This is a genomic window from Pseudomonas sp. Hz4 (assembly GCF_054898165.1).
In genome coordinates, this window is the sequence record NZ_CM142719.1 from 399,009 (window position 1) to 454,101 (window position 55,093).

The window sequence follows — 55,093 nt, forward strand, 5'->3', positions numbered from 1 at the left end:
AGGCTGAAATGGCCTTCGCCGAGCATGAATTGAATCGCTACAACCATCTCGCCGGGGTGGGCGCCGGCACGGTGCAGAACGCTCAACAAGCGCGCACTCGCATCGATCAGGCCACCGCGCGGCTGGCTAACGTGACGGCGGTGCTGGCGGCGGAGCGCAAGCAGGTGGACATCCTCATGGCCCAGCGTGACGGGGCGGAAGGAGGAATGAAACGGGCGCAAGCGGCGCTGGAAATGGCCAGCTACGAGCTGTCCTACACGCGCATCGTTGCGCCTCAGGACGGTATTGTCGGCGAGCGCGCCGTTCGGGTCGGCGCCTATGTCACGCCGGGGAGCAAGATCCTGGCGGTGGTGCCGCTTGCGCAGGCCTATATCGTCGCTAATTTCCAGGAGACCCAACTGACCGACGTGCAACCGGGGCAGGGCGTGCAAGTGCGTGTCGACAGCCTTGGCGGCGACGCCTTGAGCGGTCGCGTCGAGAGCATCGCACCGGCCACGGGCGTGACGTTCGCCTCGATCAAGCCGGACAACGCCACTGGTAACTTCACCAAGGTGGTGCAGCGCATTGCGGTGAAAATCGTCCTCGATCCGGGTCAGGCATTGGCCGAGCGGTTGCGGGTCGGGATGTCGGTTGAGGCGAGTATTGAGACGGCCGGTGCGGCGACGGCGTCTGTGGTGGTTCAGCGATGAAGAGCTTTGTTGACCGGGTTGACGCCTTCGCGAGCAGGCTCGCTCCCACATTTGATCTGCGGGGTGCCCAAGCGTTCTGCGCAAAAGGAGATCCCCTGTGGGAGCGAGCCTGCTCGCGAAGAGGCCGGTGGCCTCAACTCACCTTTTGCGCCTTGTTCGTCATGAGCCTTTCCGCCTGCACCGTCGGCCCGGACTTCCACAAACCCGAGCCACAGCAAATTACCGAATGGTCAAAACCGCCAAAAGCTGCCGAAAGCCAGGCCGTTACCCACACCATGGACGAACGCTGGTGGGACGTCTTCCACGACCCGAAACTCTCGGCCCTGACCCAACGTGCCCTCACCGATAACCTCGACCTGAAACTCGCCAGCAGCCGCTTGCAGCAAAGCCGCGCCGCGCGCCAGGTGATCACCGCCGACCGTTACCCGAATACCGCCGCCACTGGCAGTTACGAGCGAAAACGCAACCGCGGCGAAGGCTTGAGCGATCCGTCGGGGCACAACGGCGACTCGGCGTTCAACCTGTGGGACGCAGGCTTTTCGGCATCCTGGGAACTGGATTTTTGGGGCCGTGTGCGCCGCGAAACCGAAGCGGCCGATGCCACCCTTGAAGTTGCGGAAAACGACCGACGCGGGGTGCTGCTGTCTGTACTCGCCGAAGTCGCTCAGGACTACATTCAGCTGCGTGGCGTACAAAGTACGCGAGCGGTCACCGAGCAGAACCTCGACGTCGCCCGCCATAGCCTGAAACTCTCGCAGCTACGCCTGGCCAACGGTGTCGCCACCGACCTGGACGTCGCCGAAGCCGCCGCTCAAGTTGCGACCATCGAATCGCGCCTGCCAGCGCTGGAGCAGCGCCAGTCGCAACTGATCAACGCCTTGAGCCTTTTGATGGGCGAGCCGCCCCAAGCGCTATCTGCCGAGTTATCCACTGATGCCCCGCTGCCGCAAACTCCGCGTCAAGTCGCCATCGGCTTGCCGTCGCAACTGGCCGAACGCCGCCCGGATATCCGTCAGGCTGAAGCCCACCTGCATGCCGCGACCGCGAGCATCGGCGTGGCCAAGGGCGATTTCTATCCGCGGATCACCCTGTCGGGCAACATCGGTTCGCAAGCCATGCAACTCAGCGATTTCGGCTCCTGGGGTTCGCGCTCCTTCGGTATCGGCCCGCAATTCAGCCTGCCGCTGTTCGACGGCGGTCGTCTGCGCGGTGTGCTGAACTTGCGAGAAGCGCAACAACAGGAAGCCGCCATCGCCTACCAGCAATCCGTGCTGCGCGCCTGGCACGAAATCGACGATCAACTGACCGCCTACAACGCCAGCCAATTGCGCCGCGACAGCCTCGCCGAAGCTGTACGCCAGAACCAGATCGCCCTGCGCACCGCGCAACAGCAATATGTGGAAGGGGTGGTGGATTTCGTCAACGTGCTGACTGTGCAAGGCGCGTTGTTGGCGACTCAGGAGCAGTTTGTGGAGAGTTCGGCCGGCGTGTCGCTGGCGATGGTTGGTTTGTACAAAGCGTTGGGTGGGGGGTGGGAGTCGGTGTACCCGTTGGCGGAGTCGGCGCAGCGGAATTCGCTTCTGTAAATCGAAAAAACCGGCCGAGGCCGGTTTTTTCACCCTATTCACCACAAATCTACCCGGCTAAACCTTGACCCGGGCCTGCATGATCTCCGACTCCTCCCAATGATCCAGCGCTCGCTCTACGAGTAACTGCACGCCATCGGCCATGCGGCTGAGCGCCAGGGCTACCGAGCGCCGCGTCCCGTCCACATCGTCCGCCAGATTGGCAGCGATGGCGCTGATGGACAGCAGGTCTTCGGAGGCGTTGGCCAGAAGGGTTTCGGTGTTGACATCGGGGGCGACGGTGAAGAGGTTGCCTTTGCGGTGCTTGGGCGGTTTTTCGGTGGTCGGGGGGAAGTAGTGGGCGAAGGCGCGGTCGGCGGCTTCTTTGAGTTTTTCGGTTTCGAGGGATTCTTCGGACGGGGTGCCAGAGTTTTCTGGCGGATTTGGAGATACCTTGAACATTTAAAATTCCTAAACAGTAAGTTGGAACCGTCACCCTTCGTTTGCACGCGAATTGGGTGGCGGCCGTGCGCAGGTGTGCAAGACCGGGACTGTTTAGGACACCCAGCAGATCCGAGGATCTCCTGCGCGCAGCCGCCATAAAGCAATGAGCCATGGCAATTGCGCCCTAAACAGTTTCGTCGGACTTGCACGTCCGTGTCACCGTTTATTCAGTGACAAGGCCAGACTAGACCTGGGTTTGGGCCGGAACAAGTTCACCAACACCGCTACAACTTGAAGGAAATCTCCGACGGGATTACCGGACGTTGGTGTCTGTGGTGAAGATCACTCTTTGGACGACAAATCCGCCATCCCCTTGAGCAACTCGATCGGCAGCGGAAAGACGATCGTCGACGTCTTGTCCCCAGCAATCGAACTCAGCGTCTGCATGTAACGCAACTGCATGGCCCCAGGCTGGCGCCCAAGCATTTCAGCGGCTTGCATGAGTTTTTCCGAAGCCTGCAATTCACCTTCGGCGTGGATCACCTTGGCCCGCCGCTCTCGTTCGGCTTCAGCCTGTTTGGCGATGGCGCGGACCATCGATTCGTTGAGGTCTACATGCTTGATCTCAACGTTGGCGACCTTGATGCCCCAAGCGTCGGTCTGAGCGTCGAGCACTTGCTGAATGTCGGTGTTCAACCGCTCACGCTCGGCGAGCAGTTCATCGAGCTCATGTTTACCGAGCACCGCCCGCAAGGTGGTCTGGGCCAATTGGCTGGTGGCCATGAGAAAGTCTTCGACCTGGATGATCGCCTTCTGCGGATCGAGGACGCGGAAATACAGCACCGCGTTGACCTTGACCGAGACGTTGTCGCGGGTGATCACGTCTTGTGGCGGCACGTCGAGGACCACGGTACGCAAGTCGACGCGAACCATTTGCTGGACCACCGGAATCAGCAGGATCAGGCCAGGGCCTTTGACCTGCCAGAAGCGCCCTAGCTGGAACACCACCCCGCGCTCGTATTCGCGCAGGATGCGAAAGGTCGACCCCGCCAGTGCAATCACCAGTAACAGCAGCGCGGCAAAACCCAGTTGCAGGCCCATGGTTATTCTCCACCCGGCGCCGCATCAGCCGCGGCCACTTCCAGCAATAATCCCTTGCGTGCCACCACCCGGACCCTTTGCCCGGGTTGCAGCGGCGTGGCGCTGAGCACTTGCCACTTTTCTCCTTGCAGGTGCACCCAACCGTTGTAGGCATTGCCGGTCAGCGACATCACCGGGGCCACGCTACCCACCAGTCCTGCATCGCCACTGACGTTTTCGCGCGGTCGGGTTTTCAGGGCGTGGATCAGCAGGAAGATCAGCAGCAGGGCACTCACCAGTCCCAGGCCGATCATCAACGGAACAGGCACTTCGGTGTTGGTCATAATCACCGCGCCGATCACGAACATCACAATACCGCCCAGACCGATCACGCCGTAATTGGGCAAGGCCGCCTCGGCGATCAGAAACGCGATACCGAACGTGATCAGCCAGATCCCGACGGGGTTGGGAGCCAGCAGGACGACGGTGTCCGCTGCGAATACCGATCCGCTCAAGGCCAACAGCAGCGCAACTGCACAACAACGAGTGTTCACGTGACCCTCCGGGAGAGTCATTGATGGTTCTTTATACAGTCTAGCTGAGCTCTTGATTGTACGAATTTTGATCAGTTGTCGACCTTGTTCCGGCGGGCAGATTTCCCGCGCGATTGCGCCAGCGGGCCTAGACTTTTAGTGGAGAGAAAAGGTTTAACCATCGTCCGCGAACAGTGGTTGCGGACACCGAGGTGCATCATGCGTATGGCAAAAACCCTGCAGAGCAGCCTGGAAAAGGCGCACTGCGAATATGACATCGTTTCCCACCCGCACTCGGCCAGCAGCCTTGAAACCGCGCGGCTTGCGGGCATTCCTGCCGAACGGGTGGCCAAGTCGGTAATCCTCGACGACCAACACGGGCATTTCTTGATGGCTGTGCTGCCCGCCAGCCGCCATCTGGACCTGAGCAAAGTTCGTAGTAGTGGCGAATGGCAGGTCTCCCGGGAAAGCAACCTGCCGCACCTGTTCGATGATTGTGAACGCGGCGCCGTGCCAGCCCTGGGCGAGTCCTATGGGCTCGACGTGGTCATCGACCCGTTGTTGACCCGCCAGAAAGACATTTATCTGGAAGCCGGCAACCACACCAATCTGCTTCACATGAATATGCCGGAGTTTCTGAAAATGGTGCCGCATGCCGAGGTGCGAGAGTTGAGCCAGTGAGTTTTGTAACGTCAGTTACACCGTCTTCGCGAGCAGGCTCGCTCCCACAGTTGACCGCGTGTCCATGTGGGAGCGAGCCTGCTCGCGAATGACTGCGAAGCGGTCACCTATTCAGCCCATTACGAAGGAGCCCGACATGGAATCCCCAACCCACAGCCTCCCCTCACTGTTCAAACAACTTGGCCTGCCTGATGACGCCCAAAGCATCGACCAATTCATCGCCACCCATTCACCGCTCAAGCCCGAATTGCATTTGGCCGATGCCTTTTTCTGGAGCAAGAGCCAAGCGCAGTTTTTGCGTGACGATATTCTGGATGACGCGGATTGGGCGGAGGTGGTGGATCAGTTGGATGTGCTGTTGAGGAAGGGGCGGGGGGTGTAAAACCTGACCATGCGCATCAGATTTGCTTCAAAACTTGACCCACTTTCCCCGCCAATACCCTGTTGATAGCTAGCAAGCTAACAGTGTGTGTTTCCCCTCGTGCCAAATAACCTCGACACTCTCCAGATGAACATCAGCAGCTCCAGGGTGGTGGCCGCCAGGCATTGGCGGGAAAGCGGACGAACGCAAGGCACGAACTCCGGCAAACCCTGAGGCCGTTGCTATGCTTTGACTTGATGAGGTCGCGCGTCGAGCTCATCAATCAAGGCTCGCGTTGGTCATGGGGATTCCAATAATGAAAAACCCTTATGCTCCCGGCTTCTGGTGCGCTATAGCGGCATTGGTGTTGCTGTCGGCCACCTATTTCTACGGCATCATGCTGGCCCACCAGATCGACAAGGCGCTGCTATTCCTCGACAGTGCTACAGCGCTGATTGCCGTGATGGCAATCGTGGTGGTGGCCTGGGCTTCGGTCCAGAGTCAGCGCATCAAAAAAAGACAGCTCGAACAAGGCAAGACCCTGGTGCTGATCTGGGACACCAAGGTCGCGTTGCGCCGTGTCGAAACGGTGTTCGATCGGTATTTCTGGGGCAGTTACTGGCAACCGGGGCGTACGTTCCAGGAAGTCATGGGCGAACTCACCGGCACACCGCTGGAAAAAAGTCTCGAAACCCTGAAAAAACAATGCCAGGCGCTGGACAAGCAAATGTCCGAGGACGGCTGGCACTGGCTCAACAACGCCCGTGAACTCTCCGATGTCGCCAACGCCATGGCCCGCGAACGTTATCAACTGGACTTCTGCGACCCGCGCTCGGAATCCCCAAGCGGCACGGCGGTGATCAATCGCGACTTCGAGGTGCTGGTTTATACATGGACTGCACGGCTCAAGACCTTTGATCATCAATTGGATGAGATTGAGGTTCAGTATTCCTGAATGATGTTGGCTGTACTGACGCTATCGCGAGCAATCTCGCTCCCACAGGTTTAGCGCAATCCCTTTGGGAGCGAGCTTGCTCGCGATGGCGTTTCAATGCCCGCCGAAACTCTCAACCTCTTCGCGCGGTCCATAGACACTCTTTAACCTTTAATCATTGGGTCGCCCCGTGCGCCTGATGCTAATCTGCATCGCACTTTTAGCGCAGTCGTGACCGCAACCTGTCATGGGTTCAGGGAAGACGACCACACCTTCAACAACGGACATTGATCGGGTAATTCATGAATAAATCAGCAGGCGTGCTTCTAGGAATTGTGGTCGCCATCGGTGCAATCAGCGCTGGCGGTGCCTGGTACACCGGGACCAAGCTCGAAGGTGTGCTGAACACCTCGATTGCCGACGCCAATAAAGAGCTGCAAGCCGCGCTGGTCGGTTCCAACGGCAAGGCGTCGCTGGAGCTGGTGTCGCTGGAGCGCAATGTATTCAGCAGCGCCGCGCACTACCGCCTCAAGGGCGAAGGCGAAATGTTCGGTGAAGCACCGGTCGAGCTGCTGTTCGTCGATCGCATTGAACACGGTCCGCTGCCGTTCTCGCGCCTGGTATCGCTGAAGTGGCTGCCGGTCCTGGCCACCAGTCACTACGAACTGGAGAGAACCCCGACCACCGAGAAGTGGTTCGCCGCTGCCAAGGACAAATCCCCTCTTACGGGCGTGGTCAACATCGGCTACGACAACTCCACCAACGGCACCCTCCAATTGCTGCCGCTGGACGTGGCGCTTGACGACAAATCCAACCTGAAATTTTCCGGGCTGAACCTCGAAGTCGCCGCCAGCGCTCAAGCGCAGAAGGTCAAGGCCAACGGCTACATGGACAGCCTGACGCTAAGCACGGTCGCCGAAGATCAGACGCCGGTGAAGGTCGAACTGAACGGCCTGACCCTGGCCAGCAACCTGACAAAAAGTACTTACGGTTACTACACCGGCGAGAACACCGTCGAGCTGACCGACAGCAAGACCACCTTCGGCGCCAAGCAGTCAGTACTGGGTTTCAAGAAATTTGAAATGAAGAACCAGACCGAGGAATCGGGCACCAGCGCTTCGGGGCGCGCCGATTACAAGGTGGGTGAGGTGACCTTGAACGGCAAGGCTGTCGGGTCTGCGCAAATGGCCATGAGCCTGAAGAACCTCGACATCCCGGCAACAATGTCGCTGATGCAGATTTACAAGACCAAACTGCAACCCTACGAAAGAGCCGCCGCGGAGGCCGCTGCTGCGGGTGAACCGGCTCCAGAGTTGGTCCTGACCCCGGCCGAAGAGGCGCAAGTCAAAACCGGCCTGGAGAAACTGCTGGCCGCCGGCCCGCAAGTCGCTTTGGAGAATCTGTCGTTCAACACCCCCAATGGCGAAAGCCGCGCCAACCTGGTACTCGACCTGACCAAACCACAATCCATGGACCTGCCGCCAGATCAGCTGACTCAACAACTGATCGCGCTGCTGGACGTTAACGTGCGTGTGTCCAAGCCAATGCTCGTTGACCTGCTGAGCGTGCAATCGCAAATCGACGGTCAGACCGACGCCAAGCTCGTCGCCGATCAGGCTACCGCCACCGCCGACATGTTCAGCAGCATGGCGGTCGGCACGCAGTTGGCAAAACTGGAAGGCAATAACATCGTCACCAAACTGCACTACGCCAATAATCAGGTGGAATTCAACGGGCAGAAAATGACCGTCGGAGAGTTTGTCGGGTTCGTCATGGGCAAATTCGGCGGAAATGTCACCGTCCAGTAAAGCCAGGATTTACCCACCGACGCCCGGCCACTGCGCAACGCAGACGCCGGGCGTTTTGCTTATCCCGACTGTGCGCTGGAGCGGCTGAACACGTTTAGCCAACCTCCCGAATCATCCTCCATGCCTCATCCACCGGCAGCGGCTGCTTCATCCGTTCAGCGAGCAGCGCTATCGCACGTTCTTCATCGCAAGCCACCGCGGCGACCACCACTCCGTTCTTGCCGAACAGCCCGATAAAGGGTGGATGGTCGGGATCGCCTTTGAACTCGACCTCGTCCCAGGTTTCGGCGTGTCCAAGGTAGTCGTAGTTTTTACCGAAGTGCCAGGTCCAGAAATAGGGCACGCCGAGGTAATGCTCGTCGCCGCCAAGCATGTTCATCGCCGCGATCCGCGCCTGTTGCTGTGCCAGGCGCCAGTGTTCGATCCGTTGAGGCTGGCCGTTGAGCGGGAAGGTCGCGATATCGCCGGCAGCCCAAAGCCCATCGGTCACGCGCATCCCGCCGTCGACTTTCAGCGACTGGTCCTTTTCCATGGGCAGGCCGGTGAGTGCGCCGGTTGCCGGGCTGACGCCAATGCCGACCAGCACCATATCCGCCGGTAAACGTTGGCCGTTGTCCAGGCGCACCGCTTCGACCCTGGCGGTTCCTTCGATGTGCGTTGCTTCGCCATCCGTATGAAACACCACGCCGTTGGCCTCGTGCAGGGCACGAATCGCCTTGCCGACCGCGTCGCCAAACTGTTTGGCGAAAGGCACTGCGTGACGCGCCAGAATGGTGACTTCCAGGCCGTATTGACGCAGGGAGGATGCGGATTCCATGGCGATAAAACTGTCGCCGATGATCACCGCTCGTTGGCCTGGTTTTGCCGACTCCAGAATTCGCTGCGCCTGGTCCTTCGAACGCAGCACGAACACCTGCGGCAAGTCGGCGCCAGGCAGCGTAAGAGGATTGGGTGTGCCTCCGGTGGCGAGCAGCGCGGCGTCGTAGCTCAGCGATTGACCGTCGAGCAACTGCAACGTTTTGTTCGCGGCGTCCAGGCTCGCCACTTCACCGTTTATTCGCTCAATGCGCTGTTCGCGGTAAAAGTGTTCATCACGCAGCGGCGGGATTTCTTCCGGCGGCATCTCCCCGGCAATCACGAATTTGCTCAATACCGTGCGGTCGTAACCGGCGTCGGTTTCACGGTCGATCAACAGCACCCGGCCACCGAAGCCTCTCTCCCGCAACGCCGCCGCACCCGCCGTGCCTGCGGCGCCGGCGCCTATGATCACAAACGTTCGCTCATCGTCGGCGGGCGGGGTGTGAGCGTCGGACATCGGCTGATCGTCGACCCAGACCTCGTCATCGCGCACCTCTAGGGGATAACGCTTGAGGCTGTCCAGGGCCGGCGGTTCGCACAGCGCGCCGTCCTCGATCCGAAACGTCCCCTTGTGCCACGGGCAGATCAGGCGCCCATGACACAGCGCACCTTCGGCCAGCGGCGCACCGGCATGAGGGCATTCACCCTGATAGGCGCGCAATTGATCGCCGGCCCGCAGCAGGAGGATTTTGGTGTCCGCGATCCGCACTTCCAGGCCACGGTCTTCGGGAACGTCGGCGAAACAGGCAACGCGGTGCAGTGCCATCATCACTCTCCAGGCAAGCGTTTCATTTAAGAGTTTGGCGCTTATCCAGAGGTTCAGCCAATTCCCACTGCCACCGAACGAACGGTCCGGCTATAGTTTGCACGCCGACGACGGCCCCACCCGCACAAGGTGCTCCGGTATGACCCGATTGACCTCTCTGACCCCTTGGCTGGCGGCCGTTGCCGTCGTCCTTTGCGTGCAATTTCCGGCGCAGGCCCAGGAGCGTTTCACCCTGAACATCCCAGGTGTCACCGACGATCGACTGTTCACCTCGGCTGCCGCCAGCGATGCGCCCAATTGCGGTGGGCACAATCAGTCACCGGCCTTGAACTGGAATGCCGGGCCGGCGGGTACGTTGAGCTATGCCATCGTCATGCACGATCCTGACGGCCAAAAAGGCCAAGGCGTCGATCACTGGGTGCATTACGGCATCAAAGCCACGACTCATCAGATCGCCGCCGGCGTCGGCGCAAAATCCGCCCTTGAAGGTGTCGGTGGCACCAACAGCAAAGGCACCACAGGTTATGTCGGTCCTTGTCCGCCGGTCGGCGACAGTGCGCACCACTACATCATCCAGCTTTACGCCCTGGACCTGGCCCCGGAAGCTTTAGCTGCCGGCCTGACGCGCGCGCAACTGCTGGAAAAAATCAAAGGCCATGTGTTGAAAAACAGCAGTGTGGTGCGGCGTTATCACCGCTGACGTTTTTTTCAGCAGGCTTAACCCGAATTTACCGGGCTGTCCGTCTCAGAGGATGAATGGATCAATTTCCTCCTGAGGTCAGCCCCCATGTCCCTCCCTCTGCATTTTCTCCGCCCGGCCGCCCAGGGTTTCGCTGCCGGGTTGCTGCTGGCCATTGCCGGTTGCGGCGTTTCATCCAAGCCTGATTCCGCGTCGGTTTCGCCACCGGCTCAAGGTGCACTGCCGGCTGAAATCTTGGTGCGCAGCGAGGCCGTCATGGCGGACACCTCGATGGCCAAGCGCAGCGTGCGTCCGGCGCCGACGGCGAGTTATGCGCCGATGCCCGCGGGCGAGGCATCGGCGCAGGGCTATCGGGATGAGCAGCGGGAGCAGTATCAGGCGCTGGCGGATAATCCGATCCACAGCGTGGCCCAAGCACCGGTCTCGACCTTCAGCGCCGACGTCGATACCGGCGCCTACGCCAACGTCCGCCGCTTGCTCAATCAGGGGCGCCTGCCACCGGAAGGTGCGGTCCGACTGGAGGAGATGGTCAATTACTTCCCCTACGATTACGCATTGCCCACCGATGGCTCGCCGTTCGGCGTGACCACAGAGCTGGCGCCGTCACCGTGGAACCCGCATACCCGATTGCTGCGCATCGGCATCAAGGCCTCGGACCGTGCGGTAGCGGAGTTGGCCCCGGCGAACCTGGTGTTTCTGGTGGACGTGTCTGGCTCGATGGACCGACGCGAGGGTTTGCCGCTGGTCAAAAGCACCCTCAAATTGCTGGTTGATCAATTGCGCGAGCAGGACAGGGTTTCGTTGGTCGTTTACGCCGGCGATTCGCGTGTGGTGCTGGAGCCGACGTCCGGACGCGACAAAGCGAAAATTCGCACAGCTATCGAACAATTGACCGCCGGCGGCTCCACCGCTGGGGCGTCAGGCATTGACCTGGCCTATCAAATGGCGCAGCAGGCGTTTATCCCCAAAGGCATCAACCGCATCCTCCTGGCCACCGACGGTGACTTCAACGTCGGCATCAGCGACTTCGACAGCCTCAAGCAAATGGCTGTGGATAAGCGCAAGACCGGCGTTTCCCTGACCACGTTGGGGTTTGGTGTGGATAACTACAATGAACACCTGATGGAACAGTTGGCCGATGCTGGCGACGGCAACTATGCCTACATCGACAACCTGCGCGAGGCGCGCAAGGTGCTGGTGGATCAACTCGGCTCGACCCTCGCCGTCGTGGCGAAGAACGTGAAGCTGCAAGTGGAGTTCAACCCGGCACAGGTCAGTGAATATCGGCTGTTGGGGTATGAGAACCGTGCGTTGAAGCGTGAGGATTTCAGCAACGACAAGGTCGATGCCGGTGAAATCGGCGCAGGGCATACGGTGACGGCGTTGTACGAAATTGTGCCCAAGGGTGAAAAGGGCTGGCTGGAGCCGCTGCGGTATGGCAATGCTGGGGCCGCTGTTTCCGATAAGTCTGGGGAATTGGCGATGTTGCGAGTGCGATATCAGTTGCCTGAGGGTGGGAACAGTCGCTTGATCGAGCGGCCGATCGTCAATGGTCGGGACGGTAAAACCAGTGATGACCTGCGATTTGCGGCGGCCGTGGCGGCGTTTTCCCAGCAGCTCAAGGATGGGCGTTATACCGGTGATTTCAGCCTGAAAGATACGGAAGCCTTGGCTCGTGGCGCGCGGGGTGATGATCGATTCGGTCTGCGTGCCGAGTTCGTGCAATTGGTGGAGTTGGCGCAGAGTCTTCGAACCACGACCGCGTCGAATAATGAGCCGCCTAAAGGAGGCTACAACTGACATGTCTGCTCCTGAACTGAGCGACGAATCGCTGCTGGCCCGTTATCGCGCAGGCGACAGGCCGGCGTTCGAGATTTTGTACGCTCGTCACCGCCAAGGGCTCTACCGATTCCTGCTCGGCCTGAGCGGCAAGTCCGAACTCGCCGAAGAGGTTTACCAGGAAACCTGGTTGAGCCTGATCCGCAGCACCAGTCAGCCACAAGGCCGGGCGAACTTTCGTACCTGGCTATTCCAGATTGCCCGCAATCGACTGATCGATCACTGGCGCAAGCACGGCATCCACAACCCGTTGCACGACAGCTACGACGAACAGGTCCACGCGTTGAGCGATGACACTGCCGACCCCGAACAACGGCTGAGCCTGAGCCGCGACAGCCAGCGCCTCGAAGCGGCCCTGCAAAACCTGCCCGCTGACCAGCGCGAAGTGTTCCTGCTGCGCGCCCACGGCGATCTCGATTTGCCGCAGATCGCCACCCTCACCGACACACCGCTGGAAACCGTCAAAAGCCGCTTGCGCTACGCCCAGCAAAAACTGCGTCGGCTGCTGGCCGAGGAGGTACTGACATGACTGACGCCCGACCTATACCAGAAGACCAAGCGCTGCAGCATTTTCGCGAGCATGCGGCCGGCGAACCACCGTCCCATCTCGACGCTTTCATCCTGGCTACAGCGCAACGCGAAGTCCCCGTGCAGAAGCCAGGTTTGTGGAAACGCTGGGTTCAGGCCTGCCAGAAACCTCGTTGGCAGGTCGCATTTGCCAGCCTCGTCGGGGTGGCCCTGATGCTGGCGCTGGTGCAGCGTGCGCCGGAGAAATTGCCGAGCTACGACTTCGCACCCGCGCCAAAAGCATCGGCCCCGGTGGCCAAGAAAGAAGCACCGTCATCGGTTGCGCGTTCTCTGGCTGCCCCGGCCGGCGCCATGTCCGCGCCAGAGCTTGCGGCCCCAATGGCCGATCTTGCTGGCCCAGCGCAGAGCGAATCGATCAGCGCTGAAATGGCTGACGAAGCGAAGGTCAGCAAACGCCAGGCGATAGCTCCGGCAAAGTTTATCGACGATCAATTAAGGGAAGTGATCCGCCTGCAAAAGGCTGGTCAGGCTCAAGAGGCCGCTGGCCTGATGGCGACATTGCACAAACGCTTTCCCAAGGAAAATCTCACGGCCAGACTCAAGGAATTGCAGAAAAACTGAGAGGCAGAGCGGTCAGTCATTTGGCATCGACACCGGAAAGCGCGCACTATCGGCCCATAGCCGATGCGTTGGAGGAAGCCATGGCGAAAAAAATCGACCGCATCGCCCAAATGCTCAACTGCCCGGTGAAGGGCGAGGAATTACGGCGAGCGGTGACTGAGAGTCGTAAGGAGTTTCTGCTGGCGAAGCAGGCAGAAGAAACACTTGAGGAAGACGCCCTTGATGATGAATTGGTCGAGGACGAAGAGGATGATGAATACGACGAGTTCGATTGGACGACTGAATGAAAAAACCGCTTCGGCGGTTTTTTTGTGCATCTCGATGGCCTCGGTCAGATGCTCGTTGACCGTAGCTCTGACAATCGAGCAGTATAAGGTACTTTTTTTCGTACCTTTGGAGCCGCCATGGAACAGTTACTCGCTAGCCGGTCGGTCAGCATCACCGAACTCAAACGCAGTCCAAGTACTGTGATTGAACAGGCAGGCTCAGAGCCCATTGCTGTTCTAAACCACAATCGTCCCGCCGCCTATCTCCTGCCGCAAGCTGCTTATCAGGAATTGCTTGATCGATTGCAGGCAGCAGAAATCCGTGAAGCCATTGCTGCCAGCCGCCATGATCCACGTCCAGCCATCGCCGCCGATACGGTATTTGCTGAGCTCGACGCGCTCATTGATGAGGTCGCAGATGAGCAGGGGCGTTCATGAGGCAACTGCTTTTCTCCGCACATGCACGAGATGATTTGCAACAAATCGCAAGATACATCGCCCGTGACAATCCTGGCCGGGCCAAGACGTTTGTAGGTGTGTTGCGAGTGCAATGTTCACGGCTGGTTGCGCAGCCGCTTCTTGGCATTGCTCGGGATGACTGCGCCAAGGGCGTGCGAATGATTTCTCATGGTCGATATTTGATCTTTTACAGCGCGATCGACAACGATGTTCTGATCGAGCGGGTATTGCATAGCGCGAGGGACATTGGCCGGCTGTTTGAATCAAGCAGCGTTGATCATTAGGCAACCATCCGGTGTACACCTTTCGACCGACATAAACCGATCCAGCAATTGAACCGTCAAGTTTTCCTTGACGGTTGCCTCTGCCAAACTCGTTCTCTTAGCCGTAACGATGGTTGATGCGCTAAGGCGCTGAAACTGCTCAGGGGTTTTTTATTGACTGGTTTTTTGCGTTGCCAGTCGCGTGTTGTCGATTGCGAGGCCCTTCCTGGTTAGCAGCACCCCTAAAGACATCACCCACAAAAAAGCCCCAGACCCTAGGATCTGAGGCTTTCTCGTTTCTACGTATGGTGCCCAGGCGTCGTTTGAACTGGAGGCTGTGATGCCCGGTTTATAAGGGTTCGGCTGGTGGTGTTTCGGTTAGGCATACACGTGGGCATACAGGGTGCAACGCGCTGCTTCCTTTGACGCTCTTTAAAAGGCTCGATCGTTAGTCACCGTGACGAACGATTGTGGGCACGTCCTGGTGATTCTCTAGCACGGCATATCCACCTCTCTTCGTAACAAGAGAAATGGGCTGTGAGGAATCGCCCCCGTCAATGGAAATGCGAACCTCCAGACTCTGATCCTCGAAAGAACGAAGCTCTTGTATCAACTGTGCGACGGTTTTGCCGCGACCGATCCATTCTGGGGTCATACATATTCCAAGTAAGGGTATGCGCTGGTGGGGATGTCAGCGGTTTGTTGAGAAGGCGTTACCGGGGCTCGCAGGATTAAGTGGGAAAAATCCCGTGATCCTCGGCCCACTTTCCGTACGCACTCGCACCCATATTCACAATGTCTGGAAAAACGCCAATCTCGACAGATTGAAAAAAGCCAAGGCAATGACTCCAATCAGAGTCGCTTGGCTCCTCCACGACCCAACACTCGTAACCCAACGACTTCCAGTCAAGGTCAGGGTCTGAGTTAGATGCCCGCAGGAGTTCCTCGGCAATACGCTCTGTCCATGCAATTGCTTCACCTGCAGTGGAGGCCGCGACGTAAATACCTGTGGATGACTCGCAGTCTTCAATGATGCCTTTTTGAAACAACATCCAGCGCTCGGGCTCGTGGTAGGTGAACCCTATGAGGAATTTATTCATGTTGAATCCTTGTCGTTCTATCGCTGCCAGCACCGTTACCGTGCTTTCGCGGACCTCAGTAATCGGGTAAAGCTGGAAATCGCGTGATGTATGTCATCTTGGGTATCCCCGTCCCACTCCTCAACTGTTTCCAGCTCTGTCCGTAACCTGGCAACACGCTGCTCGATCTCTTCGATTTCAGGGGCACCACATTGCATAGCGATTGCCTGCCAACCGTCATCAGAGATTTTTTCCTGAACAGATAAGCCGGACCGGGCATTTGCGATTAGCTTCTGTAGGTTACTCATCTGAGATCTCGGGCGGGTTGCAGAAAAAGGTGCTGGGGACCCTGACGATATCCTGAGGACACGGGGTCGGAAACCCGCGGGATCTTGTTAGCGACAGGCATCCCACCTTACTGAAATTTCAACGTTGAAATTGAAAGGATCCTGACGAAAAAGGGGCATCGTTACCGTGTTGGTAAAGATGCCCCTTTGTGTTGCTGATAACGCATACATGGGGTTCGTCAACCTGTCAACCAACCTCAAAAATCCAGCCACTAACACGAACGCGCGGGTTCTTTGCCCCGTGTCTATCCGAAATGCCCAGGGTCCCCTGCGATATTCCAAGCCATAGTGCAAATGCACTGGTGAACAGCAGTTCACCCGGTTCACCTGTTCACTAAGCTGGGCGTTTTTCCGCTAACACGATCACGCGGGTTTCCGACCCCGTGCGTGTCTCATCGCCTCAGGGGCCCCAGCTCCCGCTTGAATCTCCTCGCTGGTGGAAGTCAATTCTTATGGGGAGTGGGGCAGGCACCTGTCAAATGTCGTGTAACTCGTGTTACAGGTGTAACGAATCTAGTTAACTAATTGAATTTAAAGGATAAATATAGCGTTACACGCCCTGATAGCGTTCCGTGTTCATGGTGTAACGAAGACGAATTGTGTAACGCTTTCAGTCAGCGAAACCAAGGAAAATCCGCGCTACTTAATCGCCAGCACTACGGCGCGGGAATAATGAGGTCGGACCGGTGGTGGGCATGTTGCAACTGGCCTTGAAGCTGGCACCGGTTACAGCTCCACACTGAATCCGCCAATGCCCCCGATCCTGTCCGCTGATCGTCCCACCGCCGTCAGGCTGGCCAAGGTGCGCGGCCCCCCTGGGGGTTATGGTCGCCCAGTCTAGGGGGCTTCCTTGGGCCAAAGAAAAGGCCCCCGCACCGCGTCAAGGTGGGGGGCTTTTGAACATAAATGGCGTTCTGTCTACCGGTCGTCAAAGGCCGCAATCAACCCATGGTTGCTATCAGGGGCAATTCACTAGGACTGCCGTAACCGCATAATCGCGTCTGTAATCGCTTCTGCATTTTTATCCAGCGTTTCCATGGCCACGACTGCGTTATCGGCAACATTTTCTACGCCATTCTCTGATAGCCACTTGGTGATCTCTTCTATTGCCGCCCCTAGGGCATGCTGGTTGTGCAGAAGCAATGTCAGAGCATCTGCCGTGGGGATGTTGCAGTCTGAGTTGTCTGGCATGGCGGTCGTCCTTGGGGGGTGATTCAAAAAGCCTAGTTCATCTCGCCGCTGGCTAAAAATGGATAGGTCGTGAAAAAATGCCTTGAGTGCCTGCAGACCGTGTTACTGAAGGTGTGTTGAATACTTTTAACTAATCTGCCCTTGGTTTAGATCTATGAAAATCCACGCTGTCACAATATCATTGTTTCGACACATTAAATGCGAATAGGAGCACTGCCTGCATGGATATCGAACCGACATTGCACGCGGAATGGATCAAACTTCTACCAATTATAGTTGGCGGGACATTAACGCTACTTGGAGGGATTTCTGGGCAGATTCTTACTCAATTTCTATCGGCACGACGGGAGCGAAAGAAATTTTTAGCCGCAAAATTAGAAGACCTTGCTAGAGCCGTTTCCGCATATTCCACATGGATATCAGAAAAAAGAAATACAGTTCTATTCAAAGACGAAACGCACGATACCCCTTCACCACTTGATGAAGCTGTTCTACTCCAGAGATTATATTTCCCAGAACTCCACGGGGAGATATTGGCTCTAATGTCAGCTTCGCACCCACTGTTAATAAACATAGGAGAACAAGCAGTGGCACGAAAAGAGAATCTCCAATTATGGCTAACAACACTTGACAATACAGCTTACGATGATGGCTATAAAGCCCACCTCAAAGCCTTGAGTGACACTGTAAAAAAATGCAGAGTTATCGCTGAAGACGGACTTAACTGATTGCATCTAGTGTGCCGTTCGCGAAATAACTTATTGAGCTTTCCGTCTAACTTCAAACGTCATTGCTGCCTTGGAGAGCTTACAGTGAGCGCTCTGGACATCACACATTAGTACATCTATGGCTCGGCCGTCTGATTGATAGCATAATGCCTCCTGTTTTATTTCAACGGATGCATGGAAGCCATGTTCAAAACTCTGTCTCTCCTGTTGCTTTTGGCCGCGATCACGGGCTGTCAGAACCTGACCCGACCGACCGATTTCGACTCCTCACTCGTTGGCTTGCGATGCATGATGATCGCCGGTGAGAAGCCCTTCGAGCGGGACAATCTGCGTTACATCGAACGCTATGCCAATTATGGGAATGCCACGTGCAAGGCGATGCTGGGTAAGATGTATCAAGAGGGGGGATACGGCGTCGATCAAGATTTCAGTAAGGCCCGGGCGCTGTTCGTCGAGTCTGCCATGCTGGACCCGTCCACCAATATTCTGTTGGGGCAGATGGCCGAGCGCGGTGAAGGTGAGCCGGTGGACTATGCCAAGGCGCGCGAATTCTATCGCCTCTCGGGCAAGAATGCCGTGCTGGCGCTGGGGCGATTGATGGAGGAGGGTAAAGGTGGCCCGCAGGATCTGCCTGGTGCCTTGGCACTCTATCTGGAGTCGGTGAAGTACTGTCGCGATGATGCCTGGGAGGCGATGAACCGTTTGCGCAAACAGGGGCAGCCGCTTAATGAGGTGCAGACGAAGCGGTATCAGCAACTCTGGATTACAAGTTTCCTCAAGCAGCAGAGCCGCCGTCTGGCTGTTCGGGAAGTGTTCGAGGCAGTCAATGCTACGGGCGAAGCTAAGAACGTGAAGTTGTCCTATCGCTTCAAGTCAGACAGCGGTGCGCCTCAGGTCACAATGATCAAAGGTTCGGGCGATGCCAATGTGGATAGGTGGGTCATGAAGGCAGCGTCGCGGATCACGATGGGTGACTCCGCGCCACTGACTGATAGCTCGGGCGAGCAGGAGATCCAGGCGCCGCTTATATTCTCACCTCAAGACACTCAACACCTGGATTGGATATGCGGGAGAAGGCCCTGTAGTTGATTGCGCTGATCAATGGTCGGATGAACGCCCGCGTGCTAGGGACCGGCGGCAAGGCTCCGGTTACGAACGTTCGGAAAAGGGGCGGATACATCTATAAGCTCGTTGTCACTGCGCTCTAGTGGTCTGTTCTCGAAATATCTTTCTTGTCCTGTGCGGTTTCAAGCGCCTCACGCGCTCGTTGGATTTTGTTCAAAATTTCCTCCCCCTTTGCGTTCCATACGTATCGGTTCGACCGCAGCAATCGTTTCGGAGCGATTCCCGGCCGTCGGCAGGCGTTTACGACCGGCCGCTATCGGCCCAGGCAGTGTGAAAACCTTTTGGCGTAGGTTTTACGGTCAGAACCAGAACGAAAACCGCGTTCTTACGCAAATTTCAGTTCTGCTGATTAATCAAGAACTTGCAGATTTTATGTAGCAACGCAGACTTTAAAACGGTGTCTGCCTTTTACACAGCCTGGACCAATAGCAGTCATTCAGATACGTCATTCACAATGATTGGCAATTCAATATTTTCTTACAGCGATTGTAAAACGTCGTAGATTTGACCCATGATGCCATTTAGATATCAAGCGGATATCGCATCAGGGAACGATTAAAAATGAGACTTCATAGATTAGAAATAGCCGGTTTCAAGCGCATCCACTCAGCTACTGTTGAATTTGGCGAAGCGACGTTCTTAATTGGGGCGAATAATGCCGGGAAGAGTTCTGTATTGCAGGCGGTGGAGTGGCTGCTTTCGGCTAAAACCGTAATGGACCCGTCTTTCTATTGCTCAGAAGCTGATCCCGAAACAGGCGAAAACAAGATTTCTTGTAAGATAATAACATTGGAAGCTGAGTTTCGTGATGTCCCTGACCAGTCCTCCGATTGGAGAGGGTTCAAAGGGAGGGTCTTTAACTATGATCCAGGTGAGTCAGGCGAAACAGGAAAGAGTATTTTTTACCGAAAAACTTACACCCTTGGGGAAAGTGTAATCACCGAACTAAAATCTTTTGCTCGTACTCTTCAACCCGATTTTTTTGCAATAACCAAGCCATTAGACCTGTTAGAGCGAGGCATTGACGAAGGTATTGTTCAAGAATTATTCAAAGATATTGATAAGAAGATTAGTGCTGCCGATCGCACTAAGCTGGAACTGATTGACGAGATTTGGGATATCTCAGAGGAAGAAGTTTGGGACAAAAACCCGGGCGGTATAAGTGGCGTTGTACTATCAAAATTACCTAACTTTTTGCTGATTCCTGCCGAATCTTCAGCTCATGAATTCGACAAAGCTGGTGTTCTACATAAAACTCTTAACGAGCTTTTCAAGGATGTTAGAGAAACCTCTGAACACTTCAAAACCGCTCAACATAGTCTAAATCTCCTAGCAAAAGAGCTAGATCCTTCCGACGCGGCTTCGGAGTTCGGAAAAATGATGCTAGAGCTGAATAAAGTTTTGAGCGGTGTATTTCCAGAATCCAGAATCTTTGCTTCTGCAGATCTTTCCGGACCAGAATCTCTGAATCCGGTCTTCGCAATTGAGATGTCGAGTAACATCCGTACTAGCATCGCTAACCAAGGAACGGGAATGGTGCGAGCTGCGGTATTTGGGCTTCTGCGATTCCGTCAACAATGGCTCAAAAAAAGGGGGGGTAATGATGATCGTGGACTCATAATAGGCTTTGAAGAGCCCGAAATATTTCTTCATCCAAGCGCAGCGAACCAAATGCGTGATTTGATTTACGAGCTTTCTGGCGGCACGTCTCAAATAGTAGCTACCACCCACTCCCCATACTTAATCGATTTATCTAGAAAGCCTAAACAGGTTTTGAATCGATTCCATTATGAACAAGGCCACTCCACAATACATGCCTTCTCCGTTTCTGAGAAATTTCGAGAACTTCAGGAAAACGATAAAGATCAAGTAAAGATGCTAATAAAGCTTGACGACCATGTGTCACGAATATTTTTTACTCGCAAGGTCATCGTAGTAGAAGGTGACACTGAAGAAGTCCTAATAAAAGAAGCTATCCGTCGAATGCCCCCGGAGCTTCGAGCTAAAGTTTTGTCTGGAAGCGAAATAGTTAAAGCCAGAGGCAAGGCTGCAATCATAGGGCTGGTCAAATACCTTAATGCTTTAAGTGTTAATTATTTTGTAATTCATGATAGAGACCAGGGCACCGCTGGCGCCGAAGTATTCAACCAGCCAATAGCGGACGCTGTTGGAGACAACGAGAAAGTTACTATGCTCCATGAATGCGTAGAGGACTTGATAGGCTACCCCGCCCCCAGCTCAGAAAAACCGTTCAAAGCATATAAGGAAACTTTAAACTGGAACGAAAATTGGGAGGGTGTTCCGCAATCGTTGAGAGATGTAATGGTGAAAGCGTTTAGTCCTTTTATATAGAATTTTTATTCGGCATTCATTCCGATAAACAATACCAAATCTGACCATAAACTCCGTTATTGGAAGCGTCGGATCACTTGTGCAGGCGCTCCTGCACCATCAACCCGAGGCTGCTCTGCTCAGGCTCCGGTGCTGGTTCAGCTTGCCCAAGTGGTACTCAACGTACTGATTGGCCCCCCGTCCTGGCGCGCGCAGTCAGCAGCAGCCAGACCTCATCTAGCAGCGCCTGCGCAGGGTCTCGGAACTTGCGACAGGCTGCTATTGGTCGATGCTTGCCGGTAGCGGGTGGACGGAGCCGATTTGTTACTGCCGGACGTGACAATAAGCTCTGTGTAACGTACCAGTGGGTAAACGATGCAACGTGAAATAGGATGTAGTAGTGAAGAAAATCGATGTTGTTCAGAAGCAAATGGACGAGGCAGTAGCGCAAGCGGCTTCGGCAGAAAGCATTTTGCCAAGGGCTCTGGCTAGGTCAGCTATCCGCCTGGGCTTGGAGTGCGAGGAGTCAGACTTGAAAGCTTTAGCGGTCGCACTGTGCAACTCTGAAAACTCCCAAATCAAGGTTGATCTGAATATACCCTGCTCGCTTGGTAGGACGGAGAAAGAGGTCCAAGCTACGGTAAATTCTCTTGTAGGTGACCTAAATGAAACTATTAGGGACGTCAGTGAGCAAGTAGAGGAGGTTATGCCGCAAGTTGTTCAAGTCACGCTGGAGAAAATGGCTGGTCTAATCAAAGATGAGTTAGTGGCCCAATCCACAGAGCACACAGAATATCTAAGGACACTAGAACAGTTACGTGCTGATACAGTCGAACGACTGTGGGGTAAAGCCGCAGATCAACTAAATCTGCTCAGGAATTTGGTAGTAGAGTGGAGCCGAGCTGCCACTGAACTTAAAAAGGGCGCGTACGCCAATACGACTACAGCGCTTGCATTAAGCAAAGTTACTTTAAGAGCATATGATATGGTTGGCGAAATCATAGCTCTTGCACGTGCTGGGTACGCTGATGGTGCATTGGCAAGATGGAGGTCATTACATGAAATATGTGTTGTCGCTATATTTTTGAGTAAGCAATCCGATAAATGTGCGCAATTGTACTTGGCGCATAGTGTGATTGAAGAGTTGCGATTGATCGAATCCAATGAGGCTAGCGGTACGATTGGTGCGAACAATAGGGGGGGTGATAAATATTTGCGTGCGCTTAAGGAGCAGAAAAGGCAGTTGATTGAAATATATGGCTCTGCTTTTTCCAAGGACTATGGATGGGCTTCAGTAGAATTAAATCGTGCTAAAATTACTTTTCGAGAGCTAGAAAGCAATGTCGGAATGGAGTCGTTTAGGCAGAGCTATCAACATGCAAATAGCGCAACTCATGGAGGAGCATTAGCCGCCCTTACGAGGATTAGCTTAGGAATGAATGCCGAGTATAGCGGTGAGGTTTCGCCTGCATTCGGGTGCGAAGTGGCTATGAGTTATGCGTCAGGCTCTTTGGCAACTTTGATTGCGGAACTGTGTTTGGAAACTGAAAATGCTGACCTTTTAGTTATGAATATGGTGGTTCAAAAAATCTCATTGAATGTCTTTGATCATATCAAAAACGCAAAGGGGGGGCTTTCTCGGGTTCCTCTTCGAGTTAAGGTTGAACTTCGGCGAGCAGAAAAAATATCGACGCTTAAGTTCAGAAAAATTAGAAAACGTTGAGCGTATATGCTAAATGGAAACAAATATCGCAATTCATTATTATTGTTGAAACTAATATCCAGTTTTGATTCTCTACTACCATCTAATTTTACGACCGGCCGCTTCTGGCCGAAAGCAGTGTTCCATTCATTCAGTAGAAGGGTACGAATATGGGGGAGTTTCGCCAGAAGGCTGTGAGTTGACGACGAAATTATTTACCACGAGTACAGCACTGCCACTAAAAAGGACCCGTCAGGGCCCTTTTTCAGATGATGCTGTCTTACTTCTTCAGCCATCCCTCGACGACGTCGGCACCGTGCTCTGCTTTCCACTCTTTCAACGCTTTGTGATTCCCACCCTTGGTTTCGATCACTTCCCCGGTATTCGGGTTTTTGTAGATCTTGAGTTCGCGTGGTTTGCGTGTGCTGGCGGCGGGAGCCGCAGATTGGCGTCGGGCAGTCGTCTTCGGATCGAGCAGGTTGATGATGTGCTTCAGGCTAAAACCGTAATGCTCGAGCAGCTTGCGCAGCTTCGTTTCGAATTCGATTTCTTTCTTCAGTCCATCATCACCTTTCAGTGCTTCCAGTGCCTGGAGTTGCTCGGCGAGATTTTTTTCCAGCTGCCGGTATTCTGCGAGTTTGGACATTTTGTTTCCCTTATTCTGAGAGTCTGTAAGTATTTATTAGGATGGTAGCGCTGTTAACAAGTTCAGCACTATTTTCGGCGATTCAGTTGGCTTTCAATATGCGCCATTTCCGCTTTAATCGCGTTTATGGTCAGTGTTTGTATCTGACTGGTTTTACCCGGACGCGCGTCGATGGTTTTCAGCAAGGCATTCAGATGGGCTTTCCGAGTTCTGAGCGTGTCAGACCAGCTCGCGCTGTTCTGTAGTGGCTTGTTCATTGCGTTCATCCTCGCGTTGTTCTGGATTGCTCAGATCTTCGGGCTGTTGCGGTATCGGCAGACTGTTGAGCTGGACTAAGTCCCGTGCGCTGTATTGACGAGAGCGGTCGGAAAGCTCGTGCCACGTCCACTTCCCGAAGTTTTCGCCTTCCTCTGGAACGGCCAGTTTCATAAGGTTTACCTGATCAAGCCCCAGCAGGTTGTAATTGGCCCACAGCCTTCCACCCACCTCGAACAACGCTTTTGCGGCCTCGTTCCATTGCTCCTCCAGTACCGTCTGCGAGAGCCAGAGGGCGGTGCGTTCTATCCCCTTATGCTTTTCCTGTGCTTCGGCGATGTATTTATCTACGGTAACCAGCTCCTGTTCCAGAGCAGTCATCATCAGTGTTTGCCGACGGTTATGTTCGGCGGCCGCTGTAAGATTCTTCGCGGCCTTTTGTGCGTCGGCGTTGGCGGTCTCCTCGCCTTCGGTGTCGCCCCAAGCGACGGCCTGCGCGTACGCAGTGGCGGCGTCTGTTTCGGCCTGACGGGCTTTGGCCATGTCCTCAACCGCCTGTTGTTGGATCTGTGCCAGGCGGGTGCTGAGGCTCTGGCGCTTTTCGTTCAGCTCCTGCTCATCAGCGGTCCAGTTATCCATCGCCTCGATGTAACCCACCATCAAGGAGTCGCAATTGGCGAGGTTCTCACGGCGACTGATTTTCCGATTTAGAAGGTCGGCATTGTTGTTGCGCGAATCGAAATTCCTTTTCAGTTCGTTGTACTTGTCCCGTAGTTCGCGTTTCCGATCAGGTTCGATGGGTTCTTCACTTTCCAGCACGGCCTCAAGGGATAGCAGTTCGGCGTGCAGTCGTTCTGCCTCGCTCAGCAGTTGGTCGCGACGGTCTTTCAGGTCTTGAATCTCGTTCATGTGTTTTGTCTCTGTTCAATTCGATTGGGGTTGGTTGAGTGGCTGGCGAGGCCGGGAACAAGCCGGCGCTACCTCGATCAGCAGAGATGCCCTCAGGCAGCCCGAGCCTCGCTCTCATCCATTCCCGGAATCGTCTTCACGACGTAGCAGCGTTGCGTGCCGAGGCCGGGCAACCGGATCGAACTCGATGCCTTGCCATCACCTCCCGGTTCCAGCACGCCGCGCTGTAGCAGCTCTTTGTTCACGGCGTTGATGTTCATGCCCCGGAAGATCTCCGAGCGCCATAACTCGGGCAGCACGTAGTAGGTATTGGTGGTGTGAAGGGAGTCGCCCAAGCCGTGCTCCAGCGTCTTGCGAAAGCCGAGGCGGTCGATGGTGCGCGGGCCGTGTTCGTCGATCTTTGCCGCCGCCGATTCCCAGCGGGTAAAACGGCTTTCGCCGAAGCGCTCAATGACCTGGCGCAGCCGCGCCAAGATCGCATCACCTTCGAAGTTCCCGGCGCCGCCACGCTCGCTCATCCAGGCGTTGAGGCATACGCGAGCGGCGGTGGTGGCGGTTCCATCCGGCCAGCCGGTGATACCCATCGCGGTGGCCAGCTCACCCGCTGCGGCCGCGAGGCCGAAACGAGCGGCTGCCCGGTGTGCCTGTCCGCTGGCCGAGGCTGGTAGCGACTGAGCGATAAACCCTTCCAGCGTGCGACGCAGGATGGTGGACCAACCGTGACGTTTGCCCGGTTCGCACAGCGCCGTGAGGAAAGCGGTGAGTGGAGTGCCGTAATACTTCGCTACCCGCGCCTTGAGCGCGTCAGCCAGTGACGCCGCATCCTCAAAGCCGTTCAAGGCATCGAACATGCCGAGGCCTTTGCTCGCATCGGCCGGAACGGCGAGCATGCGTACCTCCATGCCCGCTTTCAGTTCCTTGTTGGCTTCGGCCATGTGCTGAGCCAGCGTCTTCTCTCCGGTGGAGAGAAACAGCAGACGCCACTCCTGTACCTGTCGGCCTGCTTGCCCTCGATCATTGGCGCGTGCCTTGCCAGTGCCGTTGCCGAGCATGTACACCGTCTCGCCGATGATGCGCGGATCGCACATGCCGATTTCATCCAGCACCAGAAGCCCATCGGAATGCGCGGCGGCGATGGATTCCAGCGCATTGTCGGTGGAACGCCACGAACGCACCAGACGCGGCCCGCCGTAGATCGAGGCAGCAACTTGCAGGTGCGTGGTCTTGCCGCCTGAACTGTCGCCGTACAAGTGGAAGCCGCCCGACTCATGGCCGAGCATGTGCAGCAGCGGGCCAGCAAAGGCCACGCCGACGACGAACGCCAATCGATGATTGCCGACGCACAGTGCGCCGATCTGCTCCTGCCACTGCTCAAGTGAGCCTGCTTCGCTGATCGGCGGAAGCTGAGAACCCGCCTCGTAAAAGTGCAGGTGTTCGCTGTGTGCGCCGACCTGTTGCTCTGGCAGCAGAAAGGCGCTGTCGTGCCAGCCCAAGCGGGTGACCAGTCGTGCCCGTTGCGTGCTGTCGAAGCCGCCGAGGTAACTTTGTAGGTCATTGCGTGCATTGCGTCCGGAGCGACTACCGGCGAGACGCAGACCCATGTCCACCAACGGGCCAAGCACGTCTTTGCCGAAGTCGCCGGTCATGGTGCGCGCCGGGATGTTCCAACGTTTCTTGGCGCCGTCGGGATCGTCGAACTCCACCAGTAGGCCCCAGTTCTGCCCTTTGTCGTCGCGAGTGCGGGCCAGTATTTCCAGAGGCGAACACACGGGGCGCGCCTCGCCGTCGTCGCTGGCATAAAACACGCCTTCGGAGGTGAGGCGAAAGCCTCCGGGCATCAGGTCGTTTTTCGATTTAACGGGACGCTTGGCTGCTGCTTTTGCCTTCGGTTCCGGCTTGGTCTCGGTGTGATCGGGTACCGGCTTTACGACAGCCAGCCCGAACAGTTCACCGCTGCTTTCCAGCTCGGCAATATGAGCGGCTGTCCAGCCTTTGGCGAGCGCATCGGCCGCATCGTCGCCGTCATCCCATTGACCACCTTTGGCGAAGACGGCGCGGTCGTTCTTCAGCGTGGGCTTGCGTTTGAACACCTCCAGCGCGATGACCCGAACCGACGCGGCGCCGATTTCACGCAGCTTATCGGCAACGGCTTCCATGCAGGCTTTGCCGCTGACATCGTTGTCCGGCCACAACAGCACTTCGCGACCCTTGAGCGGTGTCAGGTCGGCTTTGTGCCAGGAGTTGGAGCCATTCGGCCAGCAGGTGGCCGCGTAGCCGGGCAACAGTTCGGCGGCGGCGTCGGCAGCTTTCTCGCCTTCGCAGAGAATAACCGGTGCGTCAGCGCGCTGGGTCAGTTCGTCAAGGCGCAGCAGTGGACGCGGATCGGGCAGACCCTGCCAGCGCCATTGCGTGGTTTGGCCATCGGCGCGCTGACACCATGTCAGGGGAGCAAAGACTTTCTTCGGTTTGCCGTCTTCATCCGGCGCGAGGTCGAAGCGGTAAAGCGCCATAAGCGGCTGGCCCTGCGCGTCGCGGTAGATCCAAACCTTGGACGGCGCGCCGTGTTGCCGATGCTTGGCCGGACACTTGTTCATGGCCTCGGCCGGGATCGGCTGAATGGCAATCCACTCAGGTGCTTTTGCCTTGGCGGGCGCTGGCTTGGCCTGGGCGGCGTCGGGCGATACGTTGAGCTGATCTGCCAGTTTGTTACAGCCTCGACGTCGGTGCCGCCGTCCAGATAGCGCACCAGATCGATCAGGTCACCGCCCTTGTCACCGGTGGCGAAGTCGGCCCAGGTGCCCTTGCTCAAATTGATCTTGAGCGAACCGGCGCGCTTGTCGCTGCGGGTCGGATTCGGTGCGGTGTATTCCTTGCCACCGTCTACGCGCTTGCCATTGGGCAGCCAGTGCGACAGGACACGATCAATGTCTTTCAGTGCGGCGGTTTTCACGTCGGCGAAGCTGGGACGTTTCGCGGAGTTACTCGGGCGTTGGCTCATGCGTCCGCCCTCGCCAAAAACAGCGCGTCGTTGATGTCGTCGATCAATGCTTTGGCCATCTCGCCAAGGTACAGAGCAGGCCAACTGAAACGCTCGCCGTGGTCGCTCATAGCGGCGTCGAAGTTCAGCTGATTGGCGTGATGTTGCAGCAGGGAAACCATCTCCAGTGCATCCTCGACCGGTACTCCGGCATTGACCCGGAACAACTTCAAATCGGTGGCATTCACGCGAGTAAATGTGGCGTGACCACGGGTAGTGGAGGTGGTCATAGCGCACCGCCTTTCTGCGCAGCCGGAATGGAGGTGGTGTCACCGTGCAAGGCGAGGGTTTTGATCAGGCCGAGAGTGCCGCGCACGTCCCAAAGGACGGCTGCGATCACGTGATTGGCGAGCCGCGAGGATTCGCTTTCGAAGTGATCTTCAAGCAGCGTCAGCACCGAATCGGCGCGAGCAATGGCGCAGGTGATGGCGTCGATCGGAACACCGGCTTCGGCGTTCATGCTGACGCAAAGAAGATCTTCGGGCAGGGCGCAACTCAGGGCGTTGTTCATTGGGCACCGCCTGCGGTTTCGAGTGCGCGGGCTTTGGCCATGTGGTTGTTGAAGCGGGCAAGACGAGTGGCGAGACTGGAGTTGGCGTGTAAAGCGGCGAGAGCCATTGCACGGTGTGCAGCGGCGCGAATTTTGAACGGATTGAGGGCGTGCATATGGCGAAACTCCTATTGTTGAGGAGCTACCACCGTCCGCCGTCAAACGAATTAGGGTGGTAGCTGTGCGCAGGTTGACGGACCGGGACAATAGGAACCCGGCAGACCCGAAGGTCTCCCACGCACAGCCACCATAAAACGGGAATGCGGGCACAAAAAAAGCGCCTGCAATCGTAATGGGGGCGCCTGTGCGCCTATTGTTGATCGGGCCGTCAAACCCGGTCGCTGATTTTGCAGCGACGGTCAGAGGGTAACGTCCGTTTTTCGAAAGTGCAACTGCGTTGATGGCTTGCGGATTTTTCTGGAGCGGCATAAATTGTTCGTGCATGTAGATTTACCTCAACGCCTCCGGATCGCCCCCGGAGGCGTTTTCGTTTCAGGCATGGGTTTCCCAGCGCAGGGAAAGCAGGGGCAGGTAGTCTCCATCGATCATGGAGCGAGCATCCTCGTAGGCAGCCGCTTGCTGGCCTTCGTCGACAATCACGGCATTGAATTTTTCGCTGTGGATGGCGAGGGCGCACCACGTTCCATCAGGCCACCTCAGCACTCCCACGACGCGATTAAGGCGTTCGTGTTTGGTTCGGTAGCGCTCGAGGCGTTGCATGTGGGAAGCCGATAGACCGATCTCGCGAAGAACTGAGAACGGCCTGAGCTCGGCCCTGTTGGCTACAGGTAGTCTCATGCTGCTGCCTGGTCGCGAGCGGCAATACGTGCACGTGTCCAATTCAAAACTTCAGACAAAACCCAGGCTACTGGAGCGCCACGGGCAACGCTGTCGGTAAGTTTTACAGGCTGCGGAAAGCCACTTTCGGGCTGGCTCATGAGCTTGTAAACGGTGGCTCGGCCAATGCCAGTAATGGACATCACCGTGGGGATGCGGATGAGCGTTGCAGTTGGATCGAAACGTCCCAGCTCTAGGTCGCTTTCCTTCACTCCTAGACTCGAGGGCAACGCGTTTTCTTGGACCAAGAGGGGCACAGATCGTGACGAGGCGAGCGTGAAAATATTTTGCGTCTGTCCGACTCTACTCATCAGAGTGGCCCTCGCGCAGCATCGCTAGCAGCGGAACACATCCGGCTCTGGAGCCATGCAAGAACATCCTCTGAGCGATAACGCACCCGAGAACCGAGTCTGAGAAAGGGCAGTGGACTGCGCCCTGAACTACGCCATGCAGCGAGAGTTTTGTTGGAGAGCGCGAGCGCGGCGGCAACTTGGTTTGACGTCATCAAACCAAAAACGGGCGTAGAGACAGCGATATTTTTAAGTGCTGTTTTTTCGGTAGCGTCGCGTGTTGAATCTTGGGTAGTGGTAGTCATTGATGGTCCCCTGTGGTTGTGGAAGGTCACAGGGCCATCTATTTATGCGGTTTATTTGATTAAGGAAACTAGCAAGATTTCGGCATGCGGATCTTATCCACATAACATCTAGTTGGCCGCAAGACGCCTACTAGACGCACCAGATCACTCCGACGAACGGTCGTCATCAACGGGTGTATCGTTCCAGCCCGGCGGATAGATCGTCTTCCAGTCGGCACCATCAATCCATTGCGCTAAATCGTGAAGGTAGACCACCCGCTGCGTCTGGCCACCCCAGTCCCCTTTCACTACGCGCAGCGTTATCTTCCCCTCTCGGATTTTGCGTAGAAGTTGTGGCATCCCCAAGTGGCTAGCGTAATGGCGTCTCACGATATCCAGTGGAATGCAGACGCTGCCGTATTTCTTCTTTAAGAATTCCAACGTCGGAAAATCAGTCATTCAGGCTCCCCATGCCCCATTTGGTTAGTTTAAGCAGCGCACACTGCCGGTGATTTTCCAACATTGTAGTTGCCAGCAGCACGCGATTGGCTCTAGTCATGTGTTACACCTTTTTGTCCTGTTACATATACCACCAGCACAAAACTGAAAGCGTGTTACAGGGAATAAAACCTTATAAATCAACATGATGCTGAGCTGTGTTACACGCGAAACACCTGTCACACCGATATTTGATGGGTGTCAGACTGCCTTTCCAAATTGGCCCTCAACAATGTTGCCTTGCACCAGTTCGTCAAGATGGTCTGCATACCACTGCATCATGACTTTGCGCTGTGGCAAATACACCGCCTTGTTGTACACACCTGCTATTCCCTCTTTTACATGAGAGAGCTGAGCCTCAATGTGGTTTTCGTCGAATCCCTGTTCATTAAGGATCGTGCTAGCAATGTGACGGAAACCATGGCCCGTTTGCCGGCCCGCATATCCCAGCCTGCGCAGCGCCATCAAAAAGACGGTATTGCTACGGGGAATAGTTCGATCTTTTCTTCCAGGGAAGAGAAGGGGGTATGCGCCTGTCAGCGTGCGCAGCTCCGTTATCGATTCAATGGCCTGCCGAGATAGAGGCACCACATGCTCGCGTCGACGCTTCATTCTCTCGGCTGGAATCGTCCACAACTTTTTGTTGAGATCGATTTCTGACCAGCGTGCTTCTCTTATCTCGCTCGGGCGTGCCGCTAACAGAGCAAGCAAACGAAGCCCAAGACGGACATCCTTTGCGTGAGGGTAAGAGTTGATAGCTCGAAGTAATGCAGGCAGCTCTTCTATTGATACGTGTGCATAATTTTCAGCACTACGTGTCTGAAGAAATTTATTAAGGCCTTCAAGGGGGTTGTGGATCGCTCGGCCTGTCACGCGTGCCAAGTCGTAGATCTCTTTGCAGAAGGCCCGAACTCTGCCCATTTGCTCAATGATCCCTTTCTGCTCCATGCCGCGCAGAAACTCCATCCATTCAAGGGGCAGTATTTCTGTGTAGATGCGTTTGCCGAAAACGGGGAATACGTGAAGCTCCAGGGCACCAAGGACTCGACGGGACGTACCGGCTTCCCAGCTTGAGCGCCTAGCCTCAAACCATTCGCGTCCTAATGCTTCGAAAGTGTTGTTGGCAGCCACCCGGTCCGCAATCTTGCGAGCCTGCTTACTGACTAAAGGATTTTTACCAGTCGATGCGTCATCCCGCAGTTGCGCCGCCTTCTGCCTGGCTAGCGAGCCACTGATTTCGGGGTAACCGCCTAAGCCAAGCCAGGACCATTTCCCGTCTGGCTTTTTGTAGCGCAACTCCCAAGACTTCTGTCCGTTTGCCTTGACCCGAAAATACAAGCCGTTGCCGTCTTGCTCCCGGTACGTCGCACTCTCTGGCTCCAAGCCTGCAAGAGTAGTGTCGGCCAGTGGGCGGCGTTTGATTTCAGTACGCTTCACTGCGTGTATGCCTCCAGTTCAATGAATCTCAAAGCATACACGTGGGCATACACGGCGTGAAGTTATAGGGGTAGACAGGGAGGGATAGCCAGAAACAAGAAAGCCCGCACAGGGCGGGCTTCTTGGGGTGTTTCGTAGACTGTCTGAGACAGGTCTAGACTGCTATATGGTGCACCAGGCGGGATTCGAACCCACGACCACTGCCTTCGGAGGGCAGTACTCTATCCAGCTGAGCTACTGGTGCAATGCGGGCGCCATGATACTCATATGCGCTGCGCGCGTCCATGCTGCTGAATCGCCTGCGGTTTTCCAAAGCGTAACCTGTGTTTGCTACGTTGATCAGAAAAATTAAGCAAATGCGGCGTTTTCGTTCTTTTTTTCGAACAGGCTATTGTCCTTTACCCCCTTTGATCCTAGGATTCGTTTGAGATTTCAAACGCTCTTGTCTGGGTGCTGAACCGCACGAGTTTCAATCAGTGCGCTATTTATGTGCTTCAGCCCGGTGAATGATTTCCCTGACGGCAGCCTATAAGGCGCCTTTCTACAATCATAATTCGCTCCGCGCTCGCCGCGGTGCTGTTAAGGAAAGCCGACATGCAGCTTAAAGACACCCAGTTGTTCCGCCAGCAAGCCTTTATCGATGGCGCTTGGGTTGATGCGGACAATGGTCAGACGATCAAGGTCAACAACCCGGCAACGGGCGAAATTCTGGGCACTGTGCCGAAAATGGGCGCTGCCGAAACCCGCCGTGCGATCGAAGCCGCTGACAAAGCGCTGCCGGCCTGGCGTGCATTGACCGCCAAGGACCGTGCGAACAAGCTGCGTCGCTGGTTCGAACTGATCATCGAAAACCAGGACGACCTGGCTCGCCTGATGACCCTGGAACAGGGCAAGCCATTGGCCGAAGCCAAGGGCGAAATTGTTTACGCCGCTTCCTTTATCGAGTGGTTCGCCGAAGAAGCCAAGCGCGTCTACGGTGACGTGATTCCGGGCCACCAGCCAGACAAGCGCCTGATCGTGATCAAGCAGCCAATCGGCGTGACCGCTGCAATCACCCCGTGGAACTTCCCGGCCGCAATGATCACCCGTAAAGCCGGCCCGGCGCTGGCCGCCGGTTGCACCATGGTGCTCAAGCCTGCTTCGCAAACTCCATTCTCGGCATTTGCTTTGGCTGAACTGGCCCAGCGTGCCGGCATTCCGAACGGCGTGTTCAGTGTTGTGTCCGGCAGTGCTGGCGACATCGGCAGCGAGCTGACCAGCAACCCGATCGTGCGCAAACTGTCCTTCACTGGTTCGACCGAGATCGGCCGTCAGCTGATGGCCGAATGTGCCAAGGACATCAAGAAAGTTTCTCTGGAACTGGGCGGCAACGCGCCGTTCATCGTGTTCGACGACGCGGACCTGGATAAGGCCGTCGAAGGCGCGATCATTTCCAAGTACCGCAACAACGGCCAGACCTGCGTCTGTGCCAACCGTCTGTACATTCAGGATTCGGTCTACGACGCGTTCGCCGAGAAGCTGAAAGTGGCTGTGGCCAAACTCAAGATCGGCAACGGTCTGGAAGAAGGCACCACCACTGGCCCGCTGATCGACGAAAAAGCCGTGGCCAAGGTTCAAGAGCACATTGCTGATGCGATCAGCAAAGGCGCAACCGTTCTGGCGGGTGGCAAGGTCATGGAAGGCAACTTCTTCGAACCGACCATTCTGATCAACGTGCCGAAGAACGCTGCCGTGGCCAAGGAAGAAACCTTCGGTCCATTGGCTCCGCTGTTCCGCTTCAAAGACGAAGCCGAAGTGATCGCGATGTCCAACGACACCGAGTTCGGTCTGGCTTCGTACTTCTATGCTCGCGACCTGGGTCGTGTGTTCCGTGTGGCTGAAGCCCTGGAATACGGCATGGTCGGCGTCAACACCGGGTTGATCTCCAACGAAGTCGCGCCGTTCGGTGGCATCAAGGCTTCGGGCCTGGGCCGTGAAGGCTCCAAGTACGGCATCGAAGATTACCTGGAAATCAAATACCTCTGCCTGGGCATCTAATCAGTCCGGCAAGGCATTGCTTCAAGCGCAAAGGGCACGAGAGCGCTGTCCCTTTGTGCGCTTCAAACGGAATTTTCTCTGTGGCTGGGAAAGCTATGGCAGTCGATCATCGCATGCTGCCGTAGTTGCCTCCCCGCCGCATTTTCCTTGAACCACGCCGCCCGATGAGCGGTGAATGAGGACTTTATGAGCAAGACTAACGCATCCCTGATGAAACGCCGCGAAGCCGCTGTACCACGCGGTGTTGGCCAGATTCACCCGATCTTCGCCGAGTCCGCGAAGAACGCCACCGTGACCGACGTTGAAGGTCGCGAGTTCATCGACTTCGCCGGCGGCATCGCCGTGCTGAACACCGGTCACCTGCACCCGAAAATCATCGCCGCCGTGACCGCGCAGCTGAACAAGCTGACCCACACCTGCTTCCAGGTACTGGCTTACGAGCCATACGTAGAGCTGTGCGAAAAAATCAACGCCAAGGTTCCTGGTGATTTCGCCAAGAAAACCCTGCTGGTGACCACCGGTTCCGAAGCCGTCGAAAACGCCGTGAAAATCGCCCGCGCCGCCACTGGCCGTGCCGGCGTTATCGCCTTCACTGGCGCTTACCACGGTCGCACCATGATGACCCTGGGCCTGACCGGTAAAGTCGTGCCGTACTCGGCCGGCATGGGCCTGATGCCAGGCGGCATCTTCCGCGCGCTGTACCCGAACGAACTGCACGGTGTGAGCATCGACGATTCGATCGCCAGCATCGAACGCATCTTCAAGAACGACGCTGAGCCGCGTGACATTGCGGCCATCATCATTGAGCCAGTTCAGGGCGAAGGCGGTTTCTACGTCGCGCCTAAAGAGTTCATGAAGCGTCTGCGTGCTCTGTGCGACCAGCACGGCATCCTGCTGATCGCTGACGAAGTACAGACCGGCGCGGGCCGTACCGGCACCTTCTTTGCCATGGAACAGATGGGCGTTTCTGCCGACCTGACCACCTTCGCCAAATCCATTGCTGGTGGTTTCCCGTTGGCCGGTGTGTGCGGCAAGGCGGAATACATGGACGCCATTGCTCCAGGCGGCCTGGGCGGCACCTACGCCGGTAGCCCGATCGCTTGCGCCGCGGCGTTGGCCGTAATGGAAGTGTTCGAAGAAGAGCACTTGCTGGACCGCTGCAAGGCTGTTGGCGAGCGTCTGGTCACTGGCCTGAAAGCCATCCAGGCCAAGTACCCGGTCATCGGCGAAGTCCGTGCCCTGGGCGCGATGATCGCGGTCGAGTTGTTCGTCGACGGCGACAGCCACAAGCCGAACGCTCCTGCAGTGGCGTCGGTTGTGGCCAAGGCTCGCGACAAGGGTCTGATCCTGCTGTCCTGTGGCACTTACGGCAACGTTCTGCGCGTTCTGGTACCGTTGACTTCGCCGGACGAGCAACTGGACAAAGGCTTGGCGATCATCGAAGAGTGCTTCTCGGAGCTTTGATTTAAGTTGCACTGATCGATGTGTGAACTGATCGACAAAAAAACCCGCTTCGGCGGGTTTTTTTGTGCCCTTGGAACACATCGATGCGAATGCACTGTATCGAAGGGCCAGCATTGACTAAGGTGCACGCACTACCGTTGGAGTGTGTAAATGACTGCTGTGGTGTTACCCGCTGCACCGCGTGTGCTGATTGCCGAGGCCGACCCTTGGTCCCGCGACCTCCTCAAGCAGGTTTTGTTGAATGTGCGCTGCGACGCACGGCTGGATCTGTGTGCCGATGGTCAGGAAGCGCTGCACCTATTGGCGGAAAATCCTTACGACTTGGTGATCGTCGACTGGGAATTGCCCGGCGTCGATGGTTTGAATGTCTTGCGCAGTGTCCGCCGGCGCAAACGCAATCCACCGCTGCCGTTCATTCTGATGAGCAGTCGCAACGACAGCGCCAGCGTGCGCGAAGTCTTGCCCCTTACGCCTGCGGCGTACCTGACCAAGCCCCTGAATATGGAAAGTCTGACCCAGCGCTTGCAGGATTTGCTGTTGAACGCCGGTGAAGAGGTGTCCTGCGAAGCGCCTTCGCTGGCGCCTGGCATGACCTTGTCGGTTTACCTGGAACGTCGACGTGAGCTGGCCGACGGCGCACCACTGATGACCGACGTACAGTTGGCGGTCAAACGCAGCCTCAATCCCAACGGCCTCGATCTGGCATTGCTGCATGACGAGATTCGTACTGATCCGCAGATCACCGCCGTGCTGATCGCCGCCGCCAACAGCGCGGCCCAGCACCATGGCACTGCCGTACAAACCCTGTCCCAGGCATTGCACCGCCTCGGCACTGGGCAAAGCATGAACCTGATTCTGGGGCTGGCCCTCAAGCGCAGTGCCCGCCTCAGCGATCCGTTGCTGGCCGACTATGCCGAGCGCTATTGGGGGTTATCGCTGCGCACTGCCGAATATGGCCGGACCTTGGCGCGCTTGCTGGATCTGGATCAGGAGCGCTGTTATTGCGCCGGTATGCTGCATCGCCTCGGCGACCTTGCGCTGTTGCGGTGTTTGCAGGAGTGGAAGCAGGCCGGTGGTGAGCTGGATGAATGGGAGGAGGTCGGCGAGGCGCTGGCCGAATTCGGCGCAGCTTATGGTTCGGCGCTGCGTACTCGCTGGCGCCTGCCGCTGGAGCTGCGAGAGCTGATTGCGGCGGTCTACCAGTTCGGTGGGGGGGTTTACTCGCGCGAAGCGCTGGTGATGAACATGGCCGCCCAATTGGCGCGTCTGACGGAGCATGAAGGCATTGAGGCGCTGGCGAAGAGCCGGACTGCGCGGTTGCTCAAGATCGGATTGCCGGAATTGATGCGTCTGCGCAAAAAATAAGCCTGGATCGTTCCCACGCTCTGCGTGGGAATGATCCAAAAACCTAGCCCGAAATGATGCGGTTCTTGCCCTGGCGTTTGGCTTCGTACATCGCCGCATCCGCGCGGGCAAACAGGCTGTCGACGCTTTCGTCCTCAGCGTTGAGGCTGGTCAGCCCCTGGCTGACGGTGATGCCGAACGTCTGCTCGTCATGGGTGAAGCTTAATCGCTGAATCTCCCGTTGCAGGCGCTCGGCCACCTGCATGGCCATGTCTGGCGCGCAGCCGGGAAACACCGCTGCGAATTCCTCACCGCCAATTCGCCCGAACACATCACCGCGACGCAACGCTGCGCGACCGCTCTCGGCGATCCGCTGCAGCACGTTGTCGCCCTCCAGGTGGCCGTAGGTATCATTGATCACTTTGAAATCATCGATGTCCAGCAGCAGGAACGCCAGCGGCGTGCCTTGGAGCAGTGCCTGTTCGAATTCACGGTGGGCACATTCGAAGAAGTGTCGGCGGTTGCTGCTCTGGGTCAGCACGTCGGTGGTGGCCAAGCGTTGTAGCTCGGTTTCCATCTGCTTCTTGTCCGTAATGTCTTCGGCAATACCGACGATGATCACGGGTTGCCCTGGCTCGGCCTGGCGGTTGATGAAGCACTTGTCACTGAGCCAGCGGACCTGGCCGTCGGCGGCAATGATTCGGTACTCGCGGTCTTCAACGGCACCTTTGACCAGCACCTCGGCCAGGCTGCGTTCGGCATAGTCCAGGTCGTCGGGGTAAATGCTGTCGCGCCATTGGTTGTAGTCGGACAGCAACAGGCCTGCGCAGCGGCCGAAAATCCGTTCATACGCGGGGCTGACATAGAGCACCTGGCGGGATTCCCAGTCGAAGGCCCAAAGCACCGCGTTGACGCTTACCAGCAGAGCGCTGAACAGCTGCTCGCGTTCGCTCAGGCGCGCCACTTCGCCTTGTGCATGCATCAGCGCCAGCAAAGTTTGCGCGGCCTCGGGCCACTGCGGGAGGGATGAGTCTTGTAGGTTTTTATTGACCATCGACACAAAGTCTCAAAGGGCGTGTGCCGCTCGAGGTTCGAAAGCGGCCACTACAAAGCACGCCTACATGGCGAAGTGTCTTTGAGATAGGGGATTTGGAGCTAAGTTCCGAAGGGTGCGCCCACGAACCGGGGCGCACCGATCAACGGCGTCAGACAGCGGCGGGGCGCAGGGAGTAGGTTTTCAACTGATCGGCGAAGTCGCGCAGGGATTGAATCCCGCTGGCTTCGGCTTCGTGTACCCATTCCTTGATGGCAGCCAGCATATCGTGACCATTTGAGCTGGTCTTGACCCAGATCTGCTGCAAGGCCAGGCGTTTCTCGTAAATTACCTTCAGCGCCTGACTGTGCTCGAGCATGGTCTGGATACGAATGTGGTGTTTGTCATCCAGCAGGCTGGTTTCGCGCGAGAGCAGGCGCTTGGCACGGTGAAACTGGTGACGGACCGAGTGATCGACCTTTTCCAGCTCTTGTTTGACCAGCGGTGCGATCACCAATTTGCGGTACTGGGCCATGATCTGGAAGCGGTTGTTGAGGATCGCCATGGCGGTGTCCATGTCCAGGTTGCCTTTGCCTTCGACCCGGTGGGCGATTGGCGCGACCCGCTGGACCTTGGCCAGACGCAGGAAGCTGAAGACCTGGATCCAGGCCCAGCCGAGATCGAATTCCCACTTCTTCACCGACAGTTTTGCCGAATTAGGGTAAGTGTGATGGTTGTTATGCAGTTCTTCGCCGCCGATCAAGATGCCCCAAGGCACCAGATTGGTCGCCGCATCGCGGCATTCGAAGTTGCGGTAGCCGATAGCATGGCCAAGCCCATTGACCACGCCGGCGGCCCACACCGGAATCCACATCATCTGGACGGCCCAGATGGTGATGCCAATGGTGCCGAACAGCAGCAGGTCGATGACGCCCATGATCGCCACGCCCAGCATCGGAAAGCGGCTGTACAGGTTGCGCTCGATCCAGTCTTCGGGGCAGTTCTTGCCGTAGATGCGCAGGGTCTCGGGGTTTTCCGCTTCGGCGCGGTACAGCTCGGCGCCTTTGCGCAGAACGGTGGAGAGGCCCTTGATGACCGGGCTGTGCGGGTCATCGACGGTTTCGCATTTGGCGTGGTGCTTGCGGTGGATAGCGGTCCACTCACGGGTGTTCTGCGCCGTGGTCAGCCACAGCCAGAAGCGGAAGAAATGTTTCAGGCCAGCATTGAGCTCCAGGGAGCGATGGGCTGAATAACGGTGCAGATAGACCGTGACGCCGATAATCGTCACGTGGGTCATCAGCAGGGTGACTGCCACCAGCGACCAGGGCGACAAGCCGAGAAAACCTTCGTACCACATAGGCTATTGGGCCCTCGATAAAGAAAAAAACAGCTGTTGCATTATCACCAAGGCCACAGATAAAACCAGTCACCCTTTCTGATAAGAGTGGCTGAATGTGTCTTTAAACTATAATTCCATCCTTTTTGAAGGGACATGGACAGCCGAATGTCTGCTACCTATCGCGATGCTCTGCGCGCAGCACTGCTTTACCTTCTGGTTTCTGTCGGTTGGCTGCAGTTCAGTGGCCATTTATTGAACAGTTTCTTCGATAGCTCTGCAGAGCTAATGCGATGGCAACTGATCAACGGTTACGCCTGGGTGGTGTTCAGCACCGGGTTGATTTTCCTCGCTCGGGCGCGATTGTTCCGTTGCCTGGGGATCGGTGCCAAGTTGCGTGAACGCACCGAAGACCGCGAGCGTTTGCGTCAGGCTGCCGCGGTGTTCGATTGCACCCGTGAAGGGGTGCTGGTCACTGATTGCAAAGGCTCGATCGTTCATGTGAACCGGGCCTTTATGGAAATCACCGGCTATCAGCGTGAGGAAGTGCTGGGTCAGCAACCCAGTTTGTTCAAGTCCGGTCATCACCCGCCGGGTTTCTACCAGGCGATGTTCGCGACACTTAACAGTACTGGCGAGTGGAGTGGGGAAATCTGGAACCGCCGCAAAAGTGGCGAAATTTACCCGCAATGGCAGACTATCCGCATCATCCACGACGACCGGCGGCGGGTTAGCCATTACGTCGCGGTGTTTTCCGACATCAGTGCGATCAAGAACTCCGAGCATGAACTGACGCATTTGGCCCATCACGATCCACTGACCGATCTGCCCAATCGACTGTTGTTCACCGATCGTGCCGAGCAGGCCCTGGCGTCGGCGCAGACTCACAAGCGCGGCTGTACGTTGCTGATGATCGATCTGGATCACTTCAAGATGATCAACGACAGCCTCGGACACACCCTCGGCGACCAACTGCTCAAGGCCGTTGCAGAACGCTTGAAAGCCATGTTCGGACCTGGGATCACCCTGGCGCGGCTGGGCGGTGATGAGTTCGCCGTGCTGGCTGAAAGTTGCCCGCAGTTGGTGCATGCCGCGGCGCTGGCTCAGCGGATCATCGAGGGTCTCAAAGAACCGTTCCAGATTGACGGGCATCAGTTGTTTATCAACACCAGCATCGGCATCAGCCTGTTCCCCGGCGATGCGTTGAGTGCCGAGCAATTGTTGCGCAACGCTGACTCTGCACTGTTCAAGGCCAAAAGTGCTGGCCGCGACGGCTACGCGCTCTACACCGAAGAATTGACCGCCCATGCCCAGCGACGGGTCGAGACCGCATTCGAATTGCGCCGTGCGCTGGAACAGCAGGAATTACGGGTTTATTACCAGCCGGTTCACGACCTCAAGACCAGTCGCCTGATTGGCGTCGAAGCGCTGGTGCGCTGGGAACATCCGCAGCGCGGGCTGGTGTCGCCGGCAGAATTCATCCCCATCGCCGAGCGCACTGGTTTGATTGCCGAAATCGATGCCTGGGTCATGCAGCAGGCCTGTCAGCAGATGTGCCAATGGCAGGCGGCGGGTGTGCTGTTGTCGTTCGTCGCGGTGAATGTTTCGTCTCGTTTGTTTGCTCGTCGCGAGCTGTACCAACAGGTGGCGCAGGTGTTGCACGAAACCGGGCTGGATCCGGCGTGTCTGGAGCTGGAAGTCACTGAAGGTGCGGTGATGGAAGACCCGGAAGTGGCGCTGGAACAAATGCATCGGCTGCGCGAGCTTGGCGTGCGGCTGGCCATCGATGACTTCGGCACGGGGCATTCTTCGCTGCTGCGCCTCAAGCGATTGCCGGTACAGAAACTCAAGATCGATCAGGGCTTCGTTGCCGGGTTGCCGTGGGATGAGGATGACGCGGCGATTGTGCGGGTGATCATTGCGCTGGCCCAGAGCATGGGAATGCAGGTTCATGCCGAGGGGATCGAGCAGGTCGAGCAGGCGAGTTTCCTGCTCGAACACAGCTGCGATCTGGGGCAGGGGTACTGGTTTGGACGGCCGGTGCCGGCTGCACAGCTGGACGGGTTGCGTGCGCCCAAGATTCTCCAGCGCTGATCAATTTTTTTGGTTATATAAAAATTCTTAAATAGTCTTTTTAAGAATATCTGCGCTTGTCTACTATTGCTCTCACGCCGCAAGCAGTCCCGCCACTGCCAGGCACCTCTAGTCGAAGGAGCAGCACCATGAGCGCATCCCTGCGTAGCGTTGACGGACAGGACGAGGCGACCATTTTGCGTGAGATCCAGAGCGCTTTGCGCGATCTGCGTTTTGGCGCGGTGGAGATCACTGTGCACAACGCCCAGGTGGTCCAGATCGAACGCAAAGAAAAATTTCGTTTGCAGAATCCAAGCAACAAACCGAGTTAAAAACCGGCACCCCGATACCAGCACACCATAAAAAAAGCCAACACAATCAGAATTCCAGGAGCTTTCACCATGTTGTCGATTCGTCATTTCGCTTTGGCCGCCTTGGCCAGTGCCCTTTTTGCTGGTTCCGCGGTTGCCAAGGATTACGAACTGCTCAACGTGTCGTACGACCCGACGCGTGAGCTGTATCAGGACTACAACGCTGAATTCATCAGCTTCTGGAAGAAAGAACACGCTGGCGACAACGTGAAAGTCCAGCAGTCCCACGGTGGTTCGGGCAAGCAGGGCCGAGCGGTGATCGACGGTCTGCGCGCCGACGTGGTGACCCTCGCCCTGGCCGGTGACATCGACGAAATCGCCAAACTCGGCAAGACCCTGCCGGCGGATTGGCAGAAGCGTCTGCCAGAGGCGAGCACGCCGTACACCTCGACCATCGTGTTCCTGGTGCGCAAGGGCAACCCTAAAGGCATCAAGGACTGGGGCGACCTGACCAAGAATGGCGTGGAAGTCATCACCCCGAACCCAAAAACCTCCGGCGGCGCACGCTGGAACTTCCTCGCCGCCTGGGCCTATGGCCTGAAAGCCAACGGCGGTAACGAAGCCAAGGCCAAGGAATACGTGCAAACCCTGTTCAAGCACGTTCCTGTGCTGGACACCGGTGCTCGCGGTTCGACCATTACCTTCGTCAACAACGGTCAGGGCGACGTGTTGCTGGCTTGGGAAAACGAAGCCTTCCTGGCCCTGAAAGAAGACGGCGGTGCTGACAAGTTCGACATTGTCGTGCCTTCGCTGTCGATCCTCGCCGAACCTCCAGTCGCCGTGGTCGACAAGAACGCCGAGAAAAAGGGCAACACCGAGATCGCGGAAGCGTACCTCAAGCACCTTTACAGCCCGGCCGGTCAGGAGATCGCGGCGAAAAACTTCTATCGTCCACGTGACAAGGATATTGCCGCCAAGTACGCCAAGCAGTTCCCGACACTGGACCTGGTGACCATCGACAAGGACTTTGGCGGCTGGAAAACGGCCCAACCCAAATTCTTTAACGACGGCGGTGTGTTCGACCAAATTTATCAGGCGCAATAACCTGAAATAAGCCATAAACGAGCCCCGGATTGACGTTCGGGGCTTTACGCGTTCTCAACCAAGGACTTTTATGTCGCGTCGTATCTCCCCCGTCATACCCGGCTTCGGGCTGACGCTGGGCTACACCTTGGTGTACCTCAGCCTGATTGTGCTCATTCCACTGGCGGCGATGTTCGTCCATGCCGCCCAACTCACCTGGGACCAGTTCTGGGCGATCATTTCGGCGCCTCGCGTGCTGGCGGCATTGAAGCTGAGCTTCGGCACCGCGCTCTACGCCGCGATCATCAACGGCATCATCGGCACGCTGCTGGCCTGGGTGCTGGTGCGCTACACCTTCCCGGGGCGCAAGATCATCGATGCAATGATCGATCTGCCGTTCGCGCTGCCCACTGCTGTGGCCGGTATCGCACTCACCGCGCTGTACGCCCCTAACGGTTTGGTCGGTCAGTTCGCGGCGGACCTGGGTTTCAAGATCGCGTATACCCCCCTCGGCATCACCCTCGCCCTCACTTTTGTGACACTTCCATTCGTAGTACGTACCGTACAGCCAGTATTGGCCGATATCCCGCGTGAAGTTGAAGAAGCCGCCGCGTGCCTGGGTGCGAAACCCTTGCAGGTTTTCCGCCATATTCTGGTTCCCGCGTTGCTGCCAGCCTGGCTGACCGGCTTTGCGTTGGCCTTTGCCCGCGGAGTCGGCGAGTACGGTTCGGTGATTTTCATCGCTGGCAACATGCCGATGAAAACCGAGATCCTGCCGCTGCTGATCATGGTCAAACTCGACCAGTACGATTACACCGGCGCTACGTCCATTGGTGTACTGATGCTGGTGGTCTCTTTCGTCCTGTTGCTGCTGATCAACTTGCTGCAGCGGCGCATCGAAACCCCATAAGGAGGCGCGAAAATGTCCCAATCGTCTATTAGCGCCGCTTCCTCGGCCAACGCTGCCCGCCGTGGCAGTGCCACTTCGCGGCGAATCCTGATCAGCCTTGGCTGGCTGATTTTTGCGCTGTTTCTGTTGTTGCCGCTATTTATCGTGGTGTCCCAGGGCCTGAAGCTTGGCCTCGGTGCGTTCTTCACCGCGATCTTCGAACCCGACGCTTTGTCGGCCCTGAAACTCACGGTGATCGCCGTGCTGATTTCAGTGCCGCTGAACCTGGTGTTCGGTGTCAGCGCCGCGTGGTGCGTGAGCAAGTACTCGTTCCGCGGCAAGAGCATGCTGGTGACGCTGATCGACCTGCCGTTTTCGGTGTCGCCGGTGATCGCCGGTCTGGTCTACGTGCTGATGTTCGGCGCCCAGGGCATTTTTGGCCCGTGGCTGCAGGACCATGACATCCAGATTGTCTTCGCCTTGCCGGGCATCGTGCTGGCGACGATTTTCGTCACCGTGCCGTTCGTGGCGCGCGAGCTGATCCCGTTGATGCAGGAGCAAGGCACTCAGGAAGAAGAGGCCGCGCGCTTGCTCGGAGCCAATGGCTGGCAGATGTTCTGGCACATCACTGTTCCGAACATCAAATGGGGTCTGATCTACGGCGTGGTGCTGTGTACGGCCAGGGCCATGGGTGAGTTCGGTGCGGTGTCGGTGGTTTCCGGGCACATTCGCGGGGTGACCAACACCCTGCCGCTGCACGTCGAGATCCTCTACAACGAATACAACCACGTGGCCGCGTTCGCCGTGGCGAGCCTGTTGCTGATCCTGGCGCTCTTCATCCTGCTGCTCAAGCAGTGGAGCGAATCCCGAATTAACCGCCTGCGCGCCAGCGCCGCGGAGGAATAAGTCATGTCGATCGAAGTGCGTAATGTCAGCAAGAATTTTCACGCGTTCAAGGCGCTGGACAACATCAGCCTGGACATTCAAAGCGGCGAACTCGTGGCGCTGCTTGGCCCGTCCGGTTGCGGCAAGACCACGCTGTTGCGAATTATCGCCGGTCTCGAAACGCCGGATCAGGGCAGCATCGTGTTCCACGGTGAAGACGTCTCTGGCCACGACGTGCGTGATCGCAACGTCGGTTTCGTGTTCCAGCACTACGCGCTGTTCCGCCACATGACGGTGTTCGACAACGTCGCGTTCGGCCTGCGCATGAAGCCGAAAAATCAACGTCCGAGCGAAAGCCAGATCGCGGTGAAGGTCCACGAACTGCTGAACATGGTGCAACTGGATTGGCTGTCGGATCGCTACCCGGAACAACTCTCCGGTGGTCAGCGTCAACGTATTGCCTTGGCCCGCGCGCTGGCGGTGGAACCGAAAGTCCTGCTGCTTGACGAGCCCTTTGGTGCCCTCGACGCCAAGGTCCGTAAAGAATTGCGTCGCTGGCTCGCGCGCCTGCACGAAGACATTAACCTGACCTCGGTATTCGTGACCCACGACCAGGAAGAAGCGATGGAAGTCGCCGACCGTATCGTGGTGATGAACAAGGGTGTGATCGAGCAGATCGGCTCACCGGGCGACGTCTACGAAAACCCGGCCAGCGATTTTGTTTATCACTTCCTGGGCGATTCGAACCGGCTGCATCTGGGCGAAGACAATCACGTGCTGTTCCGTCCGCACGAAGTGTCGCTGTCACGTCATGAGATGGAGGATCACCACGCGGCCGAGGTGCGGGATATTCGTCCATTGGGCGCGACGACGCGGGTGACGTTGAAGGTCGAAGGCCAGAGCGAATTGATCGAAGCTGAAGTGGTGAAGGATCACGACAGCCTGATCGGGCTGGCGAAGGGCGAGACGCTGTTCTTCAAGCCGAAGGTCTGGCAGAAACTCGCTAACATTTAATCCTCCCAACTGATCGTTCCCACGCTCTGCGTGGGAATGCAGGCCGTGACGCTCTCGTCACTGGACGCGGAGCGTCCCTTGAGGCATTCCCACGCAGAGCGTGGGAACGATCTAAATCCTGTAGGAGCGAGCGGTGCGGCGACCCGACTTGCCCGCGAAGGCGTCCTATGCAGCTGCGTTTTTCTGACGCAAACGCACACCACCCACCCGCGCCTCAATCTGCTCTTTCAGATCCCGCCGCAACCCCAGCAAAAATGCCAACTCAACCACCACAAACAACGGCCCGACAATCAACCCCGTCACATCATCGACAAACGCCGGTTTGCGTCCTTCGTAGTGATGACCGACAAACTGAATCGCCCAACCCACTACAAACATCCCGATGCCACTGGCAAGCCAGACCAGCGTGCTTTGCTGTGCCAGCGTTTGCCCTGCCCAAATGCACAGACCGAGCAAAATGGTCATCAGCACCCCGAGGCGCAACTCCAGGCGCAGGTAAAACCACGCAGACGCCAGCGCTATAAGCACCGCCGGTGAAAGCCACCCTCCGGCCCATTGCGGGCGACACAGCAACACGGCCACCGCCACAACAATCAGGGGAATGCCGACAAAATGGCTGGCAATATTGCGCGGGTCACGGTGGTAAGCGGCGTATTGACTGAGATGGTCGACGAGGCTTTTCATTGTTGTTCCTCCTGTTGGGTGATGGATCATGCCCCGGGTCCGCATCTCGCTCTGTCAGCAAGGCGACAATCTCTAGGAGTTTTCATGGATAAGCAGGTCTGGCGTCCACGCCTGATGAGCGGCCAGTGGTTCAGCCATTTACCTGTTCCCTTACAGGATAGTCTGCTGGCCGTCGCCAGGGTGCGGCGGTTGTCGCCGGGCCAGCGGCTGTTCAAGCGCGGCGATCCTGCGTGCGGCCTGTACGCGGTGCTCGAAGGTTCGGTGCGCATCGGCGCGGTGAGCGAGCAGGGCAAGGAGGCGTTGCTGAGCCTGGTGGAGTCGCCCCACTGGTTCGGCGAAATCTGCCTGTTCGATGGCCAGCCGCGCACTCATGATGCATTCGGGCTGGGCCATTGCATCCTGTTGCACATCCCGCAAACCGTGCTGCTGGCGTTACTTGATGAGCAACCGGTGTACTGGCGGCAACTGGCATTGCTGATGAGCCAGAAACTGCGCCTGACGTTCATCAATCTCGAACAGCTGAGCCTCATGCCAGCCGCCGCTCGACTGGCTCACCGCTTGCTGATGATCGCCGAAGGTTATGGCGAGATCGATCCGCCACGACGGTTGCTGCAACTGCCTCAGGAGCAATTGGCGTCGATGCTGTCGCTGTCGCGCCAGACCACCAACCAGATTCTCAAGGACTTGCAGGGGCAGGGGATTGTGAATCTTAAGTACGGCGAGATCGAAATTCTGGATGCGGAGCGGTTGCGGATGTTGGCAATTATTTAAAACCCGGCGTTAGTGGTGGGCTTTGGACGCGAAGGCGCCTAGCCTGTGATGACGACAATTGAGGTGTGCCATGCGTTTGCTGTTAGTGGAAGACGAACCCGAGATCGCCAAACTTCTGGCCAAGGGCCTGAGCGAGGCAAGTTATTCGGTGGATGTGGCGGTCAACGGAATGGACGGCCGGCGCTTTATCGAGTCCGGCGAATATGAGCTGATCATCCTCGACGTGATGCTGCCCGGGCTCAACGGTTGGCAGTTGCTGCAACAGATCCGCAAGCTCGGTGAAACGCCGGTGTTGCTTCTAACGACCAAGGATGGAATCGAGGATCGCCTGCGCGGGTTGGAGTTGCATGAGGATGATTACCTGCTCAAACCGTTTGCCGTGAGTGAACTGGTCACGCGGGTGCGCAAGTTGTTGCGGCGTGATCGAGGGCGCTGAGACCGGTCCGATCAATATCTAAACTAGACTTCGGCTTGCTGATGCATTAAATACAATGCAAATCTATTTTTTCAATGAATTTGCACTGTATATGATGCGGGTGATTGAAATGGAAAGCCTCGGTGAACTGATCAGGTTGCTGCGCAAAGAGCGAAAGATGTCTCAACAGGACCTGGCAAAGCAGTACGGCATGAGCCGCGCCACGATTTCAGGCATCGAGAACAACACTGTCTCCGAAATCGGAATCCGCAAGGTTGAAGCGATACTTAACGGCTTCGGTTATGAACTCACGGCCGTACCTCGGCAGTCGAAGCGCCCGACGCTGGATACTCTGAAAAAGGTTAACTTCCATGGCTGAGAGGAGCGATGCGGACAGGCTGCACATCAGTGTTTCCGGCACCACAGTCGGAACCCTCGGCCGTGGTCAGTCTCGCATTGATTCCGTATTTGCCTATGCCGAAGACGCGCTAGAAGAAAACGCCGTTTCGTTGACCATGCCTGCTCGCCTCGAGAGTTATACGTGGGAGCAAGGGGTTCCGCCGGTTTTTGAAATGAATCTGCCGGAAGGCTCTCTGCGCGATGAACTGACTCGTCGTTTCAGCAAAGCGGTTCGAGGGTTTGACGACTTCGCGATGCTGGCGATTGTCGGCCCGCACCAGCTTGGGCGAGTCGGGATTGCAAACGCGCAGGATGCGAGGGACTGCTTACCTGAAACCAGCCTTGCGGATCTTCTGGTTCATGACGGTGCGCAAGGTTTGTTCGAAGATCTGTTGCACACCTATGGCCAATATTCGGGCGTTTCCGGTGTGCAGCCGAAGGTACTTATCCGTGACAGTGCGACAACCGTCGACCGACTGACCCATCGAGGGGCAACGCATCTGGTCAAATCCTTTCGGCCAGAGGAATACCCTGACCTCGCTGCCAACGAGTATTTCTGTATGAGGGCCGCGCTGCATTCGGGTCTTGATGTGCCGAAAGTTGAGCTCAGCGAGCACGGCAAATTTCTGATCGTTGAGCGCTTCGATCTGAATGAAAAAGGTTATCTGGGATTTGAGGATTTCTGCGTGCTCAATGCCTGGCCTTCGAAGGCCAAATACGATGGTTCGTACGAAGGCGCCGCGAGGCAGATCAAGGAGTTTGTCTCCCCGTCATTGCTCAACCACGCCCTTGAGTCTTTTTTCAAAATCGTGGCGTTGTCGTCCGCTCTGAAAAATGGCGATGCTCACCTCAAGAACTTCGGTGTGCTGTACGAACATTGCGGTGCTGATGCGCCAATTAGACTGGCTCCGGCCTACGACATTGTCACGACTTCGGTTTACATAAAAGCAGACAGCATGGCGTTGCTGTTAGGCGGATCAAAGGCATGGCCCAAATACAAAATGCTGGTGCGTTTTGGCCGATCGTCTTGCAATCTGACTGAGGGGCGGTGCAATGAACTGCTGCAGCAAGTCGCTCATGGAATAGAAGTGGCAATGGCGGATATGGCTGATTACATCAAGGTCAATAACGTTTTTGCCGAGGTTGGCGAAGCGATGATCCAACAGTGGAAATCAGGCGTAGCGCGCAGCTTGGTCAAAAGCTGATCACCGCAACCCATCCCGAAACTGCCCCGGCGTTATCCCCGTCCAGCGCTTGAACGCGCGGCTGAAGCTGCTCGTATCAGCAAATCCCAGCAGATAGCTGATCTCGCTCAATGAGCATTGCGGATCGCGCAAATGCAGCAGGGCCAGATTCTCGCGGCTTTCGTTGAGCAACGTATCGAACCGGCAACCCTCGTCCGCCAGATGCCGTTGCAGGCTGCGCAAACTCAGGTGCAGGGCCTGGGCGATGTGTTCGGCGCTGGGCTCGCCTTCCGGCAATTGCTCTTCAATGGCGTCGCGAACTTTACGTTCCCAGGTCAGGGGTTTGAGTTGTGCGAGGGTGCGTTTGAGCACGGCTTCGTTGTGCTCGGCCAGTTCCGGGTTGGCGTCGTCCAGGTGGCTGTCGAAGTCCACGACGGCGAATTCCAGTCGGTCTTCATCGGCGGCGAAGTACACCGGTGAGCGAAAGACTTTGTGCCATTGATGCGGATCCGCCGGTTCCGGGCGGCGCAGGTACACCGCCAGCGGGGCGTAATCGCGGCCCAGGCGATTGCGGCAGGTGCGTACGTAAATCGCCGTGAAGGCATCGATGGCTTCGAAGGCCGGGGCCGGAGTGCCTGGCGGGATTTTCAGGCGGAAGCTGTAGCGGTCCTCGGTGCGGGTGAGTTCCAGTTCCAGGGCGTCGCTGACCACCTGGTGATAACGCACGATGCGCTCGAACACTTCTCGCAGACTGCCGCTGGCCACCAACGCATAACCGAGCGCGTGAAACGTGGTTGGGCTGACGAAACGCGATACCCGCAAACCAATCGCCGGATCGCCGCTGACTTGCACTGCGATTTCCCACAGGCGCGTGGTGCCGGACAACGGGTAACGGGCGTTCGGGTCGTCCATCAGTTGCGGGTCGAGCCCCGCCTGTTGGCACAGGGCGGTGCTGTCGAGGCCCAGCGCATCGAGTTGCTTGCGCAGGGCGCGGGTCCAGCTGGCGAGGGAGGTCGGTTCAGTCATGCTGATTGGCGCTTCCGGTCAACAGGTTGGCGTTCACGGCTACCACGTTGTGAGGGTTCACAAGGCAGGATGCGAACATCAATAACCAGAGGATGGAAGCATGCACGGTACTTCTGCAAGTCCCCAGCGACTGAATGCAGCACAACGATCAGCGCATATTCGTGAAGTGGTGCTGGCCAAGGGTGTTGAACTGCGTCAGCGCTACCCGATTCTCAACCATCAGGACGCCTTGGGCGCGGGCATTCTGGCCTTCGCTCTGGTCGGGATGATTGGCTCGGCGACGCTCTACATGACTGGGCACATGGCCTGGTGGGTATGCCTGTTGCTCAACGCATTTTTCGCCTCGCTGACCCATGAGCTGGAACACGACCTGATTCATAGCATGTACTTTCGCAAACAGCGCGTGCCGCACAACCTGATGATGGGCCTGGTGTGGCTGGCGCGGCCGAGCACGATCAATCCGTGGATTCGCCGGCATCTGCACCTCAATCACCACAAAGTCTCCGGCACAGAATCCGACATGGAAGAGCGCGCCATCACCAACGGCGAACCCTGGGGTTTTGCGCGGCTGTTGATGGTCGGCGACAACGTGATGTCGGCGTTTATCCGTATGCTGCGGGCCAAGACCTGGGCTCACAAGATCAGCATCATCAAGCGCGCCCTGAAGGTCTACGCGCCGCTGGCGCTGGTGCATTGGGGGGCGTGGTACCTGTTTCTCGGCTTTCACGCGGCTAACGGCATCGCTCATCTGCTGGGCGCGCCCATCGAATGGTCGGCGACCACGTTGTCGGTGATGCAAGTCATCGATATCGCGGCGATCGTGATCATCGGGCCGAACGTGTTGCGTACCTTTTGCCTGCATTTCGTCAGCTCGAACATGCACTACTACGGTGATGTCGAGCCGGGCAACGTGATCCAGCAGACCCAGGTGCTGAACCCGTGGTGGATGTGGCCGTTGCAGGCGTTCTGCTTCAACTTCGGCAGCACTCACGGCATCCATCATTTTGTGGTGAAGGAACCGTTTTACATCCGTCAGATGACCGTGCCGGTGGCGCATAAGGTCATGCGCGAGATGGGTGTGCGGTTCAATGATTTCGGGACGTTTGGGCGGGCGAATCGGTTTGTGCGCAAGGAAACAACAGAGGCGCAGGAGGTTCGTGCCGCTCAGGCTTGATCGATGCATTCGGAAACTCAAGCACTGGTCATCAATTTGACCCAAAGGGACGCTAAGTTGTGAAGCAAGGAGTGATTGGCATATGCAATTTCGGCCTAATAAAGTAATTAAATATTCCTTTATTAGATAACCGTTTCAGCCAATCATCACATCCCTACGATGTTGAGCAGTGCTAACAGATTTTGAGTTTCCGGGGCCGTCTCCTTGGCAGGGTGCGGTCCCTTTTTTTGCCTGCTTCAAACTGCTGTATATGCTTTATAGATCTTAATAAATAGCTTCTTATTCCTTAACGTATATACCTCTCCTCCCTATACTTGCTCAGGAACAGACACGCAGCAGGAGAGTTCCCCCATGCGCAACGAATCCATTCGCTACCTGATTGTGCCGGGCTGGCAAGGATCGCCAGAAGATCATTGGCAAAGCCATTGGCAGAGCAGCCTGCCGAACAGCGCGCGGGTGGAGCAGGCTGACTGGTTGACGCCGCGTCGTGAAGACTGGGTGGCGGCACTGGCCGAGGCGATTGCCGCCGACAGCATGCCGGTGATTCTGATCGCCCATAGCCTGGGTTGCATCACTGTCGCGCATTGGGCTGCCAGTGCGCCCGTGCAGTTTTTGCGTCAGGTCCGCGGCGCCTTGCTGGTCGCCCCTGCGGACGTCGAGCGTGCGGCCTGCGCACCGGCCCTGCGCAATTTCGCACCGATTCCGACCCACCTTCTGCCGTTCCCGAGTCAGGTTGTCAGCTCCGACAACGACAGCGCTGTGAGCACTGCGCGTGCGTTGGAACTGGCGCGCAACTGGGGCGCCGAGGCGGGGATTTTGTCGGGCGCCGGGCACATCAATGTGAAGTCCGGTCACCAGCGCTGGGAGCAGGGTTTTGCCTATCTCTATCGCCTGCAAAACCGAATGGAACACCACGCCCTGCGACGTGCTTAAACCTTTTATTTTTTTACATCGCCCCCGTCTCCCGGCGGGTTTGGGCGGGAGTCTGCCATGAGTTTTGAAGTATTCGGTCAGCCGCTGCTGACCTTTCCCGACGCAGAAAAAAGTCCTCTGAGCATTCGCGCCAAGGCGCTGGTGTTTGTCGATCCGCGTTCGCGTCAGTTACGCCAGGAGCTGGAGCTATTGGCGCCGCGCTCGATCTCGGTGTTGATCCGTGGCGAAACCGGCAGCGGCAAGGAGTTGCTCGCGCGGCACATCCATCGCGCGAGTGATCGCGGCGGGTTGTTCGTGTCGGTCAATTGTGGCGCGATCAGTCCGACTTACGCCGATGCGGAATTGTTCGGTTATGCCGCTGGCAGTTACAGCGGATCGGCCAGCAGTCGCGCTGGCTGGTTCGGTTCTGCCAACGGCGGGACGCTTTATCTGGATGAAATCGGCGACCTGCCGCTACCGATCCAGATCAAATTGCTCGCGGCGCTGGAAAACCACGAAGTCACTCGTGTCGGCGCTCACCAACCCAGCCCGGTGGACGTGCGCCTGGTGGCGGCTACCAGCATCGACCTGGCCCAAGCGGTGGCCGCCGGAAAATTCCATGAGCGGCTCTACCACTACCTCAGTGAAGGCCAGCTCGAACTGCCGGCCTTGCGTGAACGGGTGGGCGATATTTTGTCGCTGTCGGAATATTTCCTCGGCATCTATAGCCAGCGCCTGGACCTGCCGGTGCCGCTGATCAGCGACGCCGCGCAGTATCTGTTAGAGCAACACAGTTGGCCGGGTAATACTCGTGAGCTGGAGAACGTCATTCACTTTGCGTTGTTGGTCAGTACCGGCGATGAGATTTTGCCGGAGCATTTGGATCTGCCTGAAGCGCCCACCTCGCTGGCACAGATCGAGCGGCAAGTGGCTCAGACGATAAAAAACGGCAGCGTTGCGGAGCGATCCGCGCTCAAGCATTTGCTCGAACGCCTGACACAGACGCTATAGCGATCTGTATGAACAAAATGGAATATGAAAGTGAATAAAAGATATTGTTCGGGAATAAAAAATCCCGGTATTGTCCGCGTCACGCCAGCGATAGCACTTCACTGGCACACGTACTCAATAAGCCGTCGTAAATGACGACCGATTTTCGATAAGGACACTGCATGAAAAAGGTTCTGTTGTTCGCCGCATTGGCGGCTGCCCTGACCGCGGGCTTGGCCCAGGCTGGTGAGAAACTGGTGGTTGCGGCGACCCCGGTTCCACACGCCGAGATTCTTGAATTGATCAAGCCAACCCTCGCCAAAGAAGGCGTGGACCTGGAAATCAAAGTCTTCACAGACTACGTTCAGCCGAACGTACAGGTCGATCAGAAGCGTCTGGACGCCAACTACTTCCAGACCCTGCCATACCTGAAAAGCTTCAACGAAGGCAAAGGCACTCACCTGGTGACCGTGATCGGTGTGCACGTCGAACCGTTCGGCGGCTACTCGAAGAAAGTCAAATCCCTGGCTGAGCTGAAAGACGGCGCAACCATCGCGATCCCGAACGAAGGCAGCAACAGCGGCCGTGCCCTGATCCTGCTGCAGAAGGCTGGCCTGATCGAGTTGAAAGACCCGAAAAACGCCCTGGCCACACCGAAAGACATCGCCAAGAACCCGCACAACTTCAAGTTCAAGGAACTGGAATCCGCCATGCTGCCGCGTGTTCTGGACCAGGTCGACCTGGACATGATCAACACCAACTACGCGCTGGAAGCAGGTCTGAACCCGGCTAAAGACGCGCTGGTGATCGAAGGTGCAGATTCACCTTACGTGAACTTCCTGGTGGCTCGTCCGGACAACAAGGACAGCGTTGCCATCCAGAAACTGGCCAAGGCGTTGACCAGTCCTGAAGTGAAAGCATTCATCGAGAAGAAGTACAGCGGCGCGGTACTGCCGGCGTTCTGATTCGCGAGGTAAACCCCTTCAAGGGTTCAAACGCCGACGGCTAAAAATAGCGTCGGTGTGATCGTTCCCACGCTCTGCGTGGGAATGCCTCAAGGGACGCTCCGCGTCCAGTGACGCGGAGCGTCACGGGTTACATTCCCACGCAGAGCGTGGGAACGATCATCTCAGGCCACCCTGGCCTTCAACGCCCTGCGCAACGCTACCAACAACTTCACAATGTCCTGCGGATCCAACCGCTGTGGCACTTTTACGTCAGCCATTTTCTCTTCCTTGTGATGGTTCGGCCGGGGGAGTCTGGCCAAAAGCTGTGCGTCCTTCGAGGGGTGATCCGAAAAAAAGATCCTTCCTACAGCGCAAAGAAAAATAGTCGTCTTCCGCTGCCGCAGCAAATCCGCAGGATGACTACAGAGGTGATCTCGCCCCTCGTGAGGAGAGAGATAGGGTGGCTTCAACTGGCCCTCCCTTAATCCGGCCAATACCAAGCCGGCTCATCCAGCATCCGCTGCCCGACAATCCCGGTCTGGCCCAAGTTCTTCTCCAGCACAATGCAATTACACTCCAGATCCTCCTGCAACGCCGAAATCAACCGCCGCGCATGAGAAACCACCCACACCTGACACTGCTCCGAAGCCCGGATAATCAACCGCGCCAACGCTGGCAGCAGGTCGGGGTGCAGACTGGTTTCCGGCTCGTTCAACACCATCAACGTCGGCGGGCGAGGCGTCAGCAGCGCTGCGACCAGCAGCAAATAGCGCAACGTCCCGTCCGACAACTCGGCGGCCGACAATGGCCTCAACAATCCTTCCTGGTAAAACTCGATCGCAAACCGACCGCCCTGGAGCGGCGCGATGTTCAATCTCGCGCCGGGGAAGGCGTCACTGATCGCAGTCTGCAAGGCATCCGGATCGCCACTCTCGCGAATCGTCTGCAACGCTGCCGCCAGGTCTCGACCATCGTGGTGCAACACCGGCGTGCGAGTACCCAGTTGTGGCTGGCGCACGGGCGCGTCGGCGTCGCTGCGAAAGTGATCGTAGAACCGCCAGCGCCGGATGAACTCGCGAAGCTGCAAGACTTCCGGCGAGGTGCGAAAGCTGCCGACCTGATCGAACAAACTGTCGAAATTCGGCGTGTGCTGGGCCAGCACTTCCCAACCACGACCGACCCGGGCGCGGATCATCGGGCCGTTGCGGTCTACCAACAGGCTGGCCGGGCGATAGAACGGCCCGGACCAGATGCATTCTTTTTTGATTTCCGGGTCGAGGGAAAAGTACGACTGTGTGGGCTCCGGCAGGCCCAACGCGATCGAGTAGCTGAAATCTTCCCCTGCAAACCCCAGGCGCAGGCGTTTGGCGCCGTGTCGTACGGTCGCTTCGATAGGGACTTCGCCATTACGCATGCGCCGGCTGATGTTTTCCGGCCCGGCCCAGAAGGTCGAATCCAGCCCACCCTCGCGGGCCAATGCA

55 protein-coding genes, 1 tRNA gene and 2 pseudogenes (2 of these 58 only partly in view) are annotated in these 55,093 nt (G+C 57.0%); 34 read left to right on the plus strand and 24 right to left on the minus strand.

Going from position 1 to position 55,093, the window contains the following annotated elements:
• Both ACYZTR_RS01735 and ACYZTR_RS01740 read left to right on the plus strand, forming a co-directional pair.
• Nucleotides 1–689: the 3' portion of an HlyD family secretion protein gene (locus tag ACYZTR_RS01735; RefSeq protein WP_461975946.1), read on the plus strand. 379 nt of this gene lie to the left of the window's left edge; 689 of the gene's 1,068 nt are visible here — the last part of the coding sequence; its start codon lies off the left edge, out of view; the stop codon is at nt 687–689.
• Entirely contained in the window at nt 686–2,275 is a 1,590-nt protein-coding gene (locus tag ACYZTR_RS01740; protein ID WP_461975948.1) for an efflux transporter outer membrane subunit, read from the plus strand. Before ACYZTR_RS01735 ends, ACYZTR_RS01740 begins: the two co-directional genes overlap by 4 nt.
• A 57-nt stretch (nt 2,276–2,332) precedes the next feature.
• Here ACYZTR_RS01740 and ACYZTR_RS01745 read toward each other — a convergent pair whose 3' ends face one another.
• The 3 genes from ACYZTR_RS01745 to ACYZTR_RS01755 all read right to left on the minus strand — a co-directional run bounded on the left by ACYZTR_RS01745 (nt 2,333) and on the right by ACYZTR_RS01755 (nt 4,332).
• Nucleotides 2,333–2,716 (minus strand): DUF6124 family protein, encoded by a 384-nt coding sequence (locus ACYZTR_RS01745; RefSeq protein ID WP_449642835.1) that lies wholly within the window; start codon nt 2,714–2,716, stop codon nt 2,333–2,335.
• Between the two features lie 324 nt (nt 2,717–3,040).
• Nucleotides 3,041–3,799, minus strand: a complete 759-nt coding sequence (locus ACYZTR_RS01750; protein WP_461975950.1) for a slipin family protein — start codon at nt 3,797–3,799, stop codon at nt 3,041–3,043.
• Between the two features lie 2 nt (nt 3,800–3,801).
• Nucleotides 3,802–4,332: an NfeD family protein gene (locus ACYZTR_RS01755; RefSeq protein WP_461975952.1), complete on the minus strand. Its 531-nt coding sequence runs from the start codon at nt 4,330–4,332 to the stop codon at nt 3,802–3,804.
• Nucleotides 4,333–4,530: 198 nt separating this feature from the next.
• Here ACYZTR_RS01755 and ACYZTR_RS01760 point away from each other — a divergent pair, with 198 nt between their 5' ends.
• The 4 genes from ACYZTR_RS01760 to ACYZTR_RS01775 all read left to right on the plus strand — a co-directional run bounded on the left by ACYZTR_RS01760 (nt 4,531) and on the right by ACYZTR_RS01775 (nt 8,095).
• Nucleotides 4,531–4,992 carry an aminoacyl-tRNA deacylase gene (locus ACYZTR_RS01760; RefSeq protein ID WP_461975954.1) on the plus strand — a complete coding sequence of 154 codons (462 nt, stop codon included), beginning with the start codon at nt 4,531–4,533 and terminating at the stop codon, nt 4,990–4,992.
• Between the two features lie 136 nt (nt 4,993–5,128).
• Complete coding sequence (locus ACYZTR_RS01765) at nt 5,129–5,374, plus strand: DUF2789 domain-containing protein (protein ID WP_461975956.1); 246 nt, start codon at nt 5,129–5,131, stop codon at nt 5,372–5,374.
• A gap of 295 nt (nt 5,375–5,669) precedes the next feature.
• Complete coding sequence (locus ACYZTR_RS01770; RefSeq protein ID WP_461975958.1) at nt 5,670–6,308, plus strand: NADH:ubiquinone oxidoreductase subunit N; 639 nt, start codon at nt 5,670–5,672, stop codon at nt 6,306–6,308.
• 281 nt (nt 6,309–6,589) lie between these two features.
• Nucleotides 6,590–8,095, plus strand: a complete 1,506-nt coding sequence (locus ACYZTR_RS01775; protein WP_461975960.1) for a YdgA family protein — start codon at nt 6,590–6,592, stop codon at nt 8,093–8,095.
• A gap of 94 nt (nt 8,096–8,189) precedes the next feature.
• On the opposite strand, the gene ACYZTR_RS01780 is transcribed toward ACYZTR_RS01775, so the two are convergent.
• Nucleotides 8,190–9,719 (minus strand): FAD-dependent oxidoreductase, encoded by a 1,530-nt coding sequence (locus tag ACYZTR_RS01780; RefSeq protein ID WP_461979547.1) that lies wholly within the window; start codon nt 9,717–9,719, stop codon nt 8,190–8,192.
• A gap of 139 nt (nt 9,720–9,858) precedes the next feature.
• On the opposite strand from ACYZTR_RS01780, the gene ACYZTR_RS01785 reads away from it, so the two are divergent.
• From ACYZTR_RS01785 to ACYZTR_RS01815, 7 genes are all read left to right on the plus strand, one after another.
• Nucleotides 9,859–10,419: a YbhB/YbcL family Raf kinase inhibitor-like protein gene (locus tag ACYZTR_RS01785; protein ID WP_461975962.1), complete on the plus strand. Its 561-nt coding sequence runs from the start codon at nt 9,859–9,861 to the stop codon at nt 10,417–10,419.
• Between the two features lie 87 nt (nt 10,420–10,506).
• Entirely contained in the window at nt 10,507–12,219 is a 1,713-nt protein-coding gene (locus tag ACYZTR_RS01790) for a vWA domain-containing protein (RefSeq protein WP_461975964.1), read from the plus strand.
• A 1-nt stretch (nt 12,220) separates the two neighbouring features.
• Nucleotides 12,221–12,787 carry an RNA polymerase sigma factor gene (locus ACYZTR_RS01795; RefSeq protein WP_461975966.1) on the plus strand — a complete coding sequence of 189 codons (567 nt, stop codon included), beginning with the start codon at nt 12,221–12,223 and terminating at the stop codon, nt 12,785–12,787.
• A complete protein-coding gene (locus ACYZTR_RS01800; protein WP_461975968.1) occupies nt 12,784–13,407 on the plus strand; it encodes a hypothetical protein in 624 nt (207 codons plus the stop codon). The genes ACYZTR_RS01795 and ACYZTR_RS01800 overlap by 4 nt, the downstream gene beginning before the upstream one ends.
• A 20-nt stretch (nt 13,408–13,427) precedes the next feature.
• Nucleotides 13,428–13,694 (plus strand): hypothetical protein, encoded by a 267-nt coding sequence (locus ACYZTR_RS01805; protein WP_461975970.1) that lies wholly within the window; start codon nt 13,428–13,430, stop codon nt 13,692–13,694.
• A 117-nt stretch (nt 13,695–13,811) separates the two neighbouring features.
• Entirely contained in the window at nt 13,812–14,111 is a 300-nt protein-coding gene (locus tag ACYZTR_RS01810; RefSeq protein WP_461975972.1) for a type II toxin-antitoxin system prevent-host-death family antitoxin, read from the plus strand.
• Entirely contained in the window at nt 14,108–14,416 is a 309-nt protein-coding gene (locus tag ACYZTR_RS01815) for a type II toxin-antitoxin system RelE/ParE family toxin (RefSeq protein ID WP_461975974.1), read from the plus strand. The genes ACYZTR_RS01810 and ACYZTR_RS01815 overlap by 4 nt, the downstream gene beginning before the upstream one ends.
• 710 nt (nt 14,417–15,126) lie before the next feature.
• Here ACYZTR_RS01815 and ACYZTR_RS01820 read toward each other — a convergent pair.
• The gene (locus ACYZTR_RS01820) at nt 15,127–15,495 is read right to left on the minus strand and encodes a hypothetical protein (RefSeq protein ID WP_461975976.1); all 369 of its coding nucleotides are present in this window, start codon (nt 15,493–15,495) and stop codon (nt 15,127–15,129) included.
• Between the two features lie 1,298 nt (nt 15,496–16,793).
• A complete protein-coding gene (locus ACYZTR_RS01825) occupies nt 16,794–17,012 on the minus strand; it encodes a hypothetical protein (RefSeq protein WP_461975978.1) in 219 nt (72 codons plus the stop codon).
• Between the two features lie 221 nt (nt 17,013–17,233).
• Between ACYZTR_RS01825 and ACYZTR_RS01830 the strand changes: the two genes are divergently transcribed.
• Nucleotides 17,234–17,740, plus strand: coding sequence for a hypothetical protein (locus ACYZTR_RS01830; protein WP_461975980.1), 507 nt, complete (start codon nt 17,234–17,236; stop codon nt 17,738–17,740).
• A gap of 183 nt (nt 17,741–17,923) precedes the next feature.
• Entirely contained in the window at nt 17,924–18,829 is a 906-nt protein-coding gene (locus ACYZTR_RS01835) for a tetratricopeptide repeat protein (protein ID WP_461975982.1), read from the plus strand.
• Between the two features lie 115 nt (nt 18,830–18,944).
• Here the strand turns inward: ACYZTR_RS01835 and ACYZTR_RS01840 are convergent.
• Nucleotides 18,945–19,058 (minus strand): annotated as a pseudogene (locus ACYZTR_RS01840) (IS630 family transposase); the annotation flags it as partial.
• Between the two features lie 368 nt (nt 19,059–19,426).
• Between ACYZTR_RS01840 and ACYZTR_RS01845 the strand changes: the two are divergent.
• Nucleotides 19,427–21,217 carry an ATP-dependent nuclease gene (locus ACYZTR_RS01845; RefSeq protein ID WP_461975984.1) on the plus strand — a complete coding sequence of 597 codons (1,791 nt, stop codon included), beginning with the start codon at nt 19,427–19,429 and terminating at the stop codon, nt 21,215–21,217.
• A gap of 379 nt (nt 21,218–21,596) precedes the next feature.
• Nucleotides 21,597–22,919 carry a DUF5677 domain-containing protein gene (locus ACYZTR_RS01850; protein ID WP_461975986.1) on the plus strand — a complete coding sequence of 441 codons (1,323 nt, stop codon included), beginning with the start codon at nt 21,597–21,599 and terminating at the stop codon, nt 22,917–22,919.
• Nucleotides 22,920–23,178: 259 nt separating this feature from the next.
• Here ACYZTR_RS01850 and ACYZTR_RS01855 read toward each other — a convergent pair whose 3' ends face one another.
• The 12 genes and pseudogenes from ACYZTR_RS01855 to ACYZTR_RS01910 form a co-directional block, all read right to left on the minus strand.
• Nucleotides 23,179–23,544, minus strand: coding sequence for a histone-like nucleoid-structuring protein, MvaT/MvaU family (locus tag ACYZTR_RS01855; protein WP_461975988.1), 366 nt, complete (start codon nt 23,542–23,544; stop codon nt 23,179–23,181).
• Between the two features lie 219 nt (nt 23,545–23,763).
• On the minus strand, nt 23,764–24,708 hold the full coding sequence (locus tag ACYZTR_RS01860) for a chromosome segregation protein SMC (protein ID WP_461975990.1): 945 nt from the start codon (nt 24,706–24,708) through the stop codon (nt 23,764–23,766).
• A 92-nt stretch (nt 24,709–24,800) separates the two neighbouring features.
• Nucleotides 24,801–27,706: pseudogene (locus ACYZTR_RS01865) on the minus strand (DUF927 domain-containing protein).
• Nucleotides 27,703–27,975 carry a DUF3077 domain-containing protein gene (locus tag ACYZTR_RS01870; protein ID WP_305448325.1) on the minus strand — a complete coding sequence of 91 codons (273 nt, stop codon included), beginning with the start codon at nt 27,973–27,975 and terminating at the stop codon, nt 27,703–27,705. The pseudogene ACYZTR_RS01865 and the gene ACYZTR_RS01870 overlap by 4 nt, the downstream one beginning before the upstream one ends.
• Nucleotides 27,972–28,256: a hypothetical protein gene (locus ACYZTR_RS01875; protein ID WP_461975992.1), complete on the minus strand. Its 285-nt coding sequence runs from the start codon at nt 28,254–28,256 to the stop codon at nt 27,972–27,974. The genes ACYZTR_RS01870 and ACYZTR_RS01875 overlap by 4 nt, the downstream gene beginning before the upstream one ends.
• Complete coding sequence (locus ACYZTR_RS01880) at nt 28,253–28,411, minus strand: hypothetical protein (protein ID WP_461975994.1); 159 nt, start codon at nt 28,409–28,411, stop codon at nt 28,253–28,255. Before ACYZTR_RS01880 ends, ACYZTR_RS01875 begins: the two co-directional genes overlap by 4 nt.
• Nucleotides 28,412–28,787: 376 nt before the next feature.
• Nucleotides 28,788–29,093 carry a hypothetical protein gene (locus ACYZTR_RS01885; RefSeq protein WP_461975995.1) on the minus strand — a complete coding sequence of 102 codons (306 nt, stop codon included), beginning with the start codon at nt 29,091–29,093 and terminating at the stop codon, nt 28,788–28,790.
• A complete protein-coding gene (locus tag ACYZTR_RS01890; RefSeq protein WP_461975997.1) occupies nt 29,090–29,344 on the minus strand; it encodes a helix-turn-helix transcriptional regulator in 255 nt (84 codons plus the stop codon). The genes ACYZTR_RS01885 and ACYZTR_RS01890 overlap by 4 nt, the downstream gene beginning before the upstream one ends.
• 98 nt (nt 29,345–29,442) lie before the next feature.
• The gene (locus tag ACYZTR_RS01895) at nt 29,443–29,727 is read right to left on the minus strand and encodes a helix-turn-helix domain-containing protein (RefSeq protein ID WP_461975998.1); all 285 of its coding nucleotides are present in this window, start codon (nt 29,725–29,727) and stop codon (nt 29,443–29,445) included.
• A 144-nt stretch (nt 29,728–29,871) separates the two neighbouring features.
• Nucleotides 29,872–30,165 carry a pyocin activator PrtN family protein gene (locus ACYZTR_RS01900; protein ID WP_461976000.1) on the minus strand — a complete coding sequence of 98 codons (294 nt, stop codon included), beginning with the start codon at nt 30,163–30,165 and terminating at the stop codon, nt 29,872–29,874.
• A gap of 240 nt (nt 30,166–30,405) precedes the next feature.
• Nucleotides 30,406–31,641: a tyrosine-type recombinase/integrase gene (locus ACYZTR_RS01905; RefSeq protein WP_461976002.1), complete on the minus strand. Its 1,236-nt coding sequence runs from the start codon at nt 31,639–31,641 to the stop codon at nt 30,406–30,408.
• A gap of 167 nt (nt 31,642–31,808) precedes the next feature.
• Nucleotides 31,809–31,885: transfer RNA gene (locus ACYZTR_RS01910), tRNA-Arg, on the minus strand.
• A gap of 350 nt (nt 31,886–32,235) precedes the next feature.
• Here ACYZTR_RS01910 and gabD point away from each other — a divergent pair.
• The 3 genes from gabD (at nt 32,236) to ACYZTR_RS01925 (ending at nt 36,507) form a co-directional block, all read left to right on the plus strand.
• Nucleotides 32,236–33,678 (plus strand): NADP-dependent succinate-semialdehyde dehydrogenase, encoded by a 1,443-nt coding sequence (gene gabD, locus ACYZTR_RS01915; RefSeq protein ID WP_461976004.1) that lies wholly within the window; start codon nt 32,236–32,238, stop codon nt 33,676–33,678.
• Between the two features lie 186 nt (nt 33,679–33,864).
• A complete protein-coding gene (gene gabT / locus ACYZTR_RS01920; RefSeq protein ID WP_461976006.1) occupies nt 33,865–35,142 on the plus strand; it encodes a 4-aminobutyrate--2-oxoglutarate transaminase in 1,278 nt (425 codons plus the stop codon).
• A 150-nt stretch (nt 35,143–35,292) separates the two neighbouring features.
• Nucleotides 35,293–36,507 (plus strand): HDOD domain-containing protein, encoded by a 1,215-nt coding sequence (locus ACYZTR_RS01925; protein WP_461976008.1) that lies wholly within the window; start codon nt 35,293–35,295, stop codon nt 36,505–36,507.
• Between the two features lie 43 nt (nt 36,508–36,550).
• On the opposite strand, the gene ACYZTR_RS01930 is transcribed toward ACYZTR_RS01925, so the two are convergent.
• Both ACYZTR_RS01930 and desA read right to left on the minus strand, forming a co-directional pair.
• Nucleotides 36,551–37,540 carry a GGDEF domain-containing protein gene (locus ACYZTR_RS01930; RefSeq protein WP_461979549.1) on the minus strand — a complete coding sequence of 330 codons (990 nt, stop codon included), beginning with the start codon at nt 37,538–37,540 and terminating at the stop codon, nt 36,551–36,553.
• A 151-nt stretch (nt 37,541–37,691) separates the two neighbouring features.
• Nucleotides 37,692–38,876 carry a delta-9 fatty acid desaturase DesA gene (gene desA, locus ACYZTR_RS01935; RefSeq protein WP_461976010.1) on the minus strand — a complete coding sequence of 395 codons (1,185 nt, stop codon included), beginning with the start codon at nt 38,874–38,876 and terminating at the stop codon, nt 37,692–37,694.
• A 147-nt stretch (nt 38,877–39,023) separates the two neighbouring features.
• Between desA and dibA the strand changes: the two genes are divergently transcribed.
• The 6 genes from dibA (at nt 39,024) to ACYZTR_RS01965 (ending at nt 45,110) form a co-directional block, all read left to right on the plus strand.
• The gene (gene dibA, locus ACYZTR_RS01940; RefSeq protein ID WP_461976012.1) at nt 39,024–40,949 is read left to right on the plus strand and encodes a phosphodiesterase DibA; all 1,926 of its coding nucleotides are present in this window, start codon (nt 39,024–39,026) and stop codon (nt 40,947–40,949) included.
• Between the two features lie 128 nt (nt 40,950–41,077).
• A complete protein-coding gene (oscA, locus tag ACYZTR_RS01945) occupies nt 41,078–41,260 on the plus strand; it encodes a sulfur starvation response protein OscA (protein WP_007945260.1) in 183 nt (60 codons plus the stop codon).
• A gap of 72 nt (nt 41,261–41,332) precedes the next feature.
• Nucleotides 41,333–42,343, plus strand: coding sequence for a sulfate ABC transporter substrate-binding protein (locus ACYZTR_RS01950; RefSeq protein ID WP_461979551.1), 1,011 nt, complete (start codon nt 41,333–41,335; stop codon nt 42,341–42,343).
• A gap of 70 nt (nt 42,344–42,413) precedes the next feature.
• Nucleotides 42,414–43,232: a sulfate ABC transporter permease subunit CysT gene (cysT, locus tag ACYZTR_RS01955; protein WP_449642873.1), complete on the plus strand. Its 819-nt coding sequence runs from the start codon at nt 42,414–42,416 to the stop codon at nt 43,230–43,232.
• A gap of 12 nt (nt 43,233–43,244) precedes the next feature.
• A complete protein-coding gene (gene cysW, locus ACYZTR_RS01960; protein ID WP_461976013.1) occupies nt 43,245–44,117 on the plus strand; it encodes a sulfate ABC transporter permease subunit CysW in 873 nt (290 codons plus the stop codon).
• 3 nt (nt 44,118–44,120) lie between these two features.
• Nucleotides 44,121–45,110 carry a sulfate/molybdate ABC transporter ATP-binding protein gene (locus ACYZTR_RS01965; protein WP_461976015.1) on the plus strand — a complete coding sequence of 330 codons (990 nt, stop codon included), beginning with the start codon at nt 44,121–44,123 and terminating at the stop codon, nt 45,108–45,110.
• A 165-nt stretch (nt 45,111–45,275) separates the two neighbouring features.
• Here the strand turns inward: ACYZTR_RS01965 and ACYZTR_RS01970 are convergent, their stop codons facing one another.
• Nucleotides 45,276–45,794 (minus strand): Mpo1 family 2-hydroxy fatty acid dioxygenase, encoded by a 519-nt coding sequence (locus tag ACYZTR_RS01970; protein WP_461976017.1) that lies wholly within the window; start codon nt 45,792–45,794, stop codon nt 45,276–45,278.
• Nucleotides 45,795–45,878: 84 nt separating this feature from the next.
• Between ACYZTR_RS01970 and ACYZTR_RS01975 the strand changes: the two genes are divergently transcribed.
• The 4 genes from ACYZTR_RS01975 (at nt 45,879) to ACYZTR_RS01990 (ending at nt 48,584) form a co-directional block, all read left to right on the plus strand.
• Nucleotides 45,879–46,565: a Crp/Fnr family transcriptional regulator gene (locus tag ACYZTR_RS01975; RefSeq protein ID WP_461976019.1), complete on the plus strand. Its 687-nt coding sequence runs from the start codon at nt 45,879–45,881 to the stop codon at nt 46,563–46,565.
• Between the two features lie 70 nt (nt 46,566–46,635).
• Entirely contained in the window at nt 46,636–47,001 is a 366-nt protein-coding gene (locus ACYZTR_RS01980; RefSeq protein ID WP_461976021.1) for a response regulator, read from the plus strand.
• Between the two features lie 109 nt (nt 47,002–47,110).
• A complete protein-coding gene (locus ACYZTR_RS01985) occupies nt 47,111–47,359 on the plus strand; it encodes a helix-turn-helix domain-containing protein (RefSeq protein ID WP_449642879.1) in 249 nt (82 codons plus the stop codon).
• Complete coding sequence (locus ACYZTR_RS01990) at nt 47,352–48,584, plus strand: type II toxin-antitoxin system HipA family toxin (RefSeq protein WP_461976023.1); 1,233 nt, start codon at nt 47,352–47,354, stop codon at nt 48,582–48,584. Before ACYZTR_RS01985 ends, ACYZTR_RS01990 begins: the two co-directional genes overlap by 8 nt.
• Here ACYZTR_RS01990 and ACYZTR_RS01995 read toward each other — a convergent pair whose 3' ends face one another.
• Nucleotides 48,585–49,589 (minus strand): AraC family transcriptional regulator, encoded by a 1,005-nt coding sequence (locus tag ACYZTR_RS01995; protein ID WP_461976025.1) that lies wholly within the window; start codon nt 49,587–49,589, stop codon nt 48,585–48,587.
• A 100-nt stretch (nt 49,590–49,689) separates the two neighbouring features.
• On the opposite strand from ACYZTR_RS01995, the gene ACYZTR_RS02000 reads away from it, so the two are divergent.
• From ACYZTR_RS02000 to ACYZTR_RS02015, 4 genes are all read left to right on the plus strand, one after another.
• Complete coding sequence (locus ACYZTR_RS02000; RefSeq protein ID WP_461976027.1) at nt 49,690–50,763, plus strand: fatty acid desaturase; 1,074 nt, start codon at nt 49,690–49,692, stop codon at nt 50,761–50,763.
• Nucleotides 50,764–51,114: 351 nt separating this feature from the next.
• Nucleotides 51,115–51,696, plus strand: a complete 582-nt coding sequence (locus tag ACYZTR_RS02005; protein ID WP_461976029.1) for an alpha/beta hydrolase — start codon at nt 51,115–51,117, stop codon at nt 51,694–51,696.
• Between the two features lie 57 nt (nt 51,697–51,753).
• Nucleotides 51,754–52,686: a sigma 54-interacting transcriptional regulator gene (locus ACYZTR_RS02010; RefSeq protein ID WP_461976031.1), complete on the plus strand. Its 933-nt coding sequence runs from the start codon at nt 51,754–51,756 to the stop codon at nt 52,684–52,686.
• Between the two features lie 161 nt (nt 52,687–52,847).
• Nucleotides 52,848–53,630, plus strand: a complete 783-nt coding sequence (locus ACYZTR_RS02015) for a MetQ/NlpA family ABC transporter substrate-binding protein (RefSeq protein WP_461976033.1) — start codon at nt 52,848–52,850, stop codon at nt 53,628–53,630.
• A 463-nt stretch (nt 53,631–54,093) separates the two neighbouring features.
• Here ACYZTR_RS02015 and ACYZTR_RS02020 read toward each other — a convergent pair whose 3' ends face one another.
• Nucleotides 54,094–55,093 carry the 3' portion of an AAA family ATPase gene (locus ACYZTR_RS02020; RefSeq protein ID WP_461976035.1) on the minus strand. 161 nt of this gene lie beyond the right edge of the window, so only the last 1,000 of its 1,161 coding nucleotides appear in the window; its start codon lies off the right edge, out of view — the gene reads right to left on this strand; its stop codon occupies nt 54,094–54,096.

Excerpts from the sequence above, each read along its gene's own strand:
- ACYZTR_RS01740 (WP_461975948.1), top strand. The coding sequence starts at position 686 with ATGAAGAGCTTTGTTGACCGGGTTGACGCCTTCGCGAGCAGGCTCGCT.
- ACYZTR_RS01745 (WP_449642835.1), bottom strand. The coding sequence starts at position 2,716 with ATGTTCAAGGTATCTCCAAATCCGCCAGAAAACTCTGGCACCCCGTCC.
- ACYZTR_RS01750 (WP_461975950.1), bottom strand. The coding sequence starts at position 3,799 with ATGGGCCTGCAACTGGGTTTTGCCGCGCTGCTGTTACTGGTGATTGCA.
- ACYZTR_RS01760 (WP_461975954.1), top strand. The coding sequence starts at position 4,531 with ATGCGTATGGCAAAAACCCTGCAGAGCAGCCTGGAAAAGGCGCACTGC.
- ACYZTR_RS01765 (WP_461975956.1), top strand. The coding sequence starts at position 5,129 with ATGGAATCCCCAACCCACAGCCTCCCCTCACTGTTCAAACAACTTGGC.
- ACYZTR_RS01770 (WP_461975958.1), top strand. The coding sequence starts at position 5,670 with ATGAAAAACCCTTATGCTCCCGGCTTCTGGTGCGCTATAGCGGCATTG.
- ACYZTR_RS01775 (WP_461975960.1), top strand. The coding sequence starts at position 6,590 with ATGAATAAATCAGCAGGCGTGCTTCTAGGAATTGTGGTCGCCATCGGT.
- ACYZTR_RS01780 (WP_461979547.1), bottom strand. The coding sequence starts at position 9,719 with ATGGCACTGCACCGCGTTGCCTGTTTCGCCGACGTTCCCGAAGACCGT.
- ACYZTR_RS01785 (WP_461975962.1), top strand. The coding sequence starts at position 9,859 with ATGACCCGATTGACCTCTCTGACCCCTTGGCTGGCGGCCGTTGCCGTC.
- ACYZTR_RS01790 (WP_461975964.1), top strand. The coding sequence starts at position 10,507 with ATGTCCCTCCCTCTGCATTTTCTCCGCCCGGCCGCCCAGGGTTTCGCT.
- ACYZTR_RS01795 (WP_461975966.1), top strand. The coding sequence starts at position 12,221 with ATGTCTGCTCCTGAACTGAGCGACGAATCGCTGCTGGCCCGTTATCGC.
- ACYZTR_RS01800 (WP_461975968.1), top strand. The coding sequence starts at position 12,784 with ATGACTGACGCCCGACCTATACCAGAAGACCAAGCGCTGCAGCATTTT.
- ACYZTR_RS01810 (WP_461975972.1), top strand. The coding sequence starts at position 13,812 with ATGGAACAGTTACTCGCTAGCCGGTCGGTCAGCATCACCGAACTCAAA.
- ACYZTR_RS01815 (WP_461975974.1), top strand. The coding sequence starts at position 14,108 with ATGAGGCAACTGCTTTTCTCCGCACATGCACGAGATGATTTGCAACAA.
- ACYZTR_RS01820 (WP_461975976.1), bottom strand. The coding sequence starts at position 15,495 with ATGAATAAATTCCTCATAGGGTTCACCTACCACGAGCCCGAGCGCTGG.
- ACYZTR_RS01825 (WP_461975978.1), bottom strand. The coding sequence starts at position 17,012 with ATGCCAGACAACTCAGACTGCAACATCCCCACGGCAGATGCTCTGACA.
- ACYZTR_RS01830 (WP_461975980.1), top strand. The coding sequence starts at position 17,234 with ATGGATATCGAACCGACATTGCACGCGGAATGGATCAAACTTCTACCA.
- ACYZTR_RS01835 (WP_461975982.1), top strand. The coding sequence starts at position 17,924 with ATGTTCAAAACTCTGTCTCTCCTGTTGCTTTTGGCCGCGATCACGGGC.
- ACYZTR_RS01845 (WP_461975984.1), top strand. The coding sequence starts at position 19,427 with ATGAGACTTCATAGATTAGAAATAGCCGGTTTCAAGCGCATCCACTCA.
- ACYZTR_RS01855 (WP_461975988.1), bottom strand. The coding sequence starts at position 23,544 with ATGTCCAAACTCGCAGAATACCGGCAGCTGGAAAAAAATCTCGCCGAG.
- ACYZTR_RS01860 (WP_461975990.1), bottom strand. The coding sequence starts at position 24,708 with ATGAACGAGATTCAAGACCTGAAAGACCGTCGCGACCAACTGCTGAGC.
- ACYZTR_RS01870 (WP_305448325.1), bottom strand. The coding sequence starts at position 27,975 with ATGACCACCTCCACTACCCGTGGTCACGCCACATTTACTCGCGTGAAT.
- ACYZTR_RS01875 (WP_461975992.1), bottom strand. The coding sequence starts at position 28,256 with ATGAACAACGCCCTGAGTTGCGCCCTGCCCGAAGATCTTCTTTGCGTC.
- ACYZTR_RS01880 (WP_461975994.1), bottom strand. The coding sequence starts at position 28,411 with ATGCACGCCCTCAATCCGTTCAAAATTCGCGCCGCTGCACACCGTGCA.
- ACYZTR_RS01885 (WP_461975995.1), bottom strand. The coding sequence starts at position 29,093 with ATGAGACTACCTGTAGCCAACAGGGCCGAGCTCAGGCCGTTCTCAGTT.
- ACYZTR_RS01895 (WP_461975998.1), bottom strand. The coding sequence starts at position 29,727 with ATGACTACCACTACCCAAGATTCAACACGCGACGCTACCGAAAAAACA.
- ACYZTR_RS01900 (WP_461976000.1), bottom strand. The coding sequence starts at position 30,165 with ATGACTGATTTTCCGACGTTGGAATTCTTAAAGAAGAAATACGGCAGC.
- gabD (WP_461976004.1), top strand. The coding sequence starts at position 32,236 with ATGCAGCTTAAAGACACCCAGTTGTTCCGCCAGCAAGCCTTTATCGAT.
- gabT (WP_461976006.1), top strand. The coding sequence starts at position 33,865 with ATGAGCAAGACTAACGCATCCCTGATGAAACGCCGCGAAGCCGCTGTA.
- ACYZTR_RS01925 (WP_461976008.1), top strand. The coding sequence starts at position 35,293 with ATGACTGCTGTGGTGTTACCCGCTGCACCGCGTGTGCTGATTGCCGAG.
- ACYZTR_RS01930 (WP_461979549.1), bottom strand. The coding sequence starts at position 37,540 with ATGGTCAATAAAAACCTACAAGACTCATCCCTCCCGCAGTGGCCCGAG.
- desA (WP_461976010.1), bottom strand. The coding sequence starts at position 38,876 with ATGTGGTACGAAGGTTTTCTCGGCTTGTCGCCCTGGTCGCTGGTGGCA.
- dibA (WP_461976012.1), top strand. The coding sequence starts at position 39,024 with ATGTCTGCTACCTATCGCGATGCTCTGCGCGCAGCACTGCTTTACCTT.
- oscA (WP_007945260.1), top strand. The coding sequence starts at position 41,078 with ATGAGCGCATCCCTGCGTAGCGTTGACGGACAGGACGAGGCGACCATT.
- cysT (WP_449642873.1), top strand. The coding sequence starts at position 42,414 with ATGTCGCGTCGTATCTCCCCCGTCATACCCGGCTTCGGGCTGACGCTG.
- cysW (WP_461976013.1), top strand. The coding sequence starts at position 43,245 with ATGTCCCAATCGTCTATTAGCGCCGCTTCCTCGGCCAACGCTGCCCGC.
- ACYZTR_RS01965 (WP_461976015.1), top strand. The coding sequence starts at position 44,121 with ATGTCGATCGAAGTGCGTAATGTCAGCAAGAATTTTCACGCGTTCAAG.
- ACYZTR_RS01970 (WP_461976017.1), bottom strand. The coding sequence starts at position 45,794 with ATGAAAAGCCTCGTCGACCATCTCAGTCAATACGCCGCTTACCACCGT.
- ACYZTR_RS01975 (WP_461976019.1), top strand. The coding sequence starts at position 45,879 with ATGGATAAGCAGGTCTGGCGTCCACGCCTGATGAGCGGCCAGTGGTTC.
- ACYZTR_RS01980 (WP_461976021.1), top strand. The coding sequence starts at position 46,636 with ATGCGTTTGCTGTTAGTGGAAGACGAACCCGAGATCGCCAAACTTCTG.
- ACYZTR_RS01985 (WP_449642879.1), top strand. The coding sequence starts at position 47,111 with ATGGAAAGCCTCGGTGAACTGATCAGGTTGCTGCGCAAAGAGCGAAAG.
- ACYZTR_RS01990 (WP_461976023.1), top strand. The coding sequence starts at position 47,352 with ATGGCTGAGAGGAGCGATGCGGACAGGCTGCACATCAGTGTTTCCGGC.
- ACYZTR_RS01995 (WP_461976025.1), bottom strand. The coding sequence starts at position 49,589 with ATGACTGAACCGACCTCCCTCGCCAGCTGGACCCGCGCCCTGCGCAAG.
- ACYZTR_RS02000 (WP_461976027.1), top strand. The coding sequence starts at position 49,690 with ATGCACGGTACTTCTGCAAGTCCCCAGCGACTGAATGCAGCACAACGA.
- ACYZTR_RS02005 (WP_461976029.1), top strand. The coding sequence starts at position 51,115 with ATGCGCAACGAATCCATTCGCTACCTGATTGTGCCGGGCTGGCAAGGA.
- ACYZTR_RS02010 (WP_461976031.1), top strand. The coding sequence starts at position 51,754 with ATGAGTTTTGAAGTATTCGGTCAGCCGCTGCTGACCTTTCCCGACGCA.
- ACYZTR_RS02015 (WP_461976033.1), top strand. The coding sequence starts at position 52,848 with ATGAAAAAGGTTCTGTTGTTCGCCGCATTGGCGGCTGCCCTGACCGCG.